Here is a 56,646-nt window from a genome sequence, read left to right on the forward strand (position 1 = left end):
CGGCCAGCCAGCCGGAGATCGAGCAGTGGTTTCACGAGGTGGCGCTGGCGGACAAGCCGGCCGTGCTCGCCGGCCTGCTGTTGCAGCACCGCCCGGAATCGACCGTGGTGTTCTGCAACACCAAGCGCGATGTCGACGCCGTGACGCAGGCGCTGCAGGCGATGGGCTTCAGCTGCGCGGCCTTGCACGGCGATCTCGATCAGCGCGAGCGCGACGAAGTACTGGTGCGTTTCGCCAACCGCAGCCTGCGCGTGCTGGTGGCCAGCGATGTGGCCGCGCGCGGCCTCGACGTGAAGGAACTGGCCTGCGTGGTGAACTACGAGGTGCCCGCCGACCCGGATGTTTACCTGCACCGCATCGGTCGCACCGCGCGCGCCGGCAGCACTGGGCTGGCGCTGAGCCTGGTGACGCCGCGGGAAATGCACCGCGCCCTGCAACTGGAAAGCCACCACGGGATGAAATTGCAGTGGCGTCCGGCGCAACCCGTCCACGTGGACAGCAAGGACGTGCCGCGGGCGGCGATGCACACGCTGCGCATCGAGGCCGGACGCAGCGACAAGCTGCGGCCCGGCGACATCCTCGGCGCGCTCACCGGCGAGGCCGGCCTCAAGGCGGAAGCCATCGGCAAGATCGACATCTTCCCGCGGCGCGCCTACGTCGCAGTCAGGCGCGACCAGGCCGAGCGCGCGCTGTCCGCGCTGCGCCGGGGCCGCATCAAGGGGCGGAATCTTCGCGTTTACCGGCTATAGGGCTTGAGTCGCCCGGCGCGCGGCGATGAACGACCGCACCATGAGCACGAGCAGCCCGGCGCAGAGCAGGAGCATGCCGACGTTGACCGACAGCGCGAGCGGGCTCATCTGCGCCGCACGAATGCCGAGGGCCGCGGCCGGCGCCAACGCGCCAAGCAGCGCGACCACCGCGGCGACGTGCATGAGATGGCGCCGCCCGCCGTCGAAGGCGAGCGCGAGGCCGCCGAGCACCGCCAGTGCGAGGCCGACGTAGGCGGGCAGCAGTGCAGTCCGGCTGCCGGAGACGAGAAACGCGCCGGCCCCGAGGGCAATCAGCAGCGCAGCGAACACGAGCGTCGATTTCGGCATCGTAGATATCTCCGGAATGTTTGTTGGCGGCGGGAACCGCCGCCCTGGCAAATCAGGTCTTCTCCCCGGCGCTCAGCGCAGCTTGTTCATCCAGATGCTGTGGCGCTGGAAGCGCCGCACCGTCCCGTCCGCGCCGAGCTCGAAATACACCGTCTCGCCGAGCGATTCGTCGTCCTTGCGTACGCGGCGGAAGGTGTGTTCGCCGACATGCTGCAATTTCACCATGTCTTTCGCCGGGTCGCGGCTCTGCAGCTCGAGCAGCGCCAGCCCGTCTTCCCACGGCACGATGGCCACCTGGCCCCAGATGTTGTCGTAGACGCCGGTGTACCGATCCCATTCCGGGTTGCGCGCGGGCGCCTTGTCCGGTGCCTTGCGGGCCGCGTCGATCGCGGGGGCGATGAGATCGAAGGCCTTGGCGGCATAGAAACCCGGTGCTGAGCCGATGGTGTTGGTCAGCACGATCGCGCCGACCTTGGTCTTCGGCTCGAGCCGGAACTCGGTGAAATAACCCGGGCAACCGCCGCTGTGCCGCGCGAAGGTGCGCTCCCCTTCGCGCCGCACGCTGAAGCCCAGGCCCCAGGTCGTCTGCCAGTCGGGGTCGACCCAGTGCACGCGCTGCATCTCGCGCAGCGTCGAGGCGCGCAACAATTCGTCACCGCCGTCGCCCAGCAGGCGAAACTGCCACATGGCGAACTTCGCCATGTCGTTCACGCTGGAGGCGAAGCCGGCGGCCGGAGCGATCCCCCGGGTCTGGAACGGCGCCACAACCTCCCGCCGGCCGTCACGCTTCAGCGCGGTATGGCCGACGGCCATGCGGCCACCGCGCAGCTCGACCGGGATGTCGGTAAAGGTGTCGCTCATGCCGAGCGGGTCGAGCAGGCGCTCGCGCATGTACGTGTCGAAGTCCTGGCCGGAGGTGGCCACCACGATCTCGCCGACCAGGCTCAGGCCGAGGTTGGAGTACTGGAAGTAGCGTGCTGACGGGTACAGCGTCTGCTGCGCACCGAGCCGGGTGCGGATCTCGTCGCTGGTCGGGAAGGGGTAGTCCGCGTCGGTCCAGTAGGGGAAGTCGGACTCGCGCGGCAGCCCGGCGGAATGCGTCAGCAGCCCGCGAATGGTGATCGGCGCATCAGCCGGGTGCGTGTCATCGATGTTGAACCAGGCCAGGTGCTGCGCCACCGGATCGTCGAGGCGCAGCTTGCCGGCGTCGCGTTGCTGCATCAGCGCCACGCTGGTGAACAGCTTGGAGATCGAGCAGATGCTGTACAGCGTGTCGGGCGTTGCGGGAGAGCCGGTGGCCGGGTTGGCCTGGCCGAAACCGCCGCTGGCCACCAGTTCCTGGTCGTGCACAATGCCGTAAGAGAGCCCGGGCACGCGATCCACGCTCGCCTGGTACTCGACCCACTCGGCCCAGAGCTGCACGGCATTCGCAACCCGCGGATCGTCGGCCAGGCGCGGCGAGGGCGCCGAGGCGGCCGCCACGCCGGACAGCGCCAGGGCGCAGAGGAATGACATGAAGCGCGCGGCGTGGCGCAAGAGGAGGTTGCCGTGATTCATGGTGGTCCTTCGTGCTGCAGACATGCCCGAGCCGATTTCGGACCAAGGTATATCACAGCACGAAACATCGCGGGGTCGTGCCCTTCCAGCACCGAAAGGCAATGATGAAGCTGGATGCCTCCCGCAGGCGGCGGAAGCTCGTGCCTTCGCTGGCGAGGTGCCGGCAAAGTTGCTCGCAGATTCACCCTGTTCGGGCCCTGCAGCCCGATCGGCAACAACTCGATCATCGAGAACTCCGAGCGGCAGATCGGCTACATGATGGAGCGCCTCGAACTGATCGGCAGCGGACGTGTCAGGTACCGGCGCCGACCGGTCGCAACACCTCCATGACGAGGTAGGCGGTATAGCCGATGTAAGCGGCCAGCAGCAGGGCACCGGCAGGGCGGTTGATACCGCCGCGGCCGCGGAAGCCGTAGCCGATGAGGAACAGGGCCAGGGTCAGCGAAGCCATGACCAGTATGTCTCGATTGAAGACCTCCGGCCCCACCGCCAGCGGATGAATCGTGCCGGCGATCCCGACTACAGCCAGGGTGTTGAACAGGTTGGAACCGAGGATGTTGCCGAGCGCGATGTCATGTTCGCCCTTCCGGGCGGCAATGATTGATGCCGCCAGTTCGGGCAGCGAGGTACCGACCGCGATGACGGTCAGGCCGATGATCAGGTCGCTGACGCCGAAGCCGTGCGCGATCTCCACCGCGCCCCAGACCAGGATCCGGGAACTGACGATCAAGAGGGCCAGACCGACCGCGAGCCAGAACGCGGCACGGCGCACGGGCATGGCGCGAAGCTCGAGCTCCTGCTCGATGTCCTGCCCCAGGGCATCCGCCTTGGTCCGCAAGCCGTGCCAGATGGCCCAGCCCATCAGCCCGGCGAACACCGCCAGCAGCACGGCAGCATCCAGGCGGGTGATCTCTCCGTCCCAGAGTTGCCAGGCCGCCAGGGCCGTGACGCCCATCAGGATCGGCAGTTCCTTGTACAAGACTTGCGAATTGACGGCGATTGGGGCGATCAGGGCCGTCACCCCGAGGATCAGGGCGATGTTGGTGATGTTCGAGCCATAGGCGTTGCCGAGGGCAATCCCGGGGTTGCCCTGCAAGGCAGCCAGGGCCGAAACCAGCATTTCCGGTGCGGAAGTGCCGAAGCCTACGATCACCATGCCGATCAGGAGCGGCGGCGTGCCGTAGTGGTGGGCGACGGAGGCCGCCCCCTCCACGAAGCGGTCGGCGCTCCAGACCAGGAGCACGAGGCTGAGAATTACCGTGATAAAAGCCAGTGTCATAGCGGGATAGAAGTCCTGGGTGGGTTCGGGCGGCAATGAGGGTCTTTCCTGGCTCCACGCCAACGACGCTCAGCTCTGCTCGCCTTCGCGCCGCACAAGATCACTCCGGGCAAGTTTACTGGCAGGGTAACCGGCTTCGTGAAGGCAATCGAGCGCATTCCGGTGAAGATCAAGCAGGTGTGCAGTGCAGAACCCATCGTGCATTCCTGCTTGCGGCGGTCAGCGGCCGCAAAGACTTGCGCTCGCTGCAACGCCGGCACCCATTTTGGGGCGTCACCCCATTGCGGCTCCGCTGGCGCGTCCATGACTATGCGACGCCGATATCAGAGGAGCGGACGCATGAAGGCTTTCAGTGTTGCACGGGTCCTGGGCGTCGCCGCGATCGCGCTGGCCGCGGCTCCGGTGTTTGCCGCCGACGACCGGGTGCCCGCGACGCGGGGCTTCCACGGCAACCTGTTGCTCGGCGCGGGCTACTTCGATCTCGAGAGCAACCTCGTGGCGGGGAACGACCTGATCGACGCCAGCACCAGGACCATCACTTCGGTCACGCAGGCGCCGCCGTCCAACGACACCACCTACGGCATCGTCAGCGGTGAGCTGGCTTACGTCTTCGGCGACCGGTGGGAGGCGTTCTTCGGCGTCAGTATCGAAGACTACGTGACGCTGGATTTCTCCACGCGCCTGGGCGTGCGCAAGCAGTGGGACGGCGTCGGGGTGCTGGGCGCGAGCTTCGTGACGACGGCTGCGCTGCCCACCGAGGTGTGGGCGGATCCCTACCTCGTGGGCACGCCCCGCCTCGCCACCGAGCGCGATTCCAACGGGGTGCGGCTCGACTGGTGGCGCATCTTCGGCACGGAGTTCTTTGCCCAGCTGCAGAGCCGGGAGATCGAGCTGGACACCGAGGCGAGCGGCACCGATCCGGTACTCGGCCTCAGCGCCGACGAGATCCTGCTGCTGCGACGCGACGGCACCGACAGCCGCGCGACCCTGGGCTACCGCTGGGAGAACGGGCGCCACACCTGGCAGCCGGAGTTCACCTTCACGACGGCAGACCGTGACGGCGATGCGATTGCGGCGGAGGCGACCGCCCTGCAGCTGTCGTACGGCTACCGCGGCGATACCTGGACGCTGGCGGCCGCGGCTTCCGTGTTCCAGCGGGAGCACGACGAAGCCAACCCGGTGTATGGCCTGAAGACCGATGCGGATGGCTACGCGATCTCGCTCTCTGCTTTCCGCAAGCTGGACCTCGGCAGCGGCGACTGGCGCGCCTTCGCCAACGTGATCCATGCCGAGAACGATTCCGACATCGACTTCCACGACGCCTCGGCTTTCGCCGCCAGCATCGGCCTCGCGTATTTCTTCGGGCGCTAGGAGCAGCGGTCCGGTCCGCATGTTGCGCAGGACCTGGGGGGGCTGAGCACGCGGGCGGATACCAAGGCTCTCCCCGATGGGGACCCGCCAGGCCTATTGCTGAACGGCAGGCGTCCGCCAGAGCCAGTCTTCCCCGTCCACGAAGGACAGGTGCCGGAATCCCTCGCGGTCGGCGGGCTTCAGTCCCTTGGTGACCGCGGCGCGGTCCAGCATGTCCTGCGGCGGCGTGAGCAGGCGGCGGCCGAAACCGGGCCACAGCGTGCGCAGGTAGCGCTCCGGATCCGCTTGCAGGGCGACGACCGTGCTGGCGCACAGGGCGGTGCCGAAGCCGGATGCGAGCGTCTGCATCCGTGCGGCGCAGTTCAACGGGTAACCGACGAAGTCCACTTCGCTGGCGGCGCTCAGGTGAGGCTCGAGCTGGATACGGATCGCCTCGCCAATGGAGATCCCCACGCCGTAGCCGGTCGGGGCGGGATACGGTAGCGACTGGGCGAGTTCGGCGTAGCCCTTGTGCAGGTCGAATGTCGCGTCCAGCGCACTGGCGAGGCAGCGCGGCAGGTCTTCCTCGCTCTCCAGTTCCCAGAGCAACACGAAGCCGTCGCCCAGGAACTTCTGGAAGGGATGCTCATAGTCGTCGCACAGCTGCATGACATAGCCGAACTGCAGCTTGACGAGGTCCGCCACGTGGTCGAGCGGTTGCGTCTCGCTCCAGTTTGAAAAGCCACGCATGTCCGCGAACATCGCCACGATGCGTGAACGGGCGCCGAAGCGCTGGTGGCTTTGGGTCGCCAGGCGTAATGCCGAAGTTCTCTTGTACATGTCGCCTGAAGCCTTGAGTGGGTGCGATGACCGGCGTTCATGGATACCACCATCCGGCCGTCACGCCAAGCGAAAGGCTGTGGCGATGTTGTCCATGGCCGCTGGTGCAGGGCAAGCGTGTTCATACGGCCCCAGGAAACAGGCTGCGTCCCCAAGACAACGCCATACTCAACCGACTACCGCGGGCGCCAGCAATACCTCCCTGACAAGGTAGGCCGTGTAGCCAAGATAAGAGGCCAGCAGCAAGGCGCCCGCGACGCGATTGATACCGCCGCGGCCGCGGAAGCCGTAGCCGATGAGGAACAGGGCCAGGGTCAGCGAAGCCATGACCATCATGTCCCGGGTGAAGACCTCCGGCCCCACCGCAAGCGGATGAATCGTGCCGGCGATCCCCACCACTGCGAGGGTGTTGAACAGGTTGGAACCGATGATGTTGCCGAGCGCGATATCGTGCTCGCCTTTCCTGGCGGCAATGATTGACGCCGCCAGTTCCGGCAACGACGTGCCCACCGCGATGACGGTCAGGCCGATGATCAGGTCGCTGACGCCGAAGCCGTGCGCGATCTCCACCGCGCCCCAGACCAGGATCCGGGAACTGACCACCAGGAGCGCGAGGCCGACGACAAGCCAGAATACGGCACGGCCCACGGGCATGGCCCGAGCCTCGAGTTCCTGCTCGATGTCCTGCCCGAGCGTGTCCGCCTTGGTCTTCAAGCCCTCCCAGATGGCCCAGCTCATCAGTACCACGAACAAGGCCAGCAGACCGACAGCCTCCAGCCGGGTGATCTCGCCGTCCCAGAGTTGCCAGGCCGCCAGTGCGGTCACACCCATCAGGATCGGCAGTTCCTTGTGCAGGACCTGCGATTGGACGGCAATCGGGGAAATCAAGGCCGTCGCCCCGAGAACCAGGGCGATGTTGGTGATGTTCGAGCCATAGGCGTTGCCCAGCGCAATGCCGGGATTGCCCTGCGAGGCGGCCAGTATCGACACCATGATCTCGGGGGCGGAAGTGCCGAAGCCTACGATCACCATGCCGATCAGGAGTGGCGGCGTGCCGTAATGGTGGGCGATGGAGGCCGCGCCCTCGACGAAGCGGTCGGCGCTCCAGACCAGGAGCACTAGGCAAAGGACGACCGCGACAAAGGCGAGTGTCATACCGGGATGAAGCGCCTGGATCAGGTCAGGTTCAGACGAGGGTCATTACGATCAGCCACACTACGACCAGCCCGACCGCAAAATCGTTCCGTCCCGGGGTACGCCAGAGCGCTCCGAACAGGAACAGGTTGTAGGGCACGGGAGCGAAATGCAGCACGACGGCCAGGACCGAGGGCGCGCCCTGGGTGACGGCCGCCAACGCCAGCATGGTCGCGATCAGGTTGACCAGGGTGCCCATGCCGATGATATCCCGCCACAGGAGCTGCGGCAGAGGTACCCGGCCGTGCCAGCGGCGGGAGAAATAGTTGCCCGGATGCCCCTCGGTCACGGCGTCGAACTCATCATGGGGTAGTGTCGCCCTCTAGTGCCACGGCGTGTGGAAGCTTCGCATTGATGTCCGGGGTGTCAAGGGGGCCTGGGATGCCGGCACGCTGGAACGCTGCCCCGGTCGACGGCTCAGCGGCCGCCCGATTGCGGCGGGGCTGTCGAGAGTCTCTTGGCCCGACAATAGTGAGGCGGGTCACCCGCATCCTGATTGCTTCATCAGGCAAGTCCATGAATACTGCGCTGCCGTCCCCTTGCCCTGTCCGTTGAGAGCGAATGAAGCCGAAGCTTTACTGGTTGTTCTGCCTGCTGCTGGCGTTGCCGTGCCAACTCTCGGCGGCGGAACTCGAGTTGGCCGGCGGCACCACCTTCGACCGCTACCGGACCCTGCATGAAAGTGGCGTGGTCAACCTGAACCTGGTCACCAACCCACGGGAACGTTTTCCCACCGAATGGTCCATCGGCCTCCTGCTCGCGCAGGACAAGAACCCTTCCTATCTCGACAATGACGAAGCCACGGCCTGGCTCGGGATCGCCAAGCGGGCGCGTTGGAAAGGACTGTTCGTCGGGTTCGGGCTGGTGGTCGTGGACCAGACCAACCAGCGCATCAGTTCCCACGTCAATTTCAAAAGCTCCGCCGGATTTGAGCTGGGGCCCCTGGTGGCTCAAGTGCAGCATATCTCCAACGCCGGGTTTCACGGCACGAACGATGGGGACAGCTTTGTCACCCTCGGCTTCAGGATTCCCCTCGGACCTTGAGCCGCAGAACGGCCGGCTCAGCGAAGCGACCGGCGTGTAGGCGACGAACAAGGTCCGAGGCCCTGGTGCCTGATCGCCAGCGGCCCGAAACCGATCGCACTGAAAAAGAGCCCTTGGAACAGCGCCATCAAGCGTCCTTCCAGCGGCGCAGGCGCGCGCCGGCGACCGCTGCGGCGACCGCCGGCAACGACATGAGCAGAAACGCCGCGATGCCGAGCGGCAGGAGATTCCAGGAGTTGCCGCTGGTGAACATCACGACCGGCAGCTGGATCATGATTACGGCGAATCCCCAGCGCCACGGCCGCACGGGCGTGAGGTATCCAAGCAGTGCGGCTAGCGCGATGCACAGCGGGTAGGTGGCATCCCAGTACAGGGGCGAGTCCCATGCTTCACTGCGGCCGGTAGCGGCCACGGTGACGATCCACAATGCCGCGCCGCCGGCGAGTGCGACGTAGAGGGTGCGAAGGGATTTCTTACGTTCTTCCATGGCGGGATATTCGGTTTTCGGCCCGATATCGCCCATGATCTGCGTCCTGGAGCTGGCTTGAACCCCGTATTACTGTGCCGGGAGTTCGTGATGTCTTACAACAGGGCGAAGCCTGGAGAGACCCCCGGCGATGATGCGCGGCCCGAGCAGCCTTCCGGCTGCGATCTCCTCGCGCCACTGGTCTACGGCGCTGACCTGGGCCGCGCGAAGTCGCAGGGACTTCGCGGCCGTGCCCGCGCGAGGGGGAGACGGAGCGGGCTGCAAAAAGTCAGAACGCGAACCGCACGCCCACGTTCCAGAAGGTGATCTTGCCGAACTCGTAGCCGGTGACCAACGCCATGTCAGGCCGGAAGTACCAGCGGCCGTTCAGGGCGAGCAGGATGTCGGCGTCGAAGGCATCGGAGCCCTCGCCAACGACCTCGCCGACCGAGGTGTAGCGCACGTGGCCCTGCAGGTGGAGCGCCGGCGTCGCCGCCCAGAGCATGCCGATCTCGCCGCCAATACCGCTGTCGTCGACGTCGGCGTCGAGATCGAAACCGGCGACCTTCACGTCCTTGAACTCGATGTTGTCAAAGCTGAGGCGGCCGTAAAGGCTCATCGTGGGCGAGAACGGGTAGGCATAGCCGACGCCGAGCCGCCAGCGCACCACGTCGTAATCGCCCTCGACGGTGTCGATGCCGTCGCGGACCTCGAGCTCCTGGCCGGTCAGGGCATAATCACCGAACAGGTGCATGTTCTCCCGGAACTCCCACGCGCCGCCGATGAAGGCGCCGCCGCCGGCATCAGACTCGACGTCGAGCGTGCCGTTGTCCGTGAAGGCGTCGGACTCCTCCACGTCGTTGACGAAGCCGGCGATGAAGCCGCCCTCGATGTAGTTGAAGTCGAGATCCTGGGCCACCGCAGCCGCCGGCGCGCCCAGCGCGACCGCCACGGCAAGTGCGAGCATCCTGCGACGAGTGGACATAAATTCACCGCTGTTTGGCAACTGGAAAATACTGCCGGCCATCACGGCCGGGACTGTGCGAGACGACATGTGAGCGCCATCCTGCTGTGCATAACTCTAATCCCGGGGCAGACCGGCGACAAGAAGCCCGCTCGAAGCCCTGCAGTAGGCTTGAATGAAAAGTACGTTTGGACCCACTTATACTGTGTGCCCCATTTGTTCAAAGGTTGCCAGGGAAACGGGATGTCATTGCTTCTGCGCGCCTTGGTGCTTCCGGCCATATTCATGCTGGCGGCCTGCAGTTACGGTCCGGAGCGTACGGCCCTGGCCCTCGGTAACGTGGTTGCGAAGCCGCAATCGCACCAGTTGGCGGTGACGCTCGAGTACCGGCGAGTCAGGGAACCGACAGGCGCCCTGAACACCTTCCCGGACGGCGGCATCCGCAAGGTGATTCACCGCGAGGCGAGGGTGTATCTCTGTGATCTCGACCGTGGCACCGCCGAACTTGTTGCGACCATCCCTGACTTCGCGGGAATTCCGCACCCCAAGTCGGTCTGGATCCAGGGTTGGCAGGCCGATGCGCTCTACTTCTCCCTGTTCGGATACGGTGGAGATCGACACAGCGGGGACGACCTTTCCGACGAGCGACGGCTGTTCTTTCGCATCACCCCAGATGGACGAGTGCTTGAGATTGACGAGCTCCCGGAAGGCCTGGAACGCGGGCGCAACAGCGGCCCGGCGCAATCACCCCCCTTCCTGCGCTGGAGCGCGGGACACCTCGATATCGAGATCGCGATCGACGCGCTGTTCTCGGAAACGACCCGCCGGGCACGCCTGACATTCGATTCAGAAACTGGCGAACCGCGCCTGTCCATGCCCTAGCCGGCCGGCAATCAAGCTGCGGTGGCTCAACCACGCGGACGACCGAGTCCTTGAGGCTCCCACAGCATTCTGGAGCATGTGGTGCCCTGAGGTTTCACCCTTCGCCAAGCCCTAAGCCCTCCCAGCGCTCCAGCCGGGGTGCCTCCGGCGGAATCGAATCACAACCGCCTGCGCGCGGCCTCCAGCGCCTCGACCAGCGAGGCATCCCCGGTCGGGTCATTGTCGACGGCACATTGCCAGGCGTCGACGGCCTGGGCGTGACGCTGCAGCGCGTCGAGTGCGCGCCCCTGCCAGCCACAGGTGTAGCTGAGGTAATAGCGGGCCAGGGCCATGTCCGGGGAACGACCGATGATCCAACGGAGCAACTCGGTGGACTGGTCATACCAGGGCAGCGCGTCCTCGTGTTTCGCCTGTCGGCTGGCGAGTTCGCCGAGGTTCGTATAGGTGCCGGCCAGCTTCAGGCGGTAGTCGAGGACGGCAGGGTGGTCCATGACCAGCGCCACCTTGAGTTCCCGCGACCGGTCGTAGGCCGCGGCGGAGGCCTCGTAGTCCTCCAGCAGCATCTCGATACCACCCAGGTTTTCGTAAGCGGCGCTGAGGCTGATGCGCGTCTCCGGGTTGTCGGGCTGGCGGGGCAGCAGGGCCTCGCCCTGTTCCACGCCGAGCCGGGCCGTGTCCCGGCCTGCCTCCAGCTGTCCCGTGCGTCCATACAAGGCGGAAAGGTTGATGGTGCTGTAAATCACCAGGCCCTGGTATGCCAGGTTGTCCGGGTCCGCCAGCACCAGCGCCTGGCGCAGTCGCAGCCCCTCCCGCATGCGCCTTTCGGCCTCGGCTGGCCGGCCCTGTTTTTCGATCCACTGGCCGTAGTTGTCAAGCAGGCTGGCGAGAGCCGAGCGGTGGAAGAGGTCGTCGCTGTTGCCCAGGTCGAGCGCCTCCATTTGTGCCAACGCCGCCGCATAAGTTGCGTCCGCCTCCGGCTTGCCCTGGTTCGCCAGCACCAGCCCGAGCTCGCTCGTCATGTTCGCCAGGTTGAAAGCATGCAGCGCGTCTTGCGGCGCACGGGCCAACAACTGCTCGGTCTGTTCGATCGCGAGCCGGACTTCCGCTTCCGCCACGTCCAGGTCACCCATGACGCGGCTGATATTCGCGAGGCGGTGGTGAGCATGCGCCAGTTCCGCCGTGATCTCTTCTCCCGCCTGGCGCGATGCGAAGTCCTGGTAGAACTCGCGGGCGGTCTCCAGCAACTGGCGCCGCAGGGTCGTCAGGCCGCTGGTCTTGAGCTCCGGGTTGTCTGCGACGCGGGTCAGGTAGCGGTCGACCGCGTCGCGCGCCAGGTCGAAATTGGCCTCGGCCTGGGCGCGTTGCGCGTCTGCCTCGAGGCGCGCGAACCAGGCGCTGGCCGCAAGCAACGACGTCACCCCCATGCCTGCGATCGCGGCCGCCGCCACGGCCACGAGCCGTCGTTGCCGGCGCTGGGCTTCGCGCTGGCGCAGCGTGTCGAAGCCCACGCCCAGGATGCCGGCGACGATCTTCAGCAGCGCCGCCTGCTTGCCGTCCTTGCCCGGGCGCAGGTCCGCCGCGATCAGCTCGGTGCGTTCCGGGGTCAACGCGCCTGCGGCGTCCACCGCATAGCGGAGGGCCTCGGGAAAACATTCCTCGTCGGCCTGTTCCGGCCGGTCGGACGCCCAGGGCTCGCCGGCGACGATCATGGCCAGGACCCGCTGTGCCTTGCCCAGGGCCTTGAAGCTGCGGATCTCCTCGTTCACCCAGCGGGAGCGGGCGGCCGCGGGTGAACAAATGACGACCAGCGTCTCGGAGGCAGCGAGCGCTGCCTGGATCTCGTCACTCAGGCTGGAGGCGGAGGGCAATTCGTCCCGGTCGAGGAAGACCTTGCCCAGGCGCTCCGGGATGGGCCCGAAACGCCCCTCTGCGCCGACCAGGCGCCGGGGCACTTTCCAGCGCTCGAGGGCTTTCTGCAGCCAGGCAGCGTGGCGCTCATCGGTGTGGCTGTAGGAAATGAAGGCGCAAAAGGCGGGCGCGTTCTGCGGGGGAGGCTTGAGCGCCATGGTAGGGAGCCTCCTCGCTTCGTGAGCGCTGATGCTAGCAAGCCGGAGCGCCCTGTTGCCATATGCGGAGAAGACACCCGGGCCCTCCGCCCCCCCCGACGCCGGTGATAGCGATCAGCGTGTGAATACCCTTGATTAGGGCCGGCGACCGCCTATTCTTAGCTTGATAACCAATAAAAACCCGGGCGCTACATGGGATTGACCCGGTGACATCGTCCTACTCGTACACGCCCGAGATCTGGCCGGCGATGGTCACGCTCGCCCTGCTGGTCTATCTCGGCCAGTACAGCTGGCGTCGACGCCATATCCGTGGGGCTAGGCTGTTCGCAGCCGCATGTGTCATGTGCTCGCCCTGGATCGTCGGCGTCATCATGGAGATCCTGGCGGTGTCCGTCTCCGTCCAGGTCTTCTGGTACCAGTTCCAGGCCGCCTGGCTCCCCGCGGTTGGCGCCACCATCACCTGCTTCATCCTGCGCTTCGCCCGTCTCGACGTCTGGCTCAACCTGCGTAACTGCACGCTCCTGTTCCTGGTGCCTGTGCTGAACGCGCTCGCCATCGCGACGAACTCGAGCCACCACTTGATTTGGACAGGGTTCGAGACGACCACACATGTCGTGCCCCTGCACGGCCCGCTGTACTGGTTCTTCAACAGCTATGTGTACCTGCTGGGGCTGATCAACCTGGCGGTGCTGGGATGGCTGGCGCTCCATTCCCGCGCCCATCGCTGGCCCGTTGCCATCATCCTGGCTGGCCAGGTCCTGGGCAGGGTCGGGTACACGCTCGACAAGATGGACACCGGCTGGTTCGGGCCGGGCGAGACGGCCTTTTTCACCGTCGGGCTCGTGGCGACCGCGTATGCGATTGCGTTCCTCGGCTTTCACATGATCGATCCGGTGTCAGCTGCGCGCACCTCAGTCCTCGAACAGATGCGCGAAGGCATGTTCGTGCTCGATCGCGAAAAGCGAATCCTCGATTTGAATCCCATGGCTGCCGCGATCCTGGGGAGGCCGGCAGCCAGCCTGCGGGGACGGTCGCTTGCCGGGCTCTTGCCTGTCGATGCCGGCCTGCAGGAGGGTTCCGTTGACAGGGGAACGGACCCGCTGGAGATCGTCCTGGGAGCTTCCGGCTCGCCGCGAGTTTACGAGGTCAACCAGACACCGCTCAAAGACCAGCGCGATGACGTGATCGGACAGCTGCTGCTGCTGCACGACATCACCGCGCACAGGCAGGCACGGGCCCGGATCGCTGAGCAGCAGGAGGTCATGGCGACCCTGCGGGAGCGCGAGCGTCTCGCGCGCGAACTCCACGACGGCATCGGCCAGACCTTCGGTTATGTCGGCTTGCAGACCCAGGCCGCGCTGCAGTGGATGCGCAACGGCAACATGGAAAAGGCGGAAAGCATATTGGGACGGCTCGCGGGTGTGGCTCGCGAGGCTCACGCGGACGTCCGCGAGTCGATCCTCGGTCTCAAGACCGACTCTCCGCAAGGGTGGTCATTCATCGCGACGCTCAAGAGCTATCTCGAGAAGTACCAGGCGAACTACGGGATTCGCACAGAGCTCGCCATCGCGGACGGTGTGGGTGAAGAGACATTCGACCCGGCCGCCGGAGTTCATCTGCTGCGCGTCGTGCAGGAAGCGCTCAGCAACGCCCGCAGGCACGGCGGCGCCACGAGGCTGGCAGTGAGGCTCGGCATGAACCGGACCCATGCCCATATCACCATCACGGACGACGGGGCAGGGTTTGACAGCACCAGCTTCGGGAACACGAAAGACGGTCACTTCGGCCTCAGTTTCATGCGGGAGCGCATGCAACAAATCGGCGGCTCGATGGAAATCGACTCGAAGCCGGGCGCTGGCACGGTGCTGACCCTGGGCCTGCCGGCCGGAAACCACGGGAGGGCGACCGGTGCGCGTGCTGCTGGTTGACGACAATCGCCTGATGCTGGAGGGGCTGCAGAGCCTGCTCGAGGCGCGCGGCATCGAGGTCGCCGGGGTGGCGGCGGACGGACTGGACTCGGTCGAACTGGCGTGCCGGCTCAGGCCCGACGTGATCCTCATGGACGTGCGCATGCCAGGGTGCAACGGCCTGGAGGCTACCCGCCTGATCAAGGCCAGGATGCCGCCGGCCAGGATCGTCATGCTGACCACCTCGGACGACGACGACGACCTGTTCGAGGCGATCAGGTGCGGCGCCTGTGGTTACCTCATCAAGAGCATCGACACCGAGACCCTCGTGGATGCCCTGGAGCATGCGCATGAGGGCATTCCGCCCTTCTCCCCGGGCCTGGCGGCAAAGCTGCTCGAGGAGTTTGCGCGCATCAGTGAAGCAGAGCATCCACCCGCGCCCCCGGTCGATCCGGATGACGACGATGTTGCATCTATACCCGGGCTGAGCGCACGCCAACTCCAGGTCCTCAAGCTGGTGGCCCAGGGGCTGTCGTACAAGGAGGTCGGGGCCCGGCTCTACCTCAGCCCGCGCACCGTCAAGTACCACATGGGCCAGATCATGGACCGGCTGCACGTGCAAAACCGTACCCAGCTCCTCGCGCATGCCGGTCGTATGGGCTGGGCCGGCGACCAGGCCGACAGCTAGCGCAATCGCCGCCCACTGTCCCCAGGGACAGTCCCACGAATCGTGTTGACTGTCCTTTTTCTATCCCTCCGGACATTACCCGGTGAAGGTTCCGCGCCTATGGTTCCCCTAGAGGAATCCGTGGAGTGAGCATGGAGCCTCCCGCAAGCGAAGACTCTCCTCGCCTCCTGTTCCTCGATATTGCCAAAAAAAGTGGCGACCGCATCCGGCCCGCCACAACAGGAGGGCAATCAAATGAGAACGAAGACAGTGTTGGCGACACTGCTGCTAACAACGCTAGGACTGCCGCTGGCCGCAACGGCGGAGGATTTTACAAATTGGTCTCTGACCTTCATAAATTCCGACGGGACTCCTGCGGGGAGCGGCTCTTTCCGCGCCGACGCCGATATTCAGTATCGGACCCCGGCCCTCGATATCGATATCACGGTGAACGGCGTTGAGTATGACTTCACGTTCAGTCCCGGCACGTCGAGCGCACTGTATTTCAATAACTTTACCGGTGGGGTAGGAGGCTACGCTCTATCGTCGAACGAAGACGGGACGCAAATTCCTTGCATCGGGTTTGGCACGGATGTTGGTGGTCGGTGGGACTATTTTCTCTGCACCGTATCCGGTGGTGAGTTTGGGGGCGCAGAACGGTTGTCGACCTATGGCTACTTTAGCGTCAAAGATGCGAGTGAAATCTGGCGTGACAATTTTGAGCGGCCAGGAGCGAGTAATACGGTCGGAAACGATTGGACCGAGATCGAAGCGAATCCCGAGAGCATCGTGGTGGCATTGGGCCCGGGTCCGGGAATGATTGTGAAGTTATGGAATGTCCGTGATGGCGAGCCCGATGCCGCCATAAGGCGGATGATTTCAACGGCTGGCTACGAGAATATTGAATTAACATTCGCTTACCAGAAAGGTCTCTACGCTTTCTCCGGTGATGCTCTCAAGGTCTATTACACCGTTGACGGTGGCACGAACTGGACATTAATCACCAGCCTTGATCTGGTATCGGCCCCTAACTGGATCGTGTGGAGTGGCCCCGTCGGACAAGCTGCGGCCAATGCACCAGGTTTTGGCATCAGCCTGGAAACCGAAATCTCCGACGAAGACTACTCATGGCTCTCTCATTCCAAGGGGGCAAACATCAACTACGTAGTTATCAACGGAACGCCCGCGACGGCCGATGGGCCCCCGGTCGTGTCGGACGTCGCAGCCAGCGATGTGGTTTTCCCGGCCGACGTGATCCTTACCGCCACTGCCACGGACACCGAGTCGAACATTGTGTCCGCGGAATATTTGCGTGATGGCAGTGCGAGCGGAGATATGAGTGCGGCAGATGGAGCGTTCGATGGAACGTCTGAGGACCTGACGGCCACGCTCACCGGCCTGATGGTGAAAACGCATGAGGTTTGCGTCACTGCGACCGACCAGGGCGGCAACACAAGCGACGGAACCGTGTGTGACACCTTCGATGTCACCGCGGCACAGCTCGAGGTCGGCTTCGTTGGCCAGTTGCTGGACATCGACGGTGCGCCGACCGAACTGACGGCTGAAGTGACGGGACCGTGCTCCAGTGGTGCCGACGTCGAGTTCTTTGCCGACTCAGGCAGCGGCTATGAGTCTCAAGGCACTGCCGAGGCCAACACTTCGGGCGTGGCTACCCTTAAGGACGTATTCCTCCCGGTCGGCATCCACGACATCACGGTCGAAGTCGGCGACCAGGATCTCGGTGGAGACTCGGCGCCGGAATGCACAGGTGACAGCGACACCGGCATCACGGTGGTCGCGGATACGCGGGCTTCTTCGACTGGCGGCGGCTGGTACAAGATCGACAGCCTGACGCCACCGCGGGTCAACTTCGGCTACACGGCCCAGACCAAGTACAACAAGAAGCTGGACGAGTACTCCACCAGCGGCAACCTGCTCTGGATGCACCAGGACAACTACCGCCTGAAGGGCGTGATCAACGCCGGGGGCAAGCTGCCGGATGAGGCATGTCCTGCAGGATTCTCGACCTGTGCCGCGTTCGCGGGCGAAGGGACGCTGTACCAGCACAACCCGGCCTACGATCCGGACTGCGAGGAGCCCTATGGCTGCGAGCCGGAGTGGATCAACGCCATTGCCAACAACCCGTTCATCTTCTTCGTGAACGACGGCGGCGTGGTTTTGGAATGCCTGAACAAGAAGAAATGCAAGGAGGTCGAGCAGGCCGACCAGTTCGGCATCGAGATTGCGCTCGAGTCGCTCGATGCGGAGTCGGACCCGGTCTACCTGAACGGCGGCAACCTCGTCGTGAGATAGCCTCGATCCGGCCGGCCTGTGAGGCCGACACGAGGGGGCGGCCACCCGGCCGCCCCTTCTCTTTGGCCCGGGACCACGGCTCGTGACGGATGGGGTATCAACCCCATGGTACTCGGCCAAGCTTCTCCCTACAGATTAGATACAGCCGACTAATGGCGTCGCCGGCTGCGCGATGCGCATGCTCCGTCAGATGTTATTTGCGGCTGCATTGGGGATGACGTTCGTCGTCCCGATTGCTTCCGGACAAGGAGAGAACAATGAAAGGGAAAACAGCAAAACTTGTTACCGCGTTGATCGCGGCCGGACTGGTGGTCGTGGTGCCCTTGGCGAATGCGAAGCCAATCAAGTACCTGGGGCAGGGGTGTGCCTTTACGATCCTGATCAACCCCGGCATGCCCTATACACAGTCGTTCAAGCCGACATTCAGTATCCTGAAGAAAGCGGAGCTTGCACTGTTCAACTACAGCACAGCTGGTGCCGAAGACAAGGTGTTCTATGTTGATCTGCACGACAACGTGCAGGGGTTGGTCGCCCGGAGTGATACGGCCACGCTGTCCGCCGACACGAGCTACGACGATGCGATATCGGGCGGCACCGTGACCTTCACATTCGGCGGGGGCGTGGCTGTGAGGCCGGGAGATATCTACTACCTGCACCTGTACACGATCAATAATGAGCAGCTGGATGCCTGGCTCTGCTATGGCCCCGATTTCTACCCAGACGGTTTCTTCTTTTACTCCCCGAGCGGAGATATGGAGTTCGCGGTCTTCGGAACCGGTCCTGGCAAGTGAGTCACCGTTCCACGCCGGACGCGGTACCGGTCGCAGCCCGATCCTCGCAAAAACTTCATGGTGGTCTAACCTTAATAAAGACGGCGCGCTACTTCAGCGCGAACGACTTGCTGTGCTCCGCGACAATGAGACAAGGACACATGGAGAACAAAAAACAAAGTTACTGGCGCTTTGCCGCCATGATCGGCACCTCGATGGTGCTGATGTTCGGGTTGATGTACCTGAACAGTTACGAGATCAGTCATGTCCGCTGGAGCGAAACTCGGTTCTACATGACCCTCATCATGGGTGCGGGCATGGCGGTTGTCATGCTGAGCTATATGACCGGCATGTACGACAATCGGAAAGTGAACCTGGCCATCGTCGCAGGCAGCCTAATCGTGTTTGCAGCGGCTCTATGGCTGGTGCGCTCGCAGGTCACGGTGCAGGACAGCTCCTACATGAGCGCAATGATTCCGCATCACTCTATCGCCATTGTGACCAGTGAGCGCGCGGAAATTCGAGATGTCCGCGTTCGAGAGCTTGCTGATGAAATCATTCGTGCGCAACGTCGCGAGATCAAGGAAATGACCTGGTTAATTGAGGACATCAAGCAGAACGGGGCGGCGACGTCCGAGTCCGAAGCCGCGGCCCGCCCTGTACCGGACTTCGAAGGCGCGTTGTAGAGGCTTGACGAGACAGTACTCAAGCCGGCTAACGGTCTGGCCTCACCAGGGCGTTCCTTAATCACCACCTTAAGGAGGACTTTATGAAGAAGATCACATCAATTTTTACATTGGCACTGTTGCTCGCTTTCGTGCCAGCGGTCCAGGCCGACGAGCACAAGGCGCCTGACGAAATGCCCATGGCCGAGCAGAGCCAGAAGATGCATGCCCAGATGCAAAAGATGCAGGCCCAGATGCAGGAGATCAAAGCGACCAAGGACCCGGACAAGCGTCGCGAGTTGATGCGTGAGCATCGTCAGAGCATGCACGAAGGCATGATGATGATGGGCAACATGGGCAACATGGGCAACATGGGCAACATGGGCAAGGGCCAGGGCATGATGTCGAGCGGTGGCGGTCCCAAGGGGGCAATGCATGACATGGCCTGCAAGGACGATGACAGCCAGTGTCAGCGGGTGCAGGCGATGGAGCAGCGACAGAGCGCCATGGAAGAGCGCATGCAGATGATGCAGCAGATGATGCAGCAGATGATGCAGCAGATGATGGAGCACCAGGCAATGCAGTCCGAAGACCAACGGTGATTGCACCATTGCCGCGCTGCGGCAAAGCGGTCCTAATGGCCCTATCAGGACTCTTCGGCACGGAGCGCCCGGTGCGCGGCGGTGCGGTGCAAGGCTCGGAGCTTTTCTCCCATGGTCTTGTTCTTGCGGAGGTACCCGTCTAGGTCCAGGTCCCGGAAATCGGATTGGGTCATGGCGAGGGTTGCCAGGGCGTCCCACATGGCGGTCTTGAGTTCGGTGCCGGCGAGAAGGGCTTCGAGTTCCACCACGCGGGAGAGGTCGGAGTACGTGAACAGGCTGTCGTTGAGCTTGAAGCGGCCCGCCTTTTCCCCGCTCCAGGCGGCGAAGTTCTTGAGCGGAGAATCAGAGGCTTTGATTCGGCGGAGCATTTCCTTGAGCGTTTTCCGCTCCGCTTCCAGCATCGGGATGATCTCGGCCAGGAATTCGCCCAGTTCGCCCTCGGGATTGCTGTTCCTGGCCCGTTTGGCCAGTTCCAGCACGGCAAGCGTGAGGGCGGCATGGTCGACGAGGTAGGTTTTGAGGTGGTTGGGCATGACGAGGCCTTCCCGGTCGGGATTGGCTTGGTGACGGCGACATGGTCCGAGTGATACGGCCTTGTGGGTATCGTGGACCACGATGCGGATAAGAAGAATATAGACGATACCTCGAAGTACGGCGGGCCGAGGGAAATGTGCTTATCGCCGCAAGGCACGGAGACATCCGGCGAGAAGACCGAGAAAGTCCGCCGTATGCGGTGCGATGAACGAACCGCGGTGCAAAACATTCATGGCGAACATGAAGTCCACCGCTAGGGTTTTTCCTCTGCCGGCATCAGCCTGACTCGCCCGCCCGAGCCTGGCCGAGCATCGTCCGAACGGACCGAACTCGATCCAATCGAACCATGCTCAGGGGGCGTATCAGAAAGAGAAGCGGCCACCCAGGACCGGGCCACTGAAGCTGAACTTTTCCATCAGCTCTTTCGGGCCACCGTCATATTCGAAATGACGATAGCTGAGCACCAGGTCGCCCCAACCAAAGGCATAGGATGCGCCCGCGATGACTTGCCACGTGAGATCAGAGTCGCCTGTGCCGATGTAGAGGTAGTAGGGCAGCGACCACTTGCCGTTGCCGATGTGCCTCTTGCCCTTGATGCCGATAATGGCATCCCAGGAATCCAGGTCACTCTCGATCGCGCCTTGTCGAGACAAAACTGTGCCACCGCCAGGCAGCTCGATGTCTGCGCTAAGGTTCCAGCTTGTTTTCGTGTCCACGCTGAAATACCGGGCACCGGCGAAGATGTCGGTCGATGAGGTCTCGTCACGATGGATATTGAATCCGCCCGCCAGTGTCACCGTGAAGCCATCGAGGTCAGTCTGTGTGTCGAGGTTCACGCTTGCATCGATTGGAATGACGTCTCCGCTTCCGGGCGACACCGATACCACTCTGTCGTCGTCCGACTCGAGTCCCAGGTAAACGACGTCGGCAAATACAAAGAAGCGGTCCTTGCGAGCTTCGCCCCGCAAAAGAAACGCACTGTTCAGCAAATCCAGCCAGTCCGTAGGCCCGACATCGACCCGAGGTGCGCCGTCGCTACCGCTGGCCGGCGTGTCGTAATTAAGGTCCCCACTGATCGTGGGTAACCATACATATGGGGTCAGTTGGAATTGCCATCCAGGCTCGTCCGCGTGTGCCGAAGCGCTCTGCAGTGCCAGGGGCAATAACACCAGGAACATGGAACGCATCATGGGCCCTCTGCCGTTAGTATCTGACAAGATAGTCCTTCGCCTCCATGCAGGCGCTGAACGCCTTCTTGAAATTGGCGACTTCCTCCGCGCTCGCGGTGATGGCTTGATCAGCCTCGGCCGCCGCCTGTTGCTGCGCCTGCTCGCCTGCAGCGCGAGCCCGGCGCCGGGACGCAACCAGTCCCACCGCCGCCCCCACAGCAGCGCTCTCGCCTGTATCAGCATGCGACAATTCGCCGACGACAGCGCCTGCCGCTGCGCCCTTGACGGCCCCGCTTGCCCCGGCGCCCTGCGTGGCGCCCTGGGCCTGCTTTGCCTTCTGCTCAGCTTCTTGGGCGGCGGCGGCCTGCTCTTTCTCGGCTGCAAAGGGATCAACGCCCGTGTTCGTCGCCGCCCAGTCATAGCAGGCAGCTTCGTCCTTGGACTGCTGCTCGGCGGCCTGGCCTGCTTTCGGAAACGCATAGATGTCGAGTGTCGCGGCCAGGGTCTTGCCAGCGTCCTCAGCTGTGGCCGTTGCCGCCAGGGCAAATAGCAGCGTCGCCGAAATAATCTTGAGTTTCATTGCACAACTGTCCTGTTCTGTAGCCACGAGGGTCGGGATTGTTTGAAGCCCGACATCCGCATTGGGCTGTCGGCGCTATTTACCTGCGAATACGGCTTGCCACTCCTCCGGCGTCATCTGGTCACGGATATTGAACCGATGATCGAGCACGCGGGATTGAGCGGCCACCCATGCGGAGTTGAGCGCGTCGAGCTCCTCCTGCATGCCGGCCGCATCCGCACTGTGATCCGTGTAATTGGATTTCAATGAATTGCCGGTTTTCGCCAGGGCCTTGTTGAAGACTTTCAATTCGTCATGCAGTGACGCGACCTCCTTCGTGATCGCGTCAATCCTCTCTGGGTCGACTACCACCTGCTCGGCGCGATGGCTGAAGTCTTTGAGCATGTCCTCGGTAAGCAGGGCACCGGACGCGGCGGCACCGCCAAGAAAGAAAGCGACGAGTAATGCGGCAAGCATCTCAATTCCCCCCGGCAGAAATGGCCGACGCCTGCGGGCCAAGCGCGTCGATGTCAAACTTCGACAGCTTTCTCCACTCGACCTCTGTCGTCACGGCCTTCATCTCGGCAATCAGACCGACAAACTCCGCCTGGAAGCCGCGGCGGTCGCTGTCGTAGCCACGGACGAGCTTTTCGAAATCTTCGCGGGTGGCGGAGTAATCTGAGCTCAGCGTCTTCATCGACTCCGCATAAGTCCGGACCGACTCCGAATGACGGGCCATCAACGCGTCTCTTTCGTCCGCCAGACCGGCAAAAATGGCCGCCCTGGCCGGATCCGCTATCTCGACGCTGATCATTTTCCGAAAATCGGCGTGCGCCGCGGAGGTGCGCTCCTGTAACTCATAGGGATTCGAGACTTTCGACCTGCTCGCGCAGCCAGGCGCTGTGAACAACACGAGGCCGGCCACGGCAATTATGGGAATCTTCATGTAATACATCAGGTTACCCGAGTTCCTGGGGCGTTTAGTGCCTCCAGTCTCCGCCGGGCGCTGCTGCCGCGCTATCCGTTCTGCGCAACAGCGCGTCATTCCTTGCCGGGATGTTCTTTTAGCGGCTGTCTAATTCCTATACGCTCGCTTTTCGACCCGGTCCGGGTCCCAGGAAGAGCATGCAAGCGCAACGTGCAGATCGTGGCGGCGAGGAAAGGCCCGTACCCGGTCTATTCCATGACCTGGACGAGCTGAATCACGCCATCAGCGGCTCCGAACTCGAGCTGATCCAGCTCGAGCCGGGCGACCTTGCGGTTCGGGCCTCGAGTGTTGATATCGACGGGCTGTCGGTGGACCGCGGCAGCATCAATCGGAACTTGCGGGTCCGGGGAGGACTGGATACCGAGAGATATTCCCTTGGTATTTTCCATCCGGGTGCCCGCGCCCGCCTCAATGGCATCGCTGTCGATCCATCCGCGGTGTTGTTCATGACACCCGGCCTGGAGTTGGATGGCCACCTTTGTGAGTCTTATGGCTGGACGTCCCTGGTGATTCCCGCGACATGGATCGAAACCATTTCGCTGGCCGCGCGGGATCCCGGCTTCCTCAGTCTGCGCGCTGGTTGCCGGGGCCTGCGCCCCGATGCGCGCAAGTTGTACGATCTTTTCCTCGCGACGGAAGTATTGGTCGCATCCCGTTGCCGGGCTGCGTCATGCCAGGAGGGCGAAACGGAACTGTGCCTCAATGTTCGCGATGCGCTCGGGGCCGTGCTTAGCGAGTTCGACACGTCCGACCGTAGGGTGGTGTCGGGCACTGTGTCGCAATATCGCCTGGCACGTCGTGCGGAGCGCTGCATTCGCGAGCGAGGTTCAGAGAATGTCTCCGTCGATGAGCTCTGCGCGGAGTTGCAGGTCAGCCGTCGCTACCTCGAATACGCGTTCCGCAACGCCTTCGGTACCAGCCCCTCCCGCTATTCCCGCTTGCTGAGATTGCATCACGTCCGCCGCCGATTGAGGCGCCTGGGCGCGGCGACGACCGTGACGACCGAAGCCCTGGACCATGGCTTCACGCACCTGGGATGGTTTTCCATGCAGTACCGAGCATTGTTCGGGGAATCACCCCGCTCGACGCTCAATCGCCAGGCAAGTCCCGGAATATCATAGAGTTCCGGTCGATCCCCTGCCTGCGGTGCGCAATATTGATAGCCGCCCACCGGCCGCTTGCGGCAACATCGGCCCGTTAGGTGAGTCCGTAATGGCGGGGGGGCAAGAAGATGATGGTCTTTGCAAAGCGACTGTTGGGCGCTGTGGTCGTGGGCGTGCTGGCTCATTCGGGCGCCAGCCTGGCGGCAGAAAGCGTAACCGTGGACAACTTCGTTCGTGCCGAGACCGACATGACGATGCGGCGTTACGAGGCCCAGGGCGGTTTCGGCAAGCTTCTCCACATCCGGCAGCCAACGCCCCTGGATCGGCAAGACGTCATCCGGATGAACCGGGATACGCTCTATTCGATGGGGATATTCGACCTGACCGAGCCGGTCACGATCACCATTCCGGAGACCGATCGCTGGCTGTCGATGATGCTGGTCAACCAAGACCACTCGATTCCCCCCGCCATCTACGAGGCCGGCCCGCACACGATCACCCAGGAACTGGTCGGCACCCGGTATGTCGTGGTGATTTTCCGGACGCTCGTTGATGCGAACGACCCGGCCGACATCAAGCGGGCGAATGCAGTCCAGGACCAGTTCAAGGTGGAGCAGGCGAGCCCCGGTTCGTTGGAGGTCCCGGAGTGGGATGAGATGTCGCTGACCAAGGTCCGGGACGCTATCAATGTGCTGGGATCAACGCTGACGGACACCTCGGATATGCTCGGCGTCAAGAGCGAACTGCCGCCGATTCACCACCTCATTGGGACGGCGATGGGCTGGGGTGGCAATCCCAAGCACGATGCGAGCTACATCAACGGGTTCCCGGACCAGAACGATGGCAAGGTCAACTACGCGGTGACAATGAGGGACGTCCCGGTCGATGGCTTTTGGTCGATTACGGTGTACAACAAGAAGGGCTTCATGGAGCCGAACCCGCTGGGGATTAATTCCATCAACAACCTGACGGCCACACCGGACCCTGAAGGCGGAGTCACTATCCACTTCGGCGGTTGCGAAGACGGACGCGTGAACTGCATCCCGATCACCGAGGGCTGGAACTACATCGTGCGGCTGTATCAGCCCCGCCAGGCTTTCTTCGACAAGACATGGACGTTTCCCGATCCTCAGCCGGTGGACTAGGGCGCACTTCGCAGTCAACCGGTCCGGTCAGACAGGGAGAAAAGTATGATGGGCAAAATATCCGCCGGGCACATGCAGGGGCTGCGCCTTTCTTGTTGCGCATTACTGCCGGCGTTCCTGCTCGCCGGGCCAGCAATGGCCGACGCTCGATCCTCAGGGGTGGACAAAGCCAGCCTGAGCCTGAGCGTCTTCCTGACGCACCGCGATTCGAACACGAGGCTGGACGCATCGGCCGGCGACCCGGGCACAGATGTCGACCTTGAGAATGATCTCGGACTGAATCGCTCGGACGCAGTGTTTCGCGTCGATGCCTTCTACAAGTTCAATGAAGCGCATCGGATCGACGTGAGCTGGTTCGATCTTTCCAGGTCCTCGTCGAAGCAGATCGAGCGCGACATTGAATGGAACGGCACGTTGTACCCGATCGATACTGCGGTCGACAGCCAGTTCGATCTCGATATCTACAAGGTGGCTTACACATGGTCCTTCTGGCGCAAGGATCGCAACTTTCTTGGCGCGACCGGGGGGCTGTACATCGCAGACACCGGCACATCACTCAGCGCCGACAGCATCGGGGCACGGGAAGTGAGCAGCGCGACGGCACCGCTACCCGTGATCGGCTTGCGCGGGCAGTACTTCTTCACGCAAAACTGGTCGGTCCGCGCCAGTGGTGAATTCTTCTTTTATGAGTCTGGCGATTGGGACGGCGACCTGGTGGATTTGTACCTCGGTGTGGACTACGAGTTGTCAGACAGGTTTGCCGTCGGCGTGGGATTCAATTCCGTGACCTTCGACCTCGGCGTCAGCAAGGAAAACTTCACCGGCCAACTGGACTGGGGATATAGCGGCGGCCTCGTGTTCTTGCGGGGAAGACTCTAGCCAGAAACCGGGCTGCTTTACGGAGCGCATAAGATGCAGTTTGGTGGCCCAATCGACATGCTGCCCTTGCCGGGCATTTTTGCAGCGACTTTTGTCCTCGTCATGCTGTCGGTGGAATGTGGCTGGCGTCTGGGTCGAGCGCGGTGGCGCCAGTCGGAGCCCGAGATGGATGCTCCGGTCGGGACGATGGTCGCGGCCTCTCTCGGCCTGCTCGCCTTCATACTCGCGTTCACGTTCGGCATGGCGGCTGCGCGCTTCGACACCAGAAGAGAATTGGTGCTCGAGGAAGCCAACGCCCTTGGGACGGCCTATTTGCGTGCGAGCCTGCTGGAGACGCGAGGTGGGGAGATACAGGACCTGCTGCGTACCTACCTTGACGTGCGACTGGACGCAGTGCGGACCGGCGCGGTCGCGGAGGGCATCAGGCAATCGGAGGTTCTTCACGGCCAGCTCTGGGCGGAGGCTATCGTCGTAGCCCGCCTCAATCCAGAGTCGACCACGGTGAGCTTGTTCATTCAGTCGCTCAACGAGGTCATTGACCTTCACACAAAACGCATCGCGTCCGGCATCAGGATGCGCATTCCCGGGACGATCTGGATCGGCCTGTTCACGGTCGCCAGTTTTTCCCTCGGCGCGGTGGGCTACCAGGTTGGCCTTTCCGGGTCGAGGAGGTCCCTGGCAATCATGGCCGTGGCGGTCACGTTCTCCACTGTGATCTGGCTGATCGCGGACCTCGACCGGCCCCAGGAAGGCTCGCTGACGGTGAGCCAGCAGGCGCTCGTCGAGGCCAGGCAAGGCATGAATCCCACGCTCAACAGCGGAACCGCAGCGGATCAAGTGAGATAGCCGGGTTCAGCGACCCAGTGGCCCGTCGCGAATCTGACGCGATTGAAACGCGGTCACGCTGAGCGCACGAGTTGATGTTGCGAGCTGCCCTGACTCGTCCGAACCGGGTTCCGAACCACCGTCCGAACGGGCCGAACCAAGTTTGCTCGAGACCAGATCAAGCCCATCGGCCCTATACCCTCTCCAAGCGCTGGACCGATCTGACCACGCTGGTCTGGTCGGTGCGAAGGTGTCGGTAAAGACCTCGCCGACCGAGGTGTAGCATTCTGGTCCTGTGGCTAGATCGCCGGCGTCGCTGTACATATCATGCCGACCTTGCCGCCAATACCGTGTCGTCGACATCGGCGTCGAGATCGAACCCGGCAACCTGCACGTCCTTAAATTCGACCTTAATTCAAGTGAGCCAGCCATGCCCCGAATCATCAATATCCTGGATCATCCCGGCGGACTCGAGCCGGGCGTGGACTACATCCATCGGCAGTGGGGCAGCCAGGACAATCACGATTTCTACCTTGACTGCGCCCGGCATTCTTCGTCCGGGCCGGAAGGTCTGCCCCGCTTTTACGTTCTCATGGAAGAAAAGGACATCATCGGCTGTTGCGCCCTCCTGGTGAGTGACTTCCTCAGCCGGCAGGACCTTTGGCCGTGGCTGGGCTGCTTGTATGTCGAGCCGGCGTGGCGCGGGCGACGGCTGAGCGGGGCGCTGATGGCGCATGCGAGTGCCGAGGCGAGCCGAGCTGGCTACCGCGAGCTGTTCCTGAGCACCACTCATGACGGGTTGTACGAGAAATTCGGCTGGACCCGGATGGAGGACGGTTACAACAGCGACGGGGATCGCTTCCGGATTTACCGGATCGCCACCTGTGTCGGGTCGTAGCAACCTGCATCGAGGACAGCGCGTTTACACGCGGTATCCGCTCCCCTTAATCTCGCTGCAGTCATGCCGAACATCGGGTCAAGACACTACGATGAAGAAGTCATATTTCGTTTCATTGATCTTGTTGAGCGCTGTTGGTTTTTGCTGCCTCGCGCGGGCTGAGTCGATTGAGTCAAGGTCGCTCGTCTACGAGCTGGAGGAAAGGCTCGACATTCCTTATTACCCGGAAGGCCACGAGCACGACTCTGAGTTGACCCGGCTGAACCTGGTGATTCCCAAGGGCGCCGAGAACCCGCCGGTGCTTATGTGGATCGGCGGCGGTGCCTGGGCTTACGTGGATCGCCATAAAGAAATGGCGCTCAGTCGAAAGATCGCGCAGAGAGGGGTGCTCGTGATTTCGGTCGGGCACCGTCTTAGCCCAGCGCTGCTGACCGACAACAAGAGAGAGGAGGGCATCCAGCACCCTGAACACATCAAGGATCTTGCCAGGGCTTTCAAATGGGTTTTCGACCAGGCGGGCGCCTATGGCTACTCGAACAAGAATATTTTCGTTGGTGGTTTTTCGAGCGGTGCTTACTTGTCCGCCTTGCTGGCTGCCGACAAGCGCTACTTGGCCGAGCACGATTTAAGTCCGGCAAATATCAGGGCGATCATTCCTGTTGGTGGCGGCTACGACATCCCGGAATACAGAAGGCTGCTTGTCCAGGCGGATCCATCGTACGACGCAAACCACATCATCCCCGTGTTCGGAGAAACCAACGAACAACATGTTGAAGCATCCCCGATTACATATATCGAGGATTTCTCTACGCCCATGTTGATGTTCTCCGAGCGGGATACCTATGGCTACGGGGCGGGCTTTGAGCAACGCCTGCGAGAGCAAGGGTTTCAAGAATTCACTGTCGTGAACGCTTACGACGAGACGCATGCCAGCTTGTGGACCAAGATGAGCAAAGAAGAGGATTACTGGTATCGGGATTTGCTCGTGGACTACATATTCCGGATGAGGGACTGACCCGCGCCCAATCGCAATCTCTGAGTTGTTTCAGAAGTTACGTCATCGTTCGGTCAGGATCGTCCCCGCCGACGACCGCAGCACTGCCCAACAGGGGCGTATGCGAGACACCAAGGGATTCCAATCCCTTCGCCTCCCGCCATAACTCCCCTAAGCCCTGGAAAAGCTTGGTGGACCCGCCAGGAGGTGCGGATTCTGGCGTGGGAACAACATCGGAAATCCGTGGCCGCTTCGCATAGAATGGGGCGCTGCGAAGGGGAGCGATAAGGTCATTAGTATTGATGCCTAGTTTACGGATGCCTGCGGGCCTTTCGGCGATCTCCCTCGGTCTCATCTACATCGCCGCCTTCGTCTATTTCGGCGCCTTCTTCTCGTATCCGGCCAGTGGAAGCCCGGCAGACAAAATGCGGTTCCTGGCAGATCACCAGTTGGCCATATCGGTGGTCTATCTTTCCATTTATGTCCTGTTTGGCGTGCTGTTGGCGATCCTCGTCGTCGGCTTGCACGAGCTGCTGAAAGCCGTCACCCCACGTATCGCTCCGGTCGCGTCGGTCTTCGGTGTGGTCTGGGTCGGCCTGGTCATCGCGAGCGGGATGATCTACACCATCGGCCTGGACCAGTCGGTCAACCTGCTGGCAGAGAGTCCAGACAAGGCGTTCGACCTGTGGCGAGCGGTTTCCGTCATCGGCAACAGCCTTGGGGGCGGGAATGAGATCGTCGGCGGCCTATGGGTTCTGCTCGTGAGTCTTGGGGCGCTGCAAGCGGCAGTTCTGTCACGCGGGCTCAACTACCTTGGATGCCTGGTCGGGGTCGCGGGGATAGCTACGGTATATCCGGCGGAGATGCTTGCCCAGATCTTTGGCCTGTCACAGATCGTCTGGTTTGTCTGGCTCGGTGTGATGCTCCTGCGCTCGGACGACACTGCAGCCTGACTACCGTCACAGACTCCCCAGCCTTCCATCGGCGCTCGGCCTGCATGACGCGGGCGTGATCAGCAAGCGTCGCATGGGCGAGTTCGAGGCGCTATGCCATCTCGATGTGCACGAGATGCCGCCGCGGAAGATCAAGAGCCTGCGAGAGGTTGTTGAACCTGGTCGAGCGGAAGGGGTTGGAGGCGGTGATCTGACCTCGCTCCAATCCCGGCAAAGGGCTAATCCAAACTCTACTTATGAAGTGTCTCCGCTGAAGGGGGGAGCTTACGCATCACCCCTCGTTCTGCTGCTCGCCAAGAGCAAGCGCAGGGCAAACACGTGGGTCAAAATTGAATGCAAATCCTTAGCCGAAACGGGCCAGTTCTGGGTGCAAGTCAACAATCACGCCCTTAGTTCATGGAAAAGGTGCTTGGCGCTTCCTATACTCTTTTTCAAACGCTTGGGATCGCAAAATTGGGCCAGTCTGCACTGGTCCTTTTTGCTTTCTCTAGCAGACATGCCCGGTACACAAGGAGAGATCAATTGGAAGTCTACGGCTACGGCGTACTCGCACATGGCGCACCCTTCATTCCCGTCCGTTTCACCCGCGAGGACGTGCGTCCCGGCGAGGTGGCGATCGACATCACGCATTGCGGGGTCTGCCATTCGGACCTGCACCAGGTCGATAACGACTGGGAGAACACGAACTATCCTTGCGTGCCCGGCCACGAAATCGTCGGCATCGTGACAGAGGTCGGCGACGGCGCGACCAAATTCAAGAAAGGTGACCGCGTGGGCGTGGGCTGCATGGTCAACTCCTGCCAGGAGTGCGAGCCTTGTCGCAACGGTGACGAGCAGTACTGCGACGGGCCAAAAAGCGCGACGCTGACATACAACGGCACCAAGAAGCCCGACGGCACAAACAGCTACGGCGGTTACACCGACGCCATTATCGTGCGCGAGGAATTCGTGCTGCGGATTCCCGACGGTCTGTCGTCCGAGGCCGCGGCGCCGATCCTCTGCGCCGGCATCACGACCTACCAGCCGATGAAGCATCTCGGACTGAAATCGGGCCAGACTCTCGGCGTCGCCGGGATCGGCGGCCTGGGCCACATGGCTATCCAGATCGGCAAGGCCTTGGGCGCCAAGGTCGTGGCCCTGACCACGAGCCCCAAGAAATGCGACGAGATCAAGAAGCTCGGCGCCGACGAGGTGCTGTTGACGACGGACGAGGACGCGATGTCCGATGCAGCCATGTCGCTCGACCTGATGATCAACACAATCCCCGTTCCGCACGATATCAACGCCTATGTAAACCTGATGAAGCCGAACTCGACGCTGGTAGTCGTCGGCAACATGATGGGCTTCGAGGACGTGCAGTCGGCCCCCCTCGTGTTTCACCGCATCGGCATCCAAGGTTCGCTGATTGGCGGCATCGCCGATACCCAGGAAGTGCTCGACCTCTGCGCCGAGCACGGCATCGCGCCCGAAGTGGAAATCGTGTCGACCGGGGATCTCGACAAGATCTACGATGAGCTACGCAACGGCAATCCGCGCTATCGCCACGTGCTCAACATGAAGGCGTTCGAGGACAATGTGGAGGCGCGATCGCTGGCAGCCGAGATTCCGCCCCCGACTCGCGGCGACGTCGTTGGTCGCTAGTGGGGTAGCCGGATTCGCCCCGATCGGTCAGTCGGGTGGTATGAGCTGCAGCTGTCAGATCCCCCTGAGCCCATGACAACATGGTGGGCCCGCCAGGCATCCCCGGCGCGTCGATGAGGCACCGTCGCATATACTTGGCCCATCTCCAATAAAGAGGCGCGCCCATGTTGCTCCGCAGGATCACTAAGCATGTGAAAGCGCAGAACTGGTTCGCGGTCGGCCTCGACTTCGTGATCGTCGTCCTCGGCGTGTTCGTTGGCCTGCAGGTCCAGGATTGGAATGATTCCCGCAAGGAGCGAGTCGAAGAGAGCTTGTTAATGGTTCGGCTGTTCGAGGAGACTCGATCGCTGATCGACGCTCACGACAGGGAACTGGTCTCGCTTCGGTCGCGGGCAGAGGTGCTGATCGGCGCGAATCCAGTCTTGTTCTCGCAAGCACCAAGCAGAGCGCTTACAGAACTGGAATGCGGCCGCGTCTCTGCATCACACGTGTACCGGCGACCCGCCGACGAACTTCCGGTCCTTGACGAGATGCTCGAGACCGGTCGCTTCGATCTGCTGCAGGATGCGGGCGTAAAGGACAGCCTGCGAGCGTACTTGCTGCTTCGGGAACGCGGCCGTGCCTACTATGAAGAGGCGGTAAATGAACTTTTCCGACTGCACAGCAGGTTTCCTTCGCTAATAATCGTTCGTCGCTTGCCGGTGACCTCGGACAGCGATGTTAGTTGGGGAGGCCTGAGCGGCGATGGATATCGATGGGTACCTCAGTGTGATGTCGACGGAATGAGGGCGAACGCGGACTTCCTGAACGAGTATGTCGATAATCTGAGTCGCATCAACACGCTGACCGGTTTTGTGGCGGAACGGCGGGACCATCTCCTCGAACTCAAAGATACCCTGGCTAATTTGACCGCGAGGCAAGGCCGCGCGAACTGAGTGGGATCAGCTCTTCGACGGGAGGACCCGGAGTTTGAGTACCTCGCCAGCTGATCCAGTCCGCTACACTTCAGCTCCCGCCACGTTGACAAAGCATTGCGCCGTTGCATGCCGAAGAAAAAGAACAAGCATCAGCCAGTGGAAGTTCGCCTGCGGATTGATGGTCTCGAGCTCGTTGCCGAGCCGGGCAAGCGAAGTGCCGATTTCGACCGCCTGCTGGAGCGCAATAAAGCTAATTCGTTTGTCTTCATTCCGTTGGAGAAGTTAAGAGGCAAGAAAAGGCACAAGCGCTCCAGGCCGGACCCCCTCTCGCGCAAGAAGAAGCTCCCTGAAGGCAATTGGCTCGACGGTGAATTTCGCAATTCGGCAGATGGCGAGATTGTCCCCGGCGTCCTGGGATTCGATATCCGGCGCCGCGATGCTCGCGAGATCGCGGCAACGGTCGGAGTCAAAGAATTTGTGTGGGGCACGCACGGGGCGCCGGCAGAAGGACACTTCACCAGGCTCTTTGAAGACGATGATGCCTATTCATGGGATTCCGTACGTCGACGCGCGATCGATGGCCTGAAGGACGCCTATGTCACGGCCACCAATATCCGGCAGCTCCCGCGAGCGGTTGAAGAATCGCAGACCACGATGTGGCGGTTCAGGCAACTGGTCTTCCTGGTCCTTGGCCTTGCATTGGCTGCCGGCTTTCTGCAGATGCTGCTGCTCGAATCCAGAAGCGGGTTCACAGCCATTGTCAGGATCGCGATCTATCCGCCAGTGATACCCGCAGTACTCGTGGGTGTGTACCTGCGCGCGCTGATGAAGAAGGCTGAAGAGCAGGATCGCGATTTCACGGCTGCCGAGGCCAAGCGCAACTGGGCGCTGGTGGCACCGCACCTGCTCACGCTGTGGGGGCTTTGTTACGTGGCGGTGCTCGTACTGACCTGGCTTCAAGTCGTGCCCAGTGCCGACCTGCCTTTTCTCGGCCGAACCAGCGGTGTATCAACCTCATTTATTGTCTGTGTCTGGATGTTGCTGCCGATCGCGCACTCTCGCGATGTCAAGCCGCTCTTTGCCTCTGCCGTTGAGTCCGGTATCGCGGCACTGGTGTCGATATTCACGATCAAAGTATCACTCTATGTCACGAACCTGGTGACCGACGTCATCTGGAGAATAGCCGCAGGGCTCTTGCCATTCGACATCCCCGAAGCCTTGCAAAGAGTGATCAGCAGCATCGTCCATTTCGGTGCCGAAGTGTTTTTTGTGGCCGTGCTGTTGGGGTACGCCTGGTCACGGACACGCGAGCAGTTCATGCGGCTGTGATCAGCGCTGGGTCGGCGAAACGGCGCGCTGCCAGGGCGGGCCGTCGGTGTATGTGCGGAAGCTGACGACCTTGCCATCCACGAACTGCCACACGTGGGCAAACGGCGCCTCGACGCTGCGACCGGTGGCCTTGTAGGTGCCGCTGTAGTAACCGAGCGCGACCACGCGGTCGCCTTCGGCGACGTAAGTATTGGTGACCACCGAGTGGTTGTCCCATTCCGCGCCGATGCGCGCGATGAGGCCCTCCAGGAGGTCATCAGGGCCGACGTACGTACCGGCGTAGGGGTAGCCCTCGGCGGCGACCCACACGACGCCCGGATCGAGGATGTCCAGGAAGGCCGCGACGTCGCCGCGCGCGAAGTTGGCGTAGGCGGTTTCGACGATCGCGCGGTTGTCGTGCTCCTGCGCGAGGACAGGTGTGCAAAGCACGACGGCGAAGAGAGCAAGCAGGAAGCGGTTTATGCCTGTAAAGCGTCGTGTGCGAAAGCGGCGCGTGCGCAGAAAAACTTGGGCGAGGGTGGCGGGTTTTGCAGGCATAGTGTTCTCCTTCAGGCATGAAATTGGGTGGGAGCGCCAGCGACTCGGTCGTCACGAGTGTAAACCGTATAAACCACCTTTTCGCTGGCTGGTGCCCGCTCCTCACCGACGCCGGCACATGCGTGCAGCGTTCTCTTCCACGCTGATCGCCGCCCAGCCCCGCCTATGCCCCACACCAGGGGATTCCAATCCCTTTGCCTCCCGGCATAAGCCCCCGAGCCCACGACAGCGTGGTGGGCCCGCCAGGAGGTACCGGCACCTCTCCGAGGCACCGGTCTGTCGCCTGCGGCTCGAGGGCGAACCTGAATCCGTCATCCCAGGCTTTCATCGATGGGCAGCTGCTGTGGTATACGGGAGTCCAGAAGCAGGGAGTTGTGCCAGGGGTAATGTCCGGCGCTTTCGCCGCATCACGATCCTGGCGCTGTTACTCAGAATTGGATTCAGGTGGCAGAAAGTTGCAGATTCAATACGAACACGGCCGCGCCATAACCAGTGACAGCTTCATCGAGCTGCTTGAACGTTCCACCCTTGCGGAGAGACGCCCCATCGACAGCGCTGCATGCATTGATGCGATGCTCGAGCACGGAAATCTTCTGTGCACAGCATGGGACGGCGAGAGACTGGTTGGTGTCGCCAGGTCAGTGACAGACTTCGAGTATTGCTGTTACCTGTCCGATCTTGCGGTTGATCGTGCCTACCAGCACCAAGGCATCGGCAAGGAGCTGATTCGCCTCACCCAGTCACGGCTTGGCGAGAGAGCAACGGTGATTATTCTGGCCGCGCCAAAGGCCTCCGAATACTACCCAAACATTGGATTCGAACGTCACGATTCCGCCTGGACAATTCCGGCGAAGAAAGCTCTCGAATAACGGCGGCGTGTGAGAATCAGTACGCGTAACTGAATCGAGGACGAATTCAATGGACCTGCTCCTGTCATGGCTTATCCTCTCGTTCGCGGTGTGGGTCACCGCAGCCGTCCTGCCAGGCTTTCACGTCAAGAGCTTCGGCAGTGCGCTCCTCGTCGCTGCCATTTTCGGCATCTTGAATTTTCTGCTCGGCTGGCTGCTGTTCGCCGTGTTCACCGTGGCGACCCTTGGGATCGCCTGGCTCCTGGCGTTCCTCACGCGGTGGATCATCGACGCCATCCTGCTGGTCTTTACGGACCGCCTGACCAACCATCTCAGCATCGACAGCTTTGCCTGGGCGCTCGGCGGCGCGCTGATGATGTCGCTGATCGGCACGGCCGGGCAGATGCTGCTCCGCGCCGCCATGTAACCAGGACCTGTGAATCAGTGGAGCGGATTCAAGGGGATCTGACACGAACCTGGAACCGTTTCTTCGGTGGCGCGCTGCGGGGAAAGACGCCTGCCAACTGCTGTGGTACATGGGAGGGCGCGTCCTGGAAAAGCAGGGAGTAACGCCCATGCCAAGCGTACTGCCCGGCGCTTTCGCAGCATTACGATTCTGGCGCTAATTCTTAGACATTGAATTAATCAGAATTGGAGGACCCGATGGCCGTTGTCCGTCTCGACCCAGACAATTTGCTGGTGGCATCTGAGGCTCTCGCTCGCGCCTTCCAGGACGATCCTCTGCAACGGTATGTATTCCCGGATCCCGTAGAGCGCGCGAATCTCTCGCCGGCGCATTTCGAGTTGGTTCTGAAGTACGGCTTATCGTTCGGAGAGGTCTTTACGACGGAAAACTGTCCGGCCGGAGCGGCGGTGTGCTTGCCTCCAGGCTCAACTGATGTGACGGAGGAGAGAGCGGCAGCGGCAGGGCTTGACCAGCTCCCGGTCTTGATAGGTGAATCAGCCGCAAACCGGTTCGGTTCGGTGCTCGGCTACCTTGAGCCATTTCACAACATCGACGTCCCGGAACCGCACTGGTATGTCATGGTCGTGGGCGTTGAGCCAGCCGCGCGAGGGCGTGGGCTTGGGCGGCAGTTGCTGCACCCCATGCTCAGCCGGGCACGCGATGAAGGTCACCCTTGCTACCTTGAGACTGCCCAGCCAGACAATGTGCCGTTTTATGAGCACCTGGGCTTCCGGGTAGTGCGGCATGTCGTTGAGCCGGAGAGCGGAATTCCGCTCTGGACGTTTCGCTGGGATGCTGCCTAGCGGTTCGCCGGGGCTCACGCGATAGTAGCTATGCTTTGGGTGGGCGCTCTGGCTATGCCCACACCAAGGGATGCCAATCCCTTCGCCTCCCGCCATAGCGCCACTAACCCCATGATTTTGATGGTGGGTCCACCAGGACTCGAACCTGGAACCAAGGGATTACGAGCGTCAGGCACAAGTGCATGATTTAGTTACACAAATCGAAGAACGGTAAGGGTTTTTTCACCGCCTTCATCAGCCGGATATCCCCGTCCGAACCGGCTTCCGAACCACCGTCCGAACCTGCTGCCAGAAGCCAAGGGCCGGCGGATCCCTTGGTGTATCCCGGTGAACGGCTTAGCGGTTTCTCCCGGCCAGCCCGCCCGAACCCGGGCCGAGATCGGTCCGAGAGTGCCCGAACATTGTCTGAACGGGCCGAAATGTGACCGGCGTCCTACCCCGTTCATACGTGTTTGCACGATTGTCTCTCCCAGCTTTTGTGGGCTATTTAGCCCAAATATCGCGCCCCACGGATGAGGGCGTAGGAGAGCACGATGTCCAACAGTGGTCGGGTGATTGGGATTTCACTGGTTCTGTTTGGGCTCAGTGCCTGTGGCGGTGGCAGTTCCGGGGGAGGGGACTCAGGAACGCAGCCGCCTCCAACGACGCCAACCTATTCGGTCACCACGTCCGTCACGGGCAGCGGCAGCGGCTCGATCAGTCCGACCTCGCGGAGTGTCAGCCAGGGCGGTACGACCAGCTTCACGATTTCCCCCGCTTCTGGAAGCAGGATCGCAAGCGTCAGTGGTTGCGGAGGCTCACTCAGCGGGACGACCTACACCACGGGTGCGATCAATGGTAACTGCACCGTAACTGCCAACTTCAGTCTGAGTGCCTATACGGTTACTGCTAGTGCCGGGACCGGCGGCTCGATCAGCCCGGGCTCAGTGAGCGTCAGTCACGGCGCCACGACCTCGTTCAGTGTGACGCCAAGCAGTGGATATCAAATCAGTGCTGTCAGCGGATGTGGCGGATCGCTCAGCGGCAGTACCTATACGACCGGCCCCATTACGTCTGCGTGCTCTGTAACCGCCAGTTTCCAGGTAACCAGCGTTACGCCGCCCCCATCGCCAACCACCTTCACCATCTCAACAGCGACCATGGGGGATGGGAGCGGCACTGTAAGCCCAAGCTTGGCTAGGGTGCAGCAAGGGCAGACAGCAACTTTCACGGTAGCCCCCAGTGCTGGGTCACAGATCGGCTCTGTGTCGGGATGTGGCGGATCCTTATCCGGGAATACCTACACGACCGGACCAATTAATGCAGCTTGTACGGTCACGGCTTCTTTCGGTCTCGTTCCTCTGCCGCCCGAGACCTTTACCGTATCGACATCTGTTTCCGGTAACGGAACTGGCTCAATCACCCCCGGGTCCGCAACCGTGGCATCTGGTGAAACGGCGAGTTTCGAGATAAGCGCAGACACGGGGAGCACGCTTACCAATGTTTCGGGCTGTGGCGGCAGCCTGGTGGGCACGACATACACGACGGGCCCCATCACTGCTGCCTGTACGGTGTCTGCGAGCTTCAGTTTGAATACGTATGAGGTGACGGCAACGGCCGGCGCCGGCGGCGGTATAAGCCCAAGCCTGCTAACAGTTCAGCACGGTTCGACGACCAGCTTCACTTTGACGCCGGATACCGGGTATAGCATCGCCTCAGTCCTTGGCTGCGGCGGTAGCTTGGAAGGCCAGGTCTACACGACCGGTCCGATCACGGGCGTATGCAGCGTAACGGCCGAGTTCGCCATAAACACATACGAGGTGGCTGCGACCGCCGGGCCAGGCGGATCTGTAACACCGGAGTCCAGAACCGTAGCGCATGGGTCGACAGCCCGCTTTGCTTTGATGCCGGACGAGGGATACGAAGTCGAGCAGGCCAGCGGCTGCGAGGGAGAAATTGACGGTACCGACTATGTGACCGGTCCCGTAACCGCAGATTGCGAAGTCAACGTTAGCTTCATTGCCCGACAGTTCAGTATCGTTCTCTCGAGCAGTTCTGGCGGGAGCACGAGCGGGGCCGGCGTCTACACGTTTGGAGAGGAGGCTACGCTCACCGCGACAGTTGGCGCAGGGTATGACTTCTCTGGCTGGTTCGAGGCGGGAATCCTCGTGTCCTCGGAGCCGGTGTATCGCTTCGTCGTTGACTCAGACCGGAATATTGCTGCCGCTTTCAATCCGTTCCCGGATGTCATCGTTGGTCGGGTGGCCGGCTTTGATCCGACGCGCACGACCCTCGTTACCCTCAGTTCGGTTGATACACCTGACACCCTTGAGTCCGTTCCCTTAGGGCCGGACGGTGCCTTCATATTCTCGGGATTGCGTGAAGACCAGCGGTACCAGGTTTCCGTCTCCCAGCGGGGCAATCGTTTCGTGCCAGTTGTGGGCCCAGAGGTGCTCGCCGACTCGGTCACCGCGGTCCCACCCATGTCTTTCGAGACGACTTCGGGCCAGGATCGAGTCGCTCTACCGGGGAGTGAACTCGAGTTCCACGGGCTCCCGGTGGCTGGCCTTGAATCAGACCGGTTCGTTTACGAGTGGTTCGGTGACGTTTCTGTAGCGGGCTATGAATATTCTTCGTACGTAAACGAGCCGCTTGCAACGACTTTTGATGGCAAGGATCTTTCGGATGTCGATGGGCACAGCGCAGCCACGCTGATAGAGCGATTCGGGGTCGTCCTCGTCGACGATGAAATGCCTTGGTCGCCCGAGCATGCGACTCGTCTCCTTCAGGGCATGGAGCGGACCGGGGAACCGGAGGCCATGGGTGGTCATGTAGCCAATCCCGAACGGCTGCCGTACCCGAGTCGTTGGGCGCTGACAGCCGATACGCTGCCTAACGATATTGAGATCGCGGTGGACGAACTCGGAGATCAATACGTCCGCATTTCCGCTTCTGCCTTCACCTACGCGAGTCCCATGTTGGGCACCATAGAGGGTAAGCGAGGGCGGTTCTTCTCGAACCGTCTTTTCAAGTCAATCGTTCGCTTTGTGACCGATCATGGACGAGATATCAGCAAGGCTGCCGAAATCATTCAACGGCGTTACGGAGTAAGGATCGCGACCGACGCGTATTTCGACGGAATCTATGAAACTATTCCTGTCATTGAAGTAGATCGTTCGGCGAGTGTCTGGCAGACATTTCATCCTGAAGAGGTTGTCGAACTCATCGCGATGCTCGAGGAGTTTCCGGAAGGAATGCGGGACATAAGCTTTCCTTCAGGGCCGGGAGGGCTGCGTTACATTCTCAGGCGGCGCGACGGATTGCCCCATCCTCTCTATCCGCAGGCGCCTGCAGTCGCGTGGACAGGGGCTCATTACATTGAGTTTCTAGACATCGCATTCGCGGTAGATTCTCTGGCCTATATTCAGCGCCTCATCATCCACGAGAAGGCTCACTTCTTGTGGGACTACAGTCTCTCGGCGGAATTGAAGTACGACTGGCTCAAGTTAAGTGGCTGGTACCGATCCGACGGTACGACCGACGGCCTTTGCGATTTGTGGCAAGCCGACCCAATGAGCTGGATTCCCCCAAATACATCTCCTGCAGATCTTTCTGCGCTGACCGAGGCCCACGATCACCCTCCTGGCGATGGCACGCAGCCTATCGCAGAAGGATGGGCTTCCTGCAGTACTACCCAGTTCGTGAGCGCCTATGCCGCCGCGAATAATCCTGGCGAAGATATGGCGGAGAGCATCTCTTATTTCCTGACGAACCCGGATCAGTTGCGTTCCACTTCTTTGCCAAAATACGAGTTCATCCGAGATTTCATAATGCAGGGAAGCGTGTATGTATCCCTGTTTCGTCCAGACCTAACGTTCGAGGTATTGAACCTCTACCCGGATTACGTCTATCCCGGGAAGATCGAACGCGTGCAAATCGAAGTTCTCGGGGCCCCGGATGAAGACAAGCAGGTGACCGTAACGCTTGGCCTAAGTGGTGGAGCTAACTGTGCGGCTGCCACGCCAGACGCATGTTTCGAAGGCGCATCTGGTGGCTTTATGAGGCTCTTGAGTCGCCTTGGCACTTTTCAGGATGTTTACTTCAATACCGCTAATGGGGCGGGCTTGGATAATACTTTGGTTGCCCGATTCACCTTGTCCAGCGAAGCTGCTGCTGGATGGTGGTCGCCACGGGATATTGCGATTTTCGACGGGGTGGGGAATCGCCGGGTTCAGAAGATGACCAATTCTGACTTTGGATGGCAGCTGTATGTGAGCAACGCCAATGAGGACATCGTTCCGCCTGAGTACGTTGTCCAATCTATGTCGACGACGCTATTCAACCCTGGAGAGGCTGGTGCAAGCCCAGACTTGGCCAGTGATGAGAAAGAGTTGGTCCTCAGTTGGAGGGTGCGAGAGAGTAGTATCGAGGTTGTATGCTTCGCTCGCGTGATCCGTTACTCCGAAGTCGAGGCGGAGACACGTCGTTTCTATGACTTGTACGCAGATGCTACGGTCCTCCCGGGAGGGCAGAGCGATGGGGCGACCCACACATGCGAGATCAGATGGCGGATCACGCGATTCATGCCGAGTGGCGTTTATGGTCCGGGTTTCATCTCGCTAAGAGATCGTGGGTATAACTGGGCGAGTCAAGAATTCGCACTCGACCATCCCACGTACGAGGTGCCTCCGACTATTGATGTATTTAATCCGTTTGAGGATCTGGCTGCGCCTTTGCTAAATATTTCTCCGTGTGCCACTGACGACCCGGCTGAGGAGTGCATACGCATCAGTGGAACGCCAGTGAATCCCGAAAGCCCAGACGGGGAGACGATTGTCAGAATTAGCTACTGGGCCTACGAGGAAACACCGTTGGAGAACGCATCGGGCGTGAGCATCGTCACCCTTGCATTAAGAAATCCGCAAGGCCAGGAGTACTTCTGGTATCACGGTGATGGATCCACGGGTGTCGCGGGACGATCTCCCAGTATTCATCGACCCTATTTCGAGTGTCCTTCGCTTATCGTGGAGGAGCTTGGCGAATGCGACGCCACTACGAAGATCAAGTACGAGTTCGAGGTCCGTTTGCCAGTTGGTTCGGCCCCGGGGATTTGGGGGTTGGTCGAAATGACTGTCAGTGACTTTGCGGGAAACTTCTTGCGAGTGCAGTTCACGGAGGTCATAAGATTTGACCTTGAGTAGCCGACAGACGCCGATCGCCGAGAGAAGTGCCGGCTTATTGCCCACGACAAATGGGTTCAGTGGCGGCTCGCAACGAAGGGATTCCAATCCCTTCGCCTCCCGCCATAAAACCCCAACCGATTGAAAAGCATGGTGGGCCCGCCAGGCATCCCCGGCGCCTCGATGAGGCACCGTTCTCTGGGCTAGGGTTTTGAAGAGCCAACCAAAATCACGTCGGCATGGCTGCCGTGAGTGTCCGGATCGCCAGCAAGCATCGTCAGGCAGAAAAGACCTGCGCGGAACGGTCACACTGCTGAGCATCAGCGATATATCAGGGAATAATCAGCGTTTCCTCTGGCTATGTGCCGCCGGTACCGCGATACTCCAATCTCGATCAACCATCAAGCGTATGGCCGTGACCGCGGCTGGCGTTCGATGGGTGCATTCGAAAAAAGCAATCAATCAAGAGGAGTCAAATAATGAAGAATAATTTTTTCAGGGTACTTGCCGTCGTTTTGCTGAGCGTATCTGCGATGAGTATTGCGCAGGCGCAGGAAGAGCCCCCTTTCATTCCGGGTGACTATTGGGAAGTAACCGGCGTGAAGACCGCCGATGGCGCAGGCTTGAAGTATGCGCGATGGCTTGCCGGCGAATGGCGCAAGAACAGCGAGTTCGCCAAGTCGCAAGGATGGATCAAGGATTTCATGGTCATCAACAACGTTCATGCTCGCGCTGATGAGCCGGACCTTTATCTCATTCGAGTGTTCGAGAACATGGCGACCGTTGAAGAGGGCGAAAAGCGTCGCAAGGCATACATGGCCTGGGCAAAGCGGAGTATGGATGAGATGGCTGCCGAGAGTGGCAATCGCGCCGAGTATCGTACGATCATGAGCACGTCACTGCTGCGCCATATGAAGTTCCGCGACTAGTTTGTAACCAGTTGTCGAATTAAAGGCAGGCGGGTCGATGACCTGCCTGCTTTTTTCTTTTGGAGACCGTCCTTCTGCTTCCCAGGATCCCAGCTCCCCAGCGTCCCACCTTCCCAGCGTTCCAGCGGCCCGCGCCGCCCAGCCCCGCCTATGCCCCACACCAAGGGATGCCAATCCCTTCGCCTCCCGCCATAAAACCCCAACCCTTTGAAAAGGTTGGTGGGCCCGCCAGGCATTCCCGGCGCCTCGATGAGGCACCGTTCTCTCGCCTATGGCTCGAGGGCGAACCTGGATGTGGTATACGGGAGTCTACGCCTTAGAAGAGCAGGGAGTTACGCCCATGCTAGGCTTACTATCCGGCGTTTTTGCAGCGTTACGATCCTGCTGTTAATGCTCAGACTTTGTATTAGGCAGGACAGGAGACTGCGTCGTGGGTATCGACGTCCGCCAAGATGACCTCTCCTCTGCGGAGGTTCACTCGCTCATCACCGAGCATCTTTCTGGCATGTACAGCAACTCCCCGCCGGGCCACGTGAATGCACTCGCCATCAAGAACCTTCAAGCGCCGGGCGTCACTTTCTGGACGGCGTGGGTAGACGGAATCTTGAGCGGGTGCGGAGCACTGAAGGAACTAGACCCGCTGACCGGCGAAGTCAAATCAATGCGCACACGCTCGGCCTTTCTGCGTCGCGGTGTCGGGCAAGCCATCCTCGATGAGATCGTTCGTACGGCCCATCAGCGAGGATACTCACGTCTTCTTCTCGAAACGGGCACTGGCCCGGCCTTCGAGCCCGCCCATGGGCTCTATCGGCGCAATGGCTTCGAGTGGAGCGGTTCGTTCGGCGAATACACCGCCACAGACTTCAATGTGTTCATGGCCAAGGCTATCGTCTAGACGTGGTTCGGCCTAAGCACAGGTTCCAGCCGCCTGAATCCAGGCGTTAGCCGGAAGAGACATCCCAGTGGACATCGAAATTCGCCAAGCCAACCTGGTTGACATCACTGGTCTCATGGACCTCGTGAGGGCGTGCATCTTGAAGATGCAATCGCAAGGCATCGAACAGTGGGACGACATATACCCGGACCCTGGGACCATCCAGCGCGACATCGACGATGGGGCTGCGTTCGTTGTTAGGATTGCTGGAGTGGTTGCAGGGATGGCAACGTTGAACGAACACCAGAGTCCAGAGTACGCCGATGTCTCTTGGCGGTTCTCCGGTCGGCCGGCTGTGATTCATCGCCTAATGGTGGCGCCGGAGGCCGAAGGGAAAGGTGTCGCGCGTGCCTTGATGCGCTTTCTAGAAACACGTGCCGAAAGCATCGGTTGCAATTGCATTCGTATTGACGTTTTCGTAAAGAATCCCAGAGCCGTGCGGTTCTATGAGCTCTCGTCGTACCAGCTTGCGGGGCACGTGAGGTTTCGAAAGGGGAATTTCTACTGTTATGAGAAGATTCTCGGAACCGCCGGCTAACTAGCGCATGCAGGGCACACCGCTTCGCGGCGCCGCTGATGCTCAACGTTATTTGACGCAGACGGCGTGTCGCAGCGGCAAGGGTGATGTCTGCGTTCGACCCCGAGGACACGGCAATTGCCGAGAACGGGCCGACGCAGTTAACGGGCGCCGCCCCGGCTATGGCTCACACCAAGGGATTCCAGTCCCTTCGCCTCCCGCCAACGCCCCTAAGCGCATGTCAGCATCGTCGCCCCCGCCAGGCGCCCCAATGAAAAAGCCACCCCGAGATCTCCCGAGGTGGCTTTCTTGATTGGGCAGTTCGCTGTTAGCTGGCCTTGATGCGTCTGCGCATGCCCATGCCGACCAGGCCCAGGCCGAGGAGGGCGAGGGTGCCGGGCTCGGGGACAGATGCGACAACGGCGACTTCATAAGTCCATCGAGAGGACGCCCAACCGGTGGGCTCTTCACCAGTATTCGCGACGTACCACAAATCAACGCGAGTTGTACCAGAACGACTGTAACCACTGAAAGCTGAAATTCCGGCAATCGTCGGAATACCTACGAGGTCAGTCCAAGACTCTTCCGGCCCGATGAGTTCCTGCAGACCTGAGAACCACACAAGTTCTTCGAAGCTGAACAGGCCGTCACCGGTGTCGTTATAGATGACCTCAAAACCGGAAAACGCCCCTGCCGCATCGCCATCGTTGGTAGCCGTAATTTTCATCAGACCAGCTTGTGCCGCCGTTGGCCCTGCCAGCAATCCCACGGCCAGCAATCCCAGAATCTTTCTTTTCATGTTGTTCTTCCCTTGCCCTATTGCCCACGACCCGTGGGGACTCGCAAAAAGTGCAATATCTGCGCCAATTGGGGTGGCGTCTGAAAAATCAGATGTCTACGTGGCTTGATTTGCCGCTCCAGGTGATGCTGCGCTGCGCCATGTAAAGAGGATCGACAACCTTAGCGCGAATATGCTGGCCTTTGCTCGCGGGATCAGGGCAGCAAATCAACGGGCAGCGGAGCCTGTGGTTTGCGACCTGGAGGCCGATCGCCAGCCTGCCACCTATGCCGACACCAAGGGACTCCAATCCCTTCGCCTCCCGGCATAACTCCCGTAAGCCCATGATTTTCATGGTGGGCCCGCCAGGAGGTACCGGCACCTCTGCGAGGCACCGGTCTGTCGCCTTCGGCTCGAGGGCGAACCTGGAACCAAGGGATTATGTTCAATTCATTAGAAATCAGCGCTTTTGTTTTTTATATTTCGAGATTCCATGGATGGGCGGCTGATGCTGGCGGGCGTCGCAAGGGTGTCTTTTTGCAGCACTCATTGTCCCTCTTGGCTGATGCTCGCGGCCGAGCCTCCGGCACTTGCCGAGCTTGAGAATAAGACTAAGAAACCATACTGAGGAGAGTAAATTGGCCAACATTTACGTCAGAGGGCTGTGGCCGGCCCTCGCGCTTTCGGTGGTGTCGTCTGCCGTCAACGCGCAAGAGGCCAGTGGTTTTGGAGGGGATTTCGCCCTGTCGATCAGGGATTGCACTAGCGTCCCCGCCCAGGACTCATGCGTCTTCCCGGGTGATCCAGCAGACGGAAACCGGCCCATCCTTCAAGACTTCCAGTTCGGCATTGCGGGATCAACGACGGGGTCGATTCAGCTGGAGGCATTCGGTTCTGCAGAGGGGAGTGTGGACTTCGGGGGGGGCTATTCACTCCTACGCTCAGGAACGCCGTGGCAAGTTCCGCCGTCGCTCGCAACGGCGCTTCGATCTTTGCACGACAGACTTTGACATATACAGGGACAAGGCCAGTCTCGGTCCCGCTCGGTGGCTTCTTCACGTACTCAATGACGGGAACCGCCGACCCCACATGTCGCCTATCGAAAGAAATACCGGCCCTCCCCAACCCGCAGCACCTATATATCAAGGATGAGTGCAGCACGCTGAATATCGCGCTTAGGGTTACTGATCTCCAGACGAACCAGGTTCTCGCGTCAGAGTTTTATCAGTCATCAGACGCGCCTATCGCAAGCCCGCTTCTGGTTGGCGCTGAAGTCGAGATGATTCCAGGACGTGCCTACGAGATTTACGCTCAGGTGCAGACCATCGCGCGTGGTGCCGGGCAGTCAATAAATTCGCTTAACTCCTTCACGATCGGACTTGTCGATCCAGAAACCGGCGAAGTGACCAAGGATGTTCCTGATTCGCTACCTGAGCTGCAGGAAACCCTGATTCCTGCGAGCGATGAGAACCAGCCTTCAGGTATCGGAATCGATGTGCTCCCGGGTTCTATGGCAAATGCGATCAAAGTCGACCGACTTGGTGTCGTGCCGGTTGCGTTGATTACGACCCCGGACTTCTACGCACCCGATGTCGACCGGAATTCGTTGCGATTCGGCCCTGCGTCGGCTTTGGTCGCGTTGCCGGGTGGTGGAGTCGAAGATGTCGACGGCGACGGTGACATGGACTATGTCATTCACTTCCAGGTATCCGAGACGGGTATCAGCTGTAGTGACGAACTGGTCTACCTTTCCGGCTCGACCTTGTCAGGTGACATCGTCTTCGGCTCGGACACGGTGAGGCCGATCGGCTGCAAATAGAACCTCATCGCACGACGCGATCGAACAGGGGCCCCACCTCAGGGTGGGGCCCATTTTGGTAGTGGCTTGTTCCTTCTTTCTGGCCTAGAAGGCCCACTTCCGTCCCTCCCTAAGCCCTGGATTTTATTGATGGGCCCGCCAGGCATCCCCGGCGCCTCGATGAGGTTCAGTCGCATATACTCCGCCGACATCCATTAAAAAAGCACGGCACGGCCCTGGGTGGTCGCCCGCACGCAAGATACTCACTGGAGAGCCAGACGATGAACATCGAACCAAAGGCGTTAAGTGAGTCGGTGCTGCGCCGTCTTACCAGCGACGCCATTACCACCTTTCTGGGTGAGTCGGCGGCTTATGAAGCGGCCGCCAGACCGGGCCTTCAGCTGGCCCTGTCCAATGAACCTGTCGCTGATATGAACATGCTCGTAGTCGGCGCCGGTGCCGATCACAAACATTTCGCAGCGATGGTCAATGGCTGCCTGGACAGGCAGCTGCCCTTTCTCGTACTGATCTTTCCCGAAGCGGGAAGAGCAATTGACGAAATGGCCTTGGAGCTGGGTCTGGAGTACGCAGTGGAATTCCCAATGATGGTGCGTGATGACCTGCCCCTCGAGCCAGGGGGTAATCCGGATGTGAACGTTAGCCGCGCTAGCGATGAAACTGACTGCGACGGCAGCGCGGACGTCATCGCCTCCGCCTACAGCATGGCAAAGTCCAGCGTTCTACGTGCCCTTCCCCCATCACTCTTTGAGACTCCCGGCGCCGATGTCTTTGTTGCACGCATCGATGGCGAAACCGTCGGCTCCGTGACCCTGACTTACCACGGCGAGACCTGCGGCATCTGGGCGATGGGCACCAATAGCACTCTGCAGCGCGGCGGCATTGGATCGCGACTGCTATCGACCGCTATGTGTGAGGCCCGCCAGCATGGAGCTCGACGCTTCTTCCTGGGCGCAACACCAGCGGGATTTCGCCTATACGAAAAGCTGGGTTTCAGGACCGTTTGTTCCGCAAGGGTCTGGGTGTCCGGTGAAACCCACCAGGCCTAGTTGTGTAAACGTCCGCTCCTGGTCGTTAGCGGACCTTTTCGCCCCGCCTATGCCCACACCAAGGGATTCCAATCCCTTCGCCTCGCGGCATAAAACTCCAACCCTCTGAAAAGGTTGGTGGGCCCGCCAGGCATCCCCGGCACCCCGGTGAGGCAGCTATCTCTCGCCTAGGGTTCGAGGGCGAATCTTGAACCAAGGGATAGGTGGATGATCCTTTGATCGATTTCCCGAAGCGGACTTTAGTCGTTTGTTACTATCGGCGGCGCCAGGCGACCCACAGCGAACGTACAAAGTCGGCCGCGAGACGGAGCGAGCAATAACCAGAGGACCAGGAAATGTCAGTAGAAAAGTGGCGCGACTGGATGGAGCTCATCGCGTTAATCGCCGTTGTCGCCTCGTTGATCGCGCTAGTTGTGGAACTTCGGCAAACCCAGGTAGCGTTGCGCGCGCAAGCCTATCAGGCAAGGGCGTTTGACGGGATCGCATGGAATATGGAATTTGCAAAGGACGCGAGCATTCGGGACATGCAGGATAGATTTTATGAACCAGACTTCGATCCGGATTCCCTGAGCCCGTCTGAATTATCTATCGCAAGACGGCTGATCACCATCGTCAGAATCGATCTCGATAATGAGCACTACCAATTCCAAAGCGGATTTCTCGATGAGAGTTTCTACCAGGGCGAGACGGTCCCGCGCATTCGCTCAAATGCTCCGCTTTGGAGAGCGATGGGAATTGTCTCTCCCCGGCAAGAGTTCAGGGCCGAAGTGGATCGAATTCTTGGCGTGAATCGAGAGTAGTTGAGCGAGCGTCCGCTTCTTGCCCTTCGCGGATAACGTACACTCGTCGCGACGAACTTGCTCGGTTGCGGATTTCGGTGCCTGCCATAGCGATGACCGGAGTGTTCCCCAGTTCCACCTATGCCGACACCAAGGGACTCCAATCCCTTCGCCTCCCGCCATAAAACGCCAACCCTTTGAAAAGGTTGGTGGGCCCGCCAGGACTCGAACCTGGAACCAAGGGATTATGAGCATCAGGTACAAGTGCTTGATTGCTTTAGCTAATTAGAAGAAAGCTAAGGGCTTTTTCACCGCCCTTATCAGCCGGATTCGCCCGCCCGAACCGGCTTCCGAAACGCCGTCCGAACCTGCTGCCAGAAACCAAGGGACGGCGGATCCCTTGGTCTATCCCGCTCAAGGGCTTGGCGAAGGTGTCCAGTCGGCTCGCCCGAACTTGGGCCGAGGTCGGTCCGAGAGTGTCCGAGCATTGTCCGAACGAACTGAACCAAGTTTGCTCGAGATCAGGTCAAGCCCATCGGCCCTCGACATTCACGCCGTCGAGAAACAGCATGTGGAAGTGGATGCTAAAAACTCAGAACGCGAACCGCAGGCCCACGTTCCAGAAGGTGATCTTGCCGAGCTCGTAGCCGGTGACCAAGGCCATGTCAGGCCGGAAGTACCAGCGGCCGTTCAGGGCGAGCAGGATGTCGGCGTCGAAGGCATCGGAGCCCTCGCCGACGACCTCGCCGACCGAGGTGTAGCGCGCGTGGCCCTGCAACTGGAGCGTCGGCGTCGCTGCCCAGAGCATGCCGATCTCGCCGCCAAATCCGGTGTCGTCGACGTCGGCGTCGAGATCGAAGCCGGGGACCTTCACGTCCTTGAACTCGATGCCGTCAAAGCTGAGGCGGCCGTAAAAGCTCATCGTGGGCGAGAACGGGTAGGCATAGCCGACGCCGAGCCGCCAGCGCACCACGTCGTAATCACCCTCGAAGTCGTCGACGCCGTCGCTGACCTCGAGCTCCTGCCCGGTCATCGCATACTCACCGAACAGGTGCATGTTGTCCCAGAACTCCCACGCGCCGCCGATGAAGGCGCCGCCGCCGGCATCGGACTCGACATCCAACGCGCCGTTGTTCGTGAACGCGTCGGACTCCTCCACGTCGTTGACGAAGCCGGCGATGAAGCCGCCCTCGATGTAGTTGAAGCCGAGATCCTGGGCCCCTGCAGCCGTCGGCGCGCCCAGCGCGACAGCCACGGCAAGTGCGAGCATATTGTTACGAGTGGACATGCGTTTACCCCTGTTTGGGAACTGGCAGATACCGATGGCCGGATGTTTCGTGAATCGCGACAAACTGGATTCTCCGCTTACACGCGGACCCTGGCCGAAATTTCGATCTCGCGCGAGGTGTTCAAAATCGGCGTTGAACCTGATCGAGCGGAAGGGCCTGGAGGCGGTGATCTAACCTGGGCTAAATGCTGCGCGTTTTACCAGGCGTACTCGATGATCAGGCCGAGCAGCGGCAATGTTTCCTCTTCCTCATCGACAATTTCCCCCGTCAGGATGTTGAACTCGGGCTGCAGGCCAGCAGGACCACCGTAGACGTTCAACACGTCGGCGAACAGCACAAGATCTACCGCTCCGATCCGACGACGGTAATCGACGCGCACGTCGAGTGAATGGAACGCATCGCCGCGAACTGAATTCAAATCGAACCGCTCTTGTGAGAAGCGCTCGGGCGGGTTCGGCGCCAGCACGTCTTCGTGCACGATGTAGCGGTAGGTCGGTAGCCCGGAGCCATATTTCCAGCGTGCCCCTACCTGCCATCGATCGTTGATCTCCCAGCGCCCGCCCACAGAGACGAAGTGCTCGCGGTTGAAGTCCCAGTCGTACTCGCCCCGCCCGTCGTTATCGTCCACCCGGAAGCGATTCCAGGAATACACGAAGTCGGCCGACCAGCCTTGATCGAACCTGCGCGTCAACACCAGGTCCACGCCGGTGTTGGTGCCCTCGCCATCATTCGAAATTAGACCGCTCGTGCGTCCGCTCTCAACGAGCTGGTTATCGATATCCTGGTAGTACGCCTCTACGAGCAGATTCAGGGTGTCGCTCAGCCGATAGTCGAAGCCCAGGCCGAAATGCGTAAGCTCTTCACTCTCGAGATCAAAGTTATCAGGGTCGGCCGCGCGCGCGAGGTTGCTTGGCGACTGATAGAAGATGCCAGCCGTTGCCGACAGTCCTAGCCGGGGTGAAACCACATAATTGAAGCCCAATCGTGGCGAAACAAGGTCCTCGTCACCAAAGCCATTATGGTCGTAGCGAACGCCCGCACGCAGACTGGCAGCGCCCCAGTCGAACAACTGCTCGCCGTAAACAGCGTAATTGGTTTCGCTTGCGCTATAGATCGAGTTGATCGCATCTGGTTGCAACACGATGAAGTTTGCACCCGGGGGGCGCGGATCGTCGGACTCGAAGATGTAGCGTATCCAGTCCTCCCGGAGCTCAGTCGAGTAGTCGAGATCGCTGTTCGCGAGTTGCAGCCCGGCACGGAGTATCCCGAGCGCGTTCCCAAACGATATGTCACTGCGCCAGCCAATTTCCGACTCTTTTTCCTTCACAGTCAGGAGTCTTTCGCGAACCGGTACCTGGTCGGCCGGCGTACCCGGCGGCACCAGATCCGGGAAGGCCTCGCCCTGGGACGACACTCGGTCGCTGTCACGGAAGTAGATACGGTTCGTCCATTCGCCATCGTCGCCAAACTTCCGCCGCCAGGTGCCGCCGATGAGCGCGAGGTCCTGCTCGTCGTTCTGCAACGTGACGTCCTCGATGCCCTCGTCCTCCGCGGCGGCGAGGATGTGGTTAATGTCCCGTGTGTACTCCTCAGGCGCGTATATAGCGAGAAACTCGAACTCGTTGTCATTGTCGAGATATGTGCGCGTCTTCAGGATCACGTCCGTGGACACAGGTGCACCCAAAGACTCTTCATCAATAGTTTCGAAAAACTGCCCGAAGTCGAAGCGCCTCGCCTGCAGGAACATCGACGTGTCGTCGTGGAAGCCGCTCGGTCCCTCGTAAAGGACTTCGGCGCCCGCGAGATCGAGGCGCAGGCTGGCGACAGGCGACGGCGCTCCATCCACGACCTCGAGTTGCAGGAGCGACGCGTTGCGGCCGCCGAACTCCGCACTCCAGCCGCCAGGCGAGAACTCTGCCCCGGTAATGGCATTGGGTGCAAAGACGGAGTAGCGGCCGCCATTGAGGACTTCGATCTCATCGCCCAGCGTCTGTTCGAAGTGCGCGACTTGCTGGAACGGGAAACCGTCGACATAGATGAGGTTGCGTTTCGGGCCATGGCCCCGCGTGGAAAAACTCGCAAACTCGCCGTTGGAGACGACCCCTGGCAGGCCGCTCAGCGCGCGCATGACGTCGCTGCCGCTGCCAGGCGCGTTACGGAGGTCGTAGCGGCCCAGGAATCTGTTCGAGACGGCGCCGAATGGGTCGGCCTCGCGGGCACGACCGACAACGACGATGGAGTCTATCGAGGCGGGCACCTGCTGCAGTTCGAAGCGAAGACTGCCTGTCCGTCCTTCCAGTACTCGGACCGCGGGCTCTACGGCCGTGACGTATCCCGCCGCTTCTGCGCGCAGTTCGAAGAAACCGTCTTCCAGGCCGTCGAGCAGCGCCAAGCCTTTATCTGTGGTTGCCGAGCTCACATCGCCATCACGCGACTCGGCCGTAACCGTCACACCATCGACGGGCCGGCGCGTCACGGCATCGATGACCTCTACCGATATCGCGCCAACCTGGGCAACAGCGGGAGTTGCCATGAGTAGCAGAAGAAGTGCCTTTGGCATCCCGAAAGCAGCTCGATTGAAACTACGTAACATGGCGAAACCTGCGGAGATGTGGTGATTTCGAGGTTAATCTTGTGAAATACGTGCGGTATTCCAAGAATAGCTTAGCGACTGTGAAAGAGTTGTCGCCGAACCGTGGCCTTGCGGTCGATATGCGAAACTGATGGCCGGTTAGAGAACGACACGCGTCGTCGCCATACCGCGAACCGGATCGAGGGGATGCGGTCGTTCACGTTTTGGTCACGTTGCGGCGACCGATTGGTCAGCCTTCGCGACGAAGAATAGTACGTGTCGGCAACGTCCACGGGAGGACGGCAACGATGACACAGGCTCCGCGTGCAAACTGCATCCGTGTACTGGTGGTCGAAGACAATCGGGACATCTGCGAGAACATAGGTGATTATCTCGGTGCCCGAGGCCATATCACCGATTTTGCACACGACGGTATCAGCGCAATGCATCTGGCGCTGACGGAACCGATCGACGTAATCGTTCTGGACGTCATGCTCCCAGGCATGAATGGATTAACTTTTTGCCGGAAATTGCGACGCGAGGCGAAACAAGATACTCCCGTCCTGATGCTGACGGCGCGGGATACATTGCCGGACAAACTGGCAGGGTTTGACGCTGGCGCCGACGACTACCTGGTGAAACCGTTCGCACTTCAGGAGTTACATGCGCGCCTCCTGTCCCTCTGCAGACGCGGCCAGGCAAAGACCGGGCAATTGCTGAGGGTCGGGGACTTGACGATGGACAAACAGACCCTCGAAGTCCGGCGAGGTAGTCAAAAACTGATTCTTAACCCTGCGTGCCTAAAGATTCTGGAGCGGCTGATGGAAGCTTCACCCGCTGTTGTGATGCGCGCCAGTCTGGAAACCCTGCTCTGGGGTGATGAGCGACCCGATAGCGATGCGCTTCGTTCCCATCTGTACAAGTTGCGCCAGGCGATAGACAAGCCCTTTGATCGGCCGCTATTGCACACCGTGCATCGCATTGGTTACCGGCTGGCAGAGTTGGACGACAATGTTCCGGCATAGCCTGCGCACCCGTGTCGTCTTCGCGTTTGGATTGTTCGCAGCGCTGCTCGGCATCATCAGTGGATTCGGTACATTTGCGGCAACGGTGGTCACCGAAGACCGCATATTGGAGAAGCAGCTTCGCCTCTCCGTGACAGACTACATTCGCCGATCCGGGGTCGATCCCGACGCGCCGCTGCCGCACTCAGCTTATGTGAAGAGCTATCGCGAGCCCGTCGACATGCCAACAGCATTGCGCGATTGGGCGGCCGACATGCCCGATGACGGATACTACGAATTCGAAAGTGATGAATTACATGTCGTTGTAGTCAACACCGACGTACCTCCGAAACCCCTGTACGTCGTGGCCGACGTTTCGGGCATCGAGGCTTCCGCATCCGAGGAAGTGTGGCTGATCACCGGCTTGGTCACAATTGTCTCGATGTTGACCCTGCTGGCGATCGTCCTGGGTGCCTTTATCAGCCGTCGTGCCATCGATCCCGTAATACGCTTGGCCAAAGCGGTTGGCGGCATAAACTCCGAAGAGCTCTCGGACGACGATTGGCGGCGCGTCAAGGCGGACTGTTTTCACGACGACGAGGTCGGGCTCCTGGCAAAGACCATCGAGAAGACCCTGAAGCGCATTTGCGCGTTTATCGACCGTGAACGCTATTTTACGAACGCCGCGAGTCACGAACTGCGGACGCCGATAACCGTCATTAGAGGAGCGTTGGAACTGCTGGAGCAAGCCGAGCTTTCCGAGAATTCATCCCGGGCAATGGGGCGCATCAAACGCGCAACGCTCGACATGCAAACGACAGTCGATATGTTCCTGTGCCTGTCTCGGGAAACAAATGACAGCAGTTACAGCGAACACTTCGAAGTCGGCCCCTTGGTTGACCAAGCGATCGAGCAACAGCGCCATCTGTTAGCCAACAAGGAGATAACCGTCGACGTGAAGCGCTTGAGTGACCCGAGTTTGCTCGGTCATCCGCAGGCATTCGCTATCGCAGTCGGCAACCTTGTTCGCAACGCATTCGAACACACGCCCCATAATCAAGGTCCGGTTAGCGTCCGGATCGATCAATACGAAGTGTCCATCAGCAACCACAGCGGCTTGGAGGTCGACGATCCTGAGGAACTGAGTAAACGGCGTTCCCGAGGATCGGAGACACACGGATTTGGACTCGGGCTCGGCATTGTCAAGCGACTCTGCGAGCACAATGGATGGACATTCACGCTCGACGTCAACCGGGGTGCGATCGACGCTTGTTTGTCATGGGAACCTCGCGGCTTGAACGCCGATCCAAAGGCGTCGGAACTACTTTGCGTCGCCGAGCCGGCGATAGGATTGCAGGTCAAGCATCTAGAAGAGGAGCTTGCCTCGACCCGTTCATGAACTGTCGCCTTGACGGGGAAGCTTACGCAGTCTCGCTCGGGTTATGGGAGACACCAAGGGATTCCAATCCCTTAGCCTCCCGGTATAACCCACCTAACCCCATGATTTTCATGGTGGGCCCGCCAGGACTCGAACCTGGAACCAAGGGATTATGAGTCCCCTGCTCTAACCATTGAGCTACGGGCCCGCGAGAGGTAGCGGAAGTATACCCTTGGGAATTGCCATGATGATTGACGGCTGGCAACGAGCCAGCCGGCCTCAGCGCAGGTCGTACCAGACCCCTCGGCCGCGGCCGTGCTGGTTGAGGGTGCCGCGTCCGACCAGTGCCCGGAAGTGCTGCTTCAGCGTGTTGCGGCTGGCCCCGGTCAGTCTGATGGCCTCGCCAATGGTGACGCGGCCGTGCTCGCGGGCGAACTCGACGATCTGTAGCTGGAGTGCAGGCATGGCCGCCAGCACGATCCTCTCGCGCTCGACCTTCTTCTCCAGGCGTCGCACCTGCTCGGCCAGGGAGCGCAGGAAGAACATCAGCCACGGCTGCCAGTTCGGCGACTCCGTGCGGATCGTGGCCTGGGTCTGGCGCAGCGCAAGGTAGTAGGCTTCCTTGTCCTGTTCGATCACGCTCTCCAGCGAGCTGTACGGCACATAGGCGTACCCGGCCTGCAGCAGCAGGAGCGTGGTCAGCACCCGGGAGAGCCGTCCGTTGCCATCCTGGAAAGGGTGGATCTCCAGGAACACGACCACGCACAGGGCGATAATCAGCAATGGGTGCAGCCGGGCCGTCTCGCGCTCATTGTTCAGCCATGCCACCAGTTGGGTCATCAGGCGGGGCGTGTCGAAGGGCGACGCCGTCTGGAACACGATACCGAGCTGCCCGCCGGCCTCGTCGAAGGCGGCGACGCTGTTCGAGTGGGTCTTGTAGTGGCCGCGATGCCGGGCGTCTTTCTCGCTGTATCGCAGCAGCACCTGGTGCAGCTGCTTGATGTGATTCTCAGCGAACGGGATGTCCTGCCAGGAGGAGAACACGAGGTCCATCAGCTCGGCGTAGCCGGCCACTTCCTGCTCGTCGCGGGTGGCAAAAGCCTTGATCTCCAGGTTCGCAAGCAGTTGCTCCACTTCCCGGTCGGACAGCTTGCTGCCCTCGATGCGAGTGGACGAGCCGATGCTCTCGATGGTCGCCACGTGGCGCAGCGCCGACAGCCGATCGGGCGCGAGCGTGCCCAAGGCGCGCCAGGCGCCCTTGAACTCGTCGATCCTGGCGATGAGGTTCAGGATCTCCGGGGTGATCTGGATGGTGTCGGTTCGCAGCACGAGCCAATAGTACGCCCATTTACACCCAATTGGGCGTGGACGGGTGAGAAATGGCAGTGTAGAGCGCCGTGAAACGGTAGCCTCGGCGTCGCGCCGAGCCGGTGCACGAACTCGATGAGCCGAAGCTGGGCCGAACCGTTAATGACAATGAGGCAAGGCAGCTGCGGTGGTTGCAGGAACGGATTCCGGAACCTGCGACCCCCGCCCGGTACCACGTCCCCGACCTGTGAACTAAGCTCAAGGCATCAGTGCAACGAGGAACGAGAGATGCGCACGAGACTATTGATGGTTACCGGCCTCGCGCTGCTGTTCGCGACCACTGCGGTCGTGGCGGATCCGAACAAGCCTGGACAGGCGGGCAAAGGCGAAGCGCAGAAGGAGTGGGCGAAGGAGCGCCGCGACGCCGAGCACGAGCGCCGTGACGCCCGGGAGGCGGAGCGCGAGAGCCGCAAGCGTTACGAGGAGATGGAACGCGAGGAACTCAAGCGGCGCGAGGAGTTCGATCGCGAGCAACGCCGGCGGCTCGAGGAACTGGAGCGGGAGCGGCGCGGCCCTCCTGGCAGCTCGTGAGGTCGACATGTCCGTAACCCACAGGCACCTCGGCAACCACGGCGTGCGGGTCAGCAACCTCTGTCTCGGCACGATGAACTTCGGCTGGCACACCTCGGAAGAGGACAGCTTCCGCATCATGGACCGGGCGCTCGAGCTCGGCATCAACTTCTTCGACACCGCCGACGTCTACGGCTGGGGCGGGGAGCCCGGGTCGACGGAAGAGATCATCGGGCGCTGGCTGGCCCAGGGCGGCGGGCGCCGCGAGGCGATCGTCCTCGCCACCAAGGTCTACGGCACGATGAAGCGCCAG

Annotated in this window: 54 protein-coding genes, 1 tRNA gene and 1 pseudogene (2 of these 56 cut by a window edge); 35 read left to right on the forward strand and 21 right to left on the reverse strand. The window is 61.0% G+C overall.

The features are described 5' to 3' along the window. Positions 1-749: the 3' portion of an ATP-dependent RNA helicase DbpA gene (gene dbpA, locus G8346_RS03155; protein WP_166048155.1), read on the forward strand. The gene continues 625 nt to the left of window position 1, outside the view; only the last 749 of its 1,374 coding nucleotides appear in the window; its start codon lies beyond the left edge, outside the window; it ends in the stop codon at positions 747-749. On the opposite strand, the gene G8346_RS03160 is transcribed toward dbpA, so the two are convergent. The 3 genes from G8346_RS03160 to G8346_RS03170 form a co-directional block, all read right to left on the reverse strand. After that, complete coding sequence (locus G8346_RS03160) at positions 744-1,097, reverse strand: hypothetical protein (protein WP_166048157.1); 354 nt, start codon at positions 1,095-1,097, stop codon at positions 744-746. The genes dbpA and G8346_RS03160 overlap by 6 nt on opposite strands. A 72-nt stretch (positions 1,098-1,169) precedes the next feature. After that, entirely contained in the window at positions 1,170-2,654 is a 1,485-nt protein-coding gene (locus tag G8346_RS03165; RefSeq protein WP_166048159.1) for a serine hydrolase, read from the reverse strand. Positions 2,655-2,946: 292 nt separating this feature from the next. Continuing rightward, on the reverse strand, positions 2,947-3,933 hold the full coding sequence (locus tag G8346_RS03170; protein WP_166048682.1) for a calcium/sodium antiporter: 987 nt from the start codon (positions 3,931-3,933) through the stop codon (positions 2,947-2,949). Positions 3,934-4,272: 339 nt separating this feature from the next. On the opposite strand from G8346_RS03170, the gene G8346_RS03175 reads away from it, so the two are divergent. Continuing rightward, positions 4,273-5,304, forward strand: coding sequence for a DUF2860 family protein (locus G8346_RS03175; protein WP_166048161.1), 1,032 nt, complete (start codon positions 4,273-4,275; stop codon positions 5,302-5,304). 93 nt (positions 5,305-5,397) lie between these two features. Here the strand turns inward: G8346_RS03175 and G8346_RS03180 are convergent, their stop codons facing one another. From G8346_RS03180 to G8346_RS03190, 3 genes are all read right to left on the reverse strand, one after another. After that, the gene (locus G8346_RS03180; RefSeq protein WP_166048163.1) at positions 5,398-6,123 is read right to left on the reverse strand and encodes an adenylate/guanylate cyclase domain-containing protein; all 726 of its coding nucleotides are present in this window, start codon (positions 6,121-6,123) and stop codon (positions 5,398-5,400) included. A gap of 168 nt (positions 6,124-6,291) precedes the next feature. Then, positions 6,292-7,278: a calcium/sodium antiporter gene (locus tag G8346_RS03185; protein WP_166048165.1), complete on the reverse strand. Its 987-nt coding sequence runs from the start codon at positions 7,276-7,278 to the stop codon at positions 6,292-6,294. Between the two features lie 31 nt (positions 7,279-7,309). Next, positions 7,310-7,606 (reverse strand): hypothetical protein, encoded by a 297-nt coding sequence (locus G8346_RS03190; protein ID WP_166048167.1) that lies wholly within the window; start codon positions 7,604-7,606, stop codon positions 7,310-7,312. Positions 7,607-7,878: 272 nt separating this feature from the next. On the opposite strand from G8346_RS03190, the gene G8346_RS03195 reads away from it, so the two are divergent. Next, positions 7,879-8,361: an acyloxyacyl hydrolase gene (locus G8346_RS03195; protein ID WP_166048169.1), complete on the forward strand. Its 483-nt coding sequence runs from the start codon at positions 7,879-7,881 to the stop codon at positions 8,359-8,361. A 127-nt stretch (positions 8,362-8,488) separates the two neighbouring features. On the opposite strand, the gene G8346_RS03200 is transcribed toward G8346_RS03195, so the two are convergent. Both G8346_RS03200 and G8346_RS03205 read right to left on the reverse strand, forming a co-directional pair. Continuing rightward, positions 8,489-8,884: a hypothetical protein gene (locus G8346_RS03200; RefSeq protein ID WP_240901269.1), complete on the reverse strand. Its 396-nt coding sequence runs from the start codon at positions 8,882-8,884 to the stop codon at positions 8,489-8,491. Positions 8,885-9,116: 232 nt separating this feature from the next. After that, complete coding sequence (locus G8346_RS03205; protein ID WP_166048171.1) at positions 9,117-9,812, reverse strand: outer membrane beta-barrel protein; 696 nt, start codon at positions 9,810-9,812, stop codon at positions 9,117-9,119. A gap of 222 nt (positions 9,813-10,034) precedes the next feature. On the opposite strand from G8346_RS03205, the gene G8346_RS03210 reads away from it, so the two are divergent. Next, positions 10,035-10,673: a hypothetical protein gene (locus tag G8346_RS03210; protein ID WP_166048173.1), complete on the forward strand. Its 639-nt coding sequence runs from the start codon at positions 10,035-10,037 to the stop codon at positions 10,671-10,673. A 158-nt stretch (positions 10,674-10,831) separates the two neighbouring features. Here G8346_RS03210 and G8346_RS03215 read toward each other — a convergent pair whose 3' ends face one another. After that, positions 10,832-12,739, reverse strand: coding sequence for a toll/interleukin-1 receptor domain-containing protein (locus tag G8346_RS03215; RefSeq protein ID WP_166048175.1), 1,908 nt, complete (start codon positions 12,737-12,739; stop codon positions 10,832-10,834). A gap of 206 nt (positions 12,740-12,945) precedes the next feature. On the opposite strand from G8346_RS03215, the gene G8346_RS03220 reads away from it, so the two are divergent. The 6 genes from G8346_RS03220 to G8346_RS03245 all read left to right on the forward strand — a co-directional run bounded on the left by G8346_RS03220 (position 12,946) and on the right by G8346_RS03245 (position 19,663). Continuing rightward, complete coding sequence (locus G8346_RS03220; RefSeq protein ID WP_166048177.1) at positions 12,946-14,667, forward strand: histidine kinase N-terminal 7TM domain-containing protein; 1,722 nt, start codon at positions 12,946-12,948, stop codon at positions 14,665-14,667. Continuing rightward, a complete protein-coding gene (locus G8346_RS03225) occupies positions 14,648-15,334 on the forward strand; it encodes a response regulator transcription factor (protein WP_166048180.1) in 687 nt (228 codons plus the stop codon). The genes G8346_RS03220 and G8346_RS03225 overlap by 20 nt, the downstream gene beginning before the upstream one ends. Before the next feature lie 234 nt (positions 15,335-15,568). Then, positions 15,569-17,626 (forward strand): hypothetical protein, encoded by a 2,058-nt coding sequence (locus tag G8346_RS03230; protein ID WP_166048181.1) that lies wholly within the window; start codon positions 15,569-15,571, stop codon positions 17,624-17,626. A 257-nt stretch (positions 17,627-17,883) separates the two neighbouring features. Beyond that, complete coding sequence (locus G8346_RS03235; protein WP_166048183.1) at positions 17,884-18,417, forward strand: hypothetical protein; 534 nt, start codon at positions 17,884-17,886, stop codon at positions 18,415-18,417. 140 nt (positions 18,418-18,557) lie between these two features. Continuing rightward, a complete protein-coding gene (locus tag G8346_RS03240) occupies positions 18,558-19,082 on the forward strand; it encodes a DUF305 domain-containing protein (protein WP_206202562.1) in 525 nt (174 codons plus the stop codon). An 83-nt stretch (positions 19,083-19,165) separates the two neighbouring features. Beyond that, on the forward strand, positions 19,166-19,663 hold the full coding sequence (locus G8346_RS03245; protein WP_166048186.1) for a hypothetical protein: 498 nt from the start codon (positions 19,166-19,168) through the stop codon (positions 19,661-19,663). 44 nt (positions 19,664-19,707) lie between these two features. On the opposite strand, the gene G8346_RS03250 is transcribed toward G8346_RS03245, so the two are convergent. The 5 genes from G8346_RS03250 to G8346_RS03270 form a co-directional block, all read right to left on the reverse strand. Beyond that, positions 19,708-20,196, reverse strand: coding sequence for a hypothetical protein (locus tag G8346_RS03250; protein ID WP_166048188.1), 489 nt, complete (start codon positions 20,194-20,196; stop codon positions 19,708-19,710). A gap of 363 nt (positions 20,197-20,559) precedes the next feature. Continuing rightward, a complete protein-coding gene (locus G8346_RS03255; RefSeq protein WP_166048190.1) occupies positions 20,560-21,387 on the reverse strand; it encodes a hypothetical protein in 828 nt (275 codons plus the stop codon). 13 nt (positions 21,388-21,400) lie between these two features. Further along, on the reverse strand, positions 21,401-21,946 hold the full coding sequence (locus G8346_RS03260) for a hypothetical protein (protein ID WP_166048192.1): 546 nt from the start codon (positions 21,944-21,946) through the stop codon (positions 21,401-21,403). 75 nt (positions 21,947-22,021) lie between these two features. Beyond that, positions 22,022-22,402: a hypothetical protein gene (locus G8346_RS03265; protein WP_166048194.1), complete on the reverse strand. Its 381-nt coding sequence runs from the start codon at positions 22,400-22,402 to the stop codon at positions 22,022-22,024. A 1-nt stretch (position 22,403) separates the two neighbouring features. Then, positions 22,404-22,880, reverse strand: a complete 477-nt coding sequence (locus G8346_RS03270) for a hypothetical protein (protein WP_166048196.1) — start codon at positions 22,878-22,880, stop codon at positions 22,404-22,406. Positions 22,881-23,050: 170 nt separating this feature from the next. Here G8346_RS03270 and G8346_RS03275 point away from each other — a divergent pair, with 170 nt between their 5' ends. From G8346_RS03275 to G8346_RS03320, 10 genes are all read left to right on the forward strand, one after another. Further along, entirely contained in the window at positions 23,051-24,034 is a 984-nt protein-coding gene (locus G8346_RS03275) for a helix-turn-helix domain-containing protein (protein ID WP_166048198.1), read from the forward strand. A gap of 110 nt (positions 24,035-24,144) precedes the next feature. Beyond that, a complete protein-coding gene (locus G8346_RS03280; protein WP_206202563.1) occupies positions 24,145-25,161 on the forward strand; it encodes a DUF1214 domain-containing protein in 1,017 nt (338 codons plus the stop codon). Positions 25,162-25,206: 45 nt separating this feature from the next. Then, positions 25,207-26,040, forward strand: a complete 834-nt coding sequence (locus G8346_RS03285) for a hypothetical protein (RefSeq protein ID WP_166048200.1) — start codon at positions 25,207-25,209, stop codon at positions 26,038-26,040. Positions 26,041-26,073: 33 nt separating this feature from the next. Then, positions 26,074-26,886, forward strand: a complete 813-nt coding sequence (locus tag G8346_RS03290; RefSeq protein WP_166048202.1) for a hypothetical protein — start codon at positions 26,074-26,076, stop codon at positions 26,884-26,886. 409 nt (positions 26,887-27,295) lie between these two features. Then, positions 27,296-27,763: a GNAT family N-acetyltransferase gene (locus tag G8346_RS03295; protein ID WP_166048204.1), complete on the forward strand. Its 468-nt coding sequence runs from the start codon at positions 27,296-27,298 to the stop codon at positions 27,761-27,763. A 91-nt stretch (positions 27,764-27,854) separates the two neighbouring features. Further along, a complete protein-coding gene (locus G8346_RS03300; RefSeq protein WP_166048206.1) occupies positions 27,855-28,778 on the forward strand; it encodes an alpha/beta hydrolase in 924 nt (307 codons plus the stop codon). A gap of 296 nt (positions 28,779-29,074) precedes the next feature. Then, on the forward strand, positions 29,075-29,710 hold the full coding sequence (locus G8346_RS03305; RefSeq protein WP_206202564.1) for a DUF4386 family protein: 636 nt from the start codon (positions 29,075-29,077) through the stop codon (positions 29,708-29,710). A gap of 522 nt (positions 29,711-30,232) precedes the next feature. Further along, entirely contained in the window at positions 30,233-31,351 is a 1,119-nt protein-coding gene (locus G8346_RS03310) for an NAD(P)-dependent alcohol dehydrogenase (RefSeq protein WP_166048210.1), read from the forward strand. 191 nt (positions 31,352-31,542) lie between these two features. Then, on the forward strand, positions 31,543-32,286 hold the full coding sequence (locus tag G8346_RS03315) for a hypothetical protein (RefSeq protein WP_166048212.1): 744 nt from the start codon (positions 31,543-31,545) through the stop codon (positions 32,284-32,286). Positions 32,287-32,394: 108 nt separating this feature from the next. Next, entirely contained in the window at positions 32,395-33,597 is a 1,203-nt protein-coding gene (locus G8346_RS03320) for a hypothetical protein (RefSeq protein WP_166048214.1), read from the forward strand. Here G8346_RS03320 and G8346_RS03325 read toward each other — a convergent pair whose 3' ends face one another. Continuing rightward, positions 33,598-34,134: a nuclear transport factor 2 family protein gene (locus G8346_RS03325; protein ID WP_166048216.1), complete on the reverse strand. Its 537-nt coding sequence runs from the start codon at positions 34,132-34,134 to the stop codon at positions 33,598-33,600. A 455-nt stretch (positions 34,135-34,589) separates the two neighbouring features. Here G8346_RS03325 and G8346_RS03330 point away from each other — a divergent pair, with 455 nt between their 5' ends. From G8346_RS03330 to G8346_RS03360, 8 genes and pseudogenes are all read left to right on the forward strand, one after another. Further along, complete coding sequence (locus tag G8346_RS03330; protein ID WP_240901270.1) at positions 34,590-35,003, forward strand: GNAT family N-acetyltransferase; 414 nt, start codon at positions 34,590-34,592, stop codon at positions 35,001-35,003. A 49-nt stretch (positions 35,004-35,052) separates the two neighbouring features. Beyond that, the gene (locus G8346_RS03335; protein WP_166048220.1) at positions 35,053-35,409 is read left to right on the forward strand and encodes a phage holin family protein; all 357 of its coding nucleotides are present in this window, start codon (positions 35,053-35,055) and stop codon (positions 35,407-35,409) included. Between the two features lie 236 nt (positions 35,410-35,645). Further along, positions 35,646-36,251, forward strand: coding sequence for an N-acetyltransferase (locus G8346_RS03340; RefSeq protein WP_166048222.1), 606 nt, complete (start codon positions 35,646-35,648; stop codon positions 36,249-36,251). 533 nt (positions 36,252-36,784) lie between these two features. Beyond that, positions 36,785-37,324, forward strand: a pseudogene (locus G8346_RS15060) (hypothetical protein); the annotation flags it as partial. A 345-nt stretch (positions 37,325-37,669) separates the two neighbouring features. Next, the gene (locus G8346_RS03345) at positions 37,670-41,431 is read left to right on the forward strand and encodes a hypothetical protein (RefSeq protein ID WP_166048224.1); all 3,762 of its coding nucleotides are present in this window, start codon (positions 37,670-37,672) and stop codon (positions 41,429-41,431) included. A gap of 458 nt (positions 41,432-41,889) precedes the next feature. Next, positions 41,890-42,339, forward strand: coding sequence for a hypothetical protein (locus G8346_RS03350; protein ID WP_166048227.1), 450 nt, complete (start codon positions 41,890-41,892; stop codon positions 42,337-42,339). A gap of 430 nt (positions 42,340-42,769) precedes the next feature. Beyond that, positions 42,770-43,234 carry a GNAT family N-acetyltransferase gene (locus G8346_RS03355; RefSeq protein ID WP_206202565.1) on the forward strand — a complete coding sequence of 155 codons (465 nt, stop codon included), beginning with the start codon at positions 42,770-42,772 and terminating at the stop codon, positions 43,232-43,234. A gap of 67 nt (positions 43,235-43,301) precedes the next feature. Next, positions 43,302-43,811 (forward strand): GNAT family N-acetyltransferase, encoded by a 510-nt coding sequence (locus tag G8346_RS03360; RefSeq protein ID WP_166048229.1) that lies wholly within the window; start codon positions 43,302-43,304, stop codon positions 43,809-43,811. 307 nt (positions 43,812-44,118) lie between these two features. Here G8346_RS03360 and G8346_RS03365 read toward each other — a convergent pair whose 3' ends face one another. Together G8346_RS03365 and G8346_RS03370 are read right to left on the reverse strand one after the other, a co-directional pair. Beyond that, positions 44,119-44,589: a PEP-CTERM sorting domain-containing protein gene (locus tag G8346_RS03365; RefSeq protein WP_166048231.1), complete on the reverse strand. Its 471-nt coding sequence runs from the start codon at positions 44,587-44,589 to the stop codon at positions 44,119-44,121. Positions 44,590-44,677: 88 nt separating this feature from the next. Next, the gene (locus G8346_RS03370) at positions 44,678-44,923 is read right to left on the reverse strand and encodes a hypothetical protein (protein WP_166048233.1); all 246 of its coding nucleotides are present in this window, start codon (positions 44,921-44,923) and stop codon (positions 44,678-44,680) included. Positions 44,924-45,520: 597 nt separating this feature from the next. On the opposite strand from G8346_RS03370, the gene G8346_RS03375 reads away from it, so the two are divergent. From G8346_RS03375 to G8346_RS03385, 3 genes are all read left to right on the forward strand, one after another. Continuing rightward, positions 45,521-46,387, forward strand: a complete 867-nt coding sequence (locus tag G8346_RS03375; RefSeq protein WP_166048235.1) for a hypothetical protein — start codon at positions 45,521-45,523, stop codon at positions 46,385-46,387. 260 nt (positions 46,388-46,647) lie between these two features. Next, positions 46,648-47,433, forward strand: coding sequence for a GNAT family N-acetyltransferase (locus G8346_RS03380; protein ID WP_166048237.1), 786 nt, complete (start codon positions 46,648-46,650; stop codon positions 47,431-47,433). A 335-nt stretch (positions 47,434-47,768) separates the two neighbouring features. Then, positions 47,769-48,233: a hypothetical protein gene (locus G8346_RS03385; RefSeq protein WP_166048239.1), complete on the forward strand. Its 465-nt coding sequence runs from the start codon at positions 47,769-47,771 to the stop codon at positions 48,231-48,233. A gap of 571 nt (positions 48,234-48,804) precedes the next feature. On the opposite strand, the gene G8346_RS03390 is transcribed toward G8346_RS03385, so the two are convergent. Together G8346_RS03390 and G8346_RS03395 are read right to left on the reverse strand one after the other, a co-directional pair. Continuing rightward, the gene (locus tag G8346_RS03390; protein WP_166048241.1) at positions 48,805-49,500 is read right to left on the reverse strand and encodes an outer membrane beta-barrel protein; all 696 of its coding nucleotides are present in this window, start codon (positions 49,498-49,500) and stop codon (positions 48,805-48,807) included. Positions 49,501-49,697: 197 nt separating this feature from the next. Next, complete coding sequence (locus tag G8346_RS03395; RefSeq protein WP_166048243.1) at positions 49,698-52,094, reverse strand: TonB-dependent receptor; 2,397 nt, start codon at positions 52,092-52,094, stop codon at positions 49,698-49,700. A 314-nt stretch (positions 52,095-52,408) separates the two neighbouring features. On the opposite strand from G8346_RS03395, the gene G8346_RS03400 reads away from it, so the two are divergent. Next, a complete protein-coding gene (locus tag G8346_RS03400; RefSeq protein ID WP_166048691.1) occupies positions 52,409-53,098 on the forward strand; it encodes a response regulator transcription factor in 690 nt (229 codons plus the stop codon). Further along, entirely contained in the window at positions 53,085-54,476 is a 1,392-nt protein-coding gene (locus G8346_RS03405) for a HAMP domain-containing sensor histidine kinase (protein WP_166048246.1), read from the forward strand. The genes G8346_RS03400 and G8346_RS03405 overlap by 14 nt, the downstream gene beginning before the upstream one ends. A gap of 111 nt (positions 54,477-54,587) precedes the next feature. On the opposite strand, the gene G8346_RS03410 is transcribed toward G8346_RS03405, so the two are convergent. Further along, positions 54,588-54,663: transfer RNA gene (locus tag G8346_RS03410), tRNA-Ile, on the reverse strand. Between the two features lie 71 nt (positions 54,664-54,734). Continuing rightward, positions 54,735-55,784: a DUF977 family protein gene (locus G8346_RS03415; protein ID WP_166048248.1), complete on the reverse strand. Its 1,050-nt coding sequence runs from the start codon at positions 55,782-55,784 to the stop codon at positions 54,735-54,737. A gap of 285 nt (positions 55,785-56,069) precedes the next feature. Between G8346_RS03415 and G8346_RS03420 the strand changes: the two genes are divergently transcribed. After that, positions 56,070-56,354 carry a hypothetical protein gene (locus G8346_RS03420; RefSeq protein ID WP_166048250.1) on the forward strand — a complete coding sequence of 95 codons (285 nt, stop codon included), beginning with the start codon at positions 56,070-56,072 and terminating at the stop codon, positions 56,352-56,354. A gap of 7 nt (positions 56,355-56,361) precedes the next feature. Then, on the forward strand, positions 56,362-56,646 hold the beginning of the coding sequence (locus G8346_RS03425) for an aldo/keto reductase (protein WP_166048251.1). Its footprint extends 714 nt past the window's final position; 285 of the gene's 999 nt are visible here — the first part of the coding sequence; it begins with the start codon at positions 56,362-56,364; its stop codon lies beyond the right edge, outside the window.

Source organism: Thioalkalivibrio sp. XN279 (assembly GCF_011089885.1).
GTDB lineage: Bacteria > Pseudomonadota > Gammaproteobacteria > Steroidobacterales > XN24 > XN24.

What these genes read in the sequence shown, in the direction of transcription:
- G8346_RS03165 (WP_166048159.1), bottom strand. Translation starts at nt 2,654, where the DNA reads ATGAATCACGGCAACCTCCTCTTGCGCCACGCCGCGCGCTTCATGTCA.
- G8346_RS03245 (WP_166048186.1), top strand. Translation starts at nt 19,166, where the DNA reads ATGAAGAAGATCACATCAATTTTTACATTGGCACTGTTGCTCGCTTTC.
- G8346_RS03210 (WP_166048173.1), top strand. Translation starts at nt 10,035, where the DNA reads ATGTCATTGCTTCTGCGCGCCTTGGTGCTTCCGGCCATATTCATGCTG.
- G8346_RS03200 (WP_240901269.1), bottom strand. Translation starts at nt 8,884, where the DNA reads ATGGGCGATATCGGGCCGAAAACCGAATATCCCGCCATGGAAGAACGT.
- G8346_RS03170 (WP_166048682.1), bottom strand. Translation starts at nt 3,933, where the DNA reads ATGACACTGGCTTTTATCACGGTAATTCTCAGCCTCGTGCTCCTGGTC.
- G8346_RS03335 (WP_166048220.1), top strand. Translation starts at nt 35,053, where the DNA reads ATGGACCTGCTCCTGTCATGGCTTATCCTCTCGTTCGCGGTGTGGGTC.
- G8346_RS03260 (WP_166048192.1), bottom strand. Translation starts at nt 21,946, where the DNA reads ATGAAACTCAAGATTATTTCGGCGACGCTGCTATTTGCCCTGGCGGCA.
- G8346_RS03390 (WP_166048241.1), bottom strand. Translation starts at nt 49,500, where the DNA reads ATGTCCACTCGTAACAATATGCTCGCACTTGCCGTGGCTGTCGCGCTG.
- G8346_RS03320 (WP_166048214.1), top strand. Translation starts at nt 32,395, where the DNA reads ATGCCGAAGAAAAAGAACAAGCATCAGCCAGTGGAAGTTCGCCTGCGG.
- G8346_RS03350 (WP_166048227.1), top strand. Translation starts at nt 41,890, where the DNA reads ATGAAGAATAATTTTTTCAGGGTACTTGCCGTCGTTTTGCTGAGCGTA.
- G8346_RS03370 (WP_166048233.1), bottom strand. Translation starts at nt 44,923, where the DNA reads ATGAAAATCATGGGCTTACGGGAGTTATGCCGGGAGGCGAAGGGATTG.
- G8346_RS03340 (WP_166048222.1), top strand. Translation starts at nt 35,646, where the DNA reads ATGGCCGTTGTCCGTCTCGACCCAGACAATTTGCTGGTGGCATCTGAG.
- G8346_RS03405 (WP_166048246.1), top strand. Translation starts at nt 53,085, where the DNA reads ATGTTCCGGCATAGCCTGCGCACCCGTGTCGTCTTCGCGTTTGGATTG.
- G8346_RS03205 (WP_166048171.1), bottom strand. Translation starts at nt 9,812, where the DNA reads ATGTCCACTCGTCGCAGGATGCTCGCACTTGCCGTGGCGGTCGCGCTG.
- G8346_RS03365 (WP_166048231.1), bottom strand. Translation starts at nt 44,589, where the DNA reads ATGAAAAGAAAGATTCTGGGATTGCTGGCCGTGGGATTGCTGGCAGGG.
- G8346_RS03265 (WP_166048194.1), bottom strand. Translation starts at nt 22,402, where the DNA reads ATGCTTGCCGCATTACTCGTCGCTTTCTTTCTTGGCGGTGCCGCCGCG.
- G8346_RS03240 (WP_206202562.1), top strand. Translation starts at nt 18,558, where the DNA reads ATGGAGAACAAAAAACAAAGTTACTGGCGCTTTGCCGCCATGATCGGC.
- G8346_RS03175 (WP_166048161.1), top strand. Translation starts at nt 4,273, where the DNA reads ATGAAGGCTTTCAGTGTTGCACGGGTCCTGGGCGTCGCCGCGATCGCG.
- G8346_RS03285 (WP_166048200.1), top strand. Translation starts at nt 25,207, where the DNA reads ATGATGGGCAAAATATCCGCCGGGCACATGCAGGGGCTGCGCCTTTCT.
- G8346_RS03230 (WP_166048181.1), top strand. Translation starts at nt 15,569, where the DNA reads ATGAGAACGAAGACAGTGTTGGCGACACTGCTGCTAACAACGCTAGGA.
- G8346_RS03275 (WP_166048198.1), top strand. Translation starts at nt 23,051, where the DNA reads ATGCAAGCGCAACGTGCAGATCGTGGCGGCGAGGAAAGGCCCGTACCC.
- G8346_RS03380 (WP_166048237.1), top strand. Translation starts at nt 46,648, where the DNA reads ATGAACATCGAACCAAAGGCGTTAAGTGAGTCGGTGCTGCGCCGTCTT.
- G8346_RS03180 (WP_166048163.1), bottom strand. Translation starts at nt 6,123, where the DNA reads ATGTACAAGAGAACTTCGGCATTACGCCTGGCGACCCAAAGCCACCAG.
- G8346_RS03185 (WP_166048165.1), bottom strand. Translation starts at nt 7,278, where the DNA reads ATGACACTCGCCTTTGTCGCGGTCGTCCTTTGCCTAGTGCTCCTGGTC.
- G8346_RS03255 (WP_166048190.1), bottom strand. Translation starts at nt 21,387, where the DNA reads ATGATGCGTTCCATGTTCCTGGTGTTATTGCCCCTGGCACTGCAGAGC.
- G8346_RS03295 (WP_166048204.1), top strand. Translation starts at nt 27,296, where the DNA reads ATGCCCCGAATCATCAATATCCTGGATCATCCCGGCGGACTCGAGCCG.
- G8346_RS03195 (WP_166048169.1), top strand. Translation starts at nt 7,879, where the DNA reads ATGAAGCCGAAGCTTTACTGGTTGTTCTGCCTGCTGCTGGCGTTGCCG.
- G8346_RS03215 (WP_166048175.1), bottom strand. Translation starts at nt 12,739, where the DNA reads ATGGCGCTCAAGCCTCCCCCGCAGAACGCGCCCGCCTTTTGCGCCTTC.
- G8346_RS03325 (WP_166048216.1), bottom strand. Translation starts at nt 34,134, where the DNA reads ATGCCTGCAAAACCCGCCACCCTCGCCCAAGTTTTTCTGCGCACGCGC.
- G8346_RS03250 (WP_166048188.1), bottom strand. Translation starts at nt 20,196, where the DNA reads ATGCCCAACCACCTCAAAACCTACCTCGTCGACCATGCCGCCCTCACG.
- G8346_RS03270 (WP_166048196.1), bottom strand. Translation starts at nt 22,880, where the DNA reads ATGTATTACATGAAGATTCCCATAATTGCCGTGGCCGGCCTCGTGTTG.
- G8346_RS03420 (WP_166048250.1), top strand. Translation starts at nt 56,070, where the DNA reads ATGGTTACCGGCCTCGCGCTGCTGTTCGCGACCACTGCGGTCGTGGCG.
- G8346_RS03395 (WP_166048243.1), bottom strand. Translation starts at nt 52,094, where the DNA reads ATGTTACGTAGTTTCAATCGAGCTGCTTTCGGGATGCCAAAGGCACTT.
- G8346_RS03235 (WP_166048183.1), top strand. Translation starts at nt 17,884, where the DNA reads ATGAAAGGGAAAACAGCAAAACTTGTTACCGCGTTGATCGCGGCCGGA.
- G8346_RS03300 (WP_166048206.1), top strand. Translation starts at nt 27,855, where the DNA reads ATGAAGAAGTCATATTTCGTTTCATTGATCTTGTTGAGCGCTGTTGGT.
- G8346_RS03290 (WP_166048202.1), top strand. Translation starts at nt 26,074, where the DNA reads ATGCAGTTTGGTGGCCCAATCGACATGCTGCCCTTGCCGGGCATTTTT.
- G8346_RS03160 (WP_166048157.1), bottom strand. Translation starts at nt 1,097, where the DNA reads ATGCCGAAATCGACGCTCGTGTTCGCTGCGCTGCTGATTGCCCTCGGG.
- G8346_RS03385 (WP_166048239.1), top strand. Translation starts at nt 47,769, where the DNA reads ATGTCAGTAGAAAAGTGGCGCGACTGGATGGAGCTCATCGCGTTAATC.
- G8346_RS03280 (WP_206202563.1), top strand. Translation starts at nt 24,145, where the DNA reads ATGATGGTCTTTGCAAAGCGACTGTTGGGCGCTGTGGTCGTGGGCGTG.
- G8346_RS03305 (WP_206202564.1), top strand. Translation starts at nt 29,075, where the DNA reads ATGCCTGCGGGCCTTTCGGCGATCTCCCTCGGTCTCATCTACATCGCC.